57 protein-coding genes and 1 riboswitch (2 of these 58 running past the window's edge) are annotated in these 56145 nt (G+C 64.8%); of the genes, 23 read left to right on the top strand and 34 right to left on the bottom strand.

Annotated features, from left to right (window positions below):
• From hflC to rpiA, 4 genes are all read right to left on the bottom strand, one after another.
• On the bottom strand, positions 1-267 hold the beginning of the coding sequence (gene hflC / locus DFK10_RS07600; RefSeq protein ID WP_109388256.1) for a protease modulator HflC. The gene continues 624 nt to the left of window position 1, outside the view; 267 of the gene's 891 nt are visible here — the first part of the coding sequence; the start codon lies at positions 265-267; the stop codon falls past the left edge of the window.
• Positions 267-1508, bottom strand: coding sequence for an FtsH protease activity modulator HflK (hflK, locus tag DFK10_RS07595; RefSeq protein WP_109388254.1), 1242 nt, complete (start codon positions 1506-1508; stop codon positions 267-269). The genes hflC and hflK overlap by 1 nt, the downstream gene beginning before the upstream one ends.
• Positions 1509-1589: 81 nt before the next feature.
• The gene (gene gor / locus DFK10_RS07590; protein ID WP_109388252.1) at positions 1590-2945 is read right to left on the bottom strand and encodes a glutathione-disulfide reductase; all 1356 of its coding nucleotides are present in this window, start codon (positions 2943-2945) and stop codon (positions 1590-1592) included.
• Between the two features lie 194 nt (positions 2946-3139).
• Complete coding sequence (rpiA, locus tag DFK10_RS07585) at positions 3140-3922, bottom strand: ribose-5-phosphate isomerase RpiA (RefSeq protein WP_109388250.1); 783 nt, start codon at positions 3920-3922, stop codon at positions 3140-3142.
• 166 nt (positions 3923-4088) lie between these two features.
• On the opposite strand from rpiA, the gene DFK10_RS16455 reads away from it, so the two are divergent.
• The 3 genes from DFK10_RS16455 to DFK10_RS07570 all read left to right on the top strand — a co-directional run bounded on the left by DFK10_RS16455 (position 4089) and on the right by DFK10_RS07570 (position 6635).
• Positions 4089-4514, top strand: coding sequence for a hypothetical protein (locus tag DFK10_RS16455; RefSeq protein WP_217810096.1), 426 nt, complete (start codon positions 4089-4091; stop codon positions 4512-4514).
• A 68-nt stretch (positions 4515-4582) separates the two neighbouring features.
• Complete coding sequence (locus tag DFK10_RS07575) at positions 4583-5260, top strand: glutathione S-transferase family protein (RefSeq protein ID WP_109388246.1); 678 nt, start codon at positions 4583-4585, stop codon at positions 5258-5260.
• 1 nt (position 5261) lies between these two features.
• Entirely contained in the window at positions 5262-6635 is a 1374-nt protein-coding gene (locus DFK10_RS07570; RefSeq protein WP_109388244.1) for an L-serine ammonia-lyase, read from the top strand.
• 346 nt (positions 6636-6981) lie between these two features.
• Here the strand turns inward: DFK10_RS07570 and ade are convergent, their stop codons facing one another.
• The 8 genes from ade to thyX all read right to left on the bottom strand — a co-directional run bounded on the left by ade (position 6982) and on the right by thyX (position 14827).
• Positions 6982-8676: an adenine deaminase gene (gene ade / locus DFK10_RS07565; RefSeq protein WP_109388242.1), complete on the bottom strand. Its 1695-nt coding sequence runs from the start codon at positions 8674-8676 to the stop codon at positions 6982-6984.
• Positions 8677-8725: 49 nt separating this feature from the next.
• Positions 8726-9556 (bottom strand): metal ABC transporter permease, encoded by an 831-nt coding sequence (locus tag DFK10_RS07560; protein WP_109388240.1) that lies wholly within the window; start codon positions 9554-9556, stop codon positions 8726-8728.
• Positions 9556-10413, bottom strand: coding sequence for a metal ABC transporter permease (locus tag DFK10_RS07555; RefSeq protein ID WP_109388238.1), 858 nt, complete (start codon positions 10411-10413; stop codon positions 9556-9558). Before DFK10_RS07555 ends, DFK10_RS07560 begins: the two co-directional genes overlap by 1 nt.
• Positions 10410-11285 (bottom strand): manganese/iron ABC transporter ATP-binding protein, encoded by an 876-nt coding sequence (locus DFK10_RS07550; protein ID WP_109388236.1) that lies wholly within the window; start codon positions 11283-11285, stop codon positions 10410-10412. The genes DFK10_RS07555 and DFK10_RS07550 overlap by 4 nt, the downstream gene beginning before the upstream one ends.
• On the bottom strand, positions 11282-12163 hold the full coding sequence (locus tag DFK10_RS07545) for a metal ABC transporter substrate-binding protein (protein ID WP_408005577.1): 882 nt from the start codon (positions 12161-12163) through the stop codon (positions 11282-11284). Before DFK10_RS07545 ends, DFK10_RS07550 begins: the two co-directional genes overlap by 4 nt.
• 136 nt (positions 12164-12299) lie before the next feature.
• A complete protein-coding gene (locus DFK10_RS07540) occupies positions 12300-12797 on the bottom strand; it encodes a hypothetical protein (RefSeq protein ID WP_109388234.1) in 498 nt (165 codons plus the stop codon).
• 252 nt (positions 12798-13049) lie between these two features.
• Entirely contained in the window at positions 13050-13922 is an 873-nt protein-coding gene (locus DFK10_RS16220; RefSeq protein WP_146193243.1) for an AbiJ-NTD4 domain-containing protein, read from the bottom strand.
• Positions 13919-14827: an FAD-dependent thymidylate synthase gene (thyX, locus tag DFK10_RS07530; RefSeq protein WP_109388230.1), complete on the bottom strand. Its 909-nt coding sequence runs from the start codon at positions 14825-14827 to the stop codon at positions 13919-13921. The genes DFK10_RS16220 and thyX overlap by 4 nt, the downstream gene beginning before the upstream one ends.
• Positions 14828-15020: 193 nt before the next feature.
• On the opposite strand from thyX, the gene DFK10_RS07525 reads away from it, so the two are divergent.
• From DFK10_RS07525 to DFK10_RS07500, 6 genes are read left to right on the top strand one after another with little or no spacing between them, the layout of a single operon-like run.
• Positions 15021-15623: a hypothetical protein gene (locus DFK10_RS07525; protein WP_109388228.1), complete on the top strand. Its 603-nt coding sequence runs from the start codon at positions 15021-15023 to the stop codon at positions 15621-15623.
• 39 nt (positions 15624-15662) lie between these two features.
• Positions 15663-16193, top strand: coding sequence for a hypothetical protein (locus DFK10_RS07520; RefSeq protein ID WP_109388226.1), 531 nt, complete (start codon positions 15663-15665; stop codon positions 16191-16193).
• Between the two features lie 48 nt (positions 16194-16241).
• Positions 16242-17588 carry a surface lipoprotein assembly modifier gene (locus DFK10_RS07515; RefSeq protein WP_146193242.1) on the top strand — a complete coding sequence of 449 codons (1347 nt, stop codon included), beginning with the start codon at positions 16242-16244 and terminating at the stop codon, positions 17586-17588.
• 55 nt (positions 17589-17643) lie between these two features.
• Positions 17644-18072, top strand: coding sequence for a VOC family protein (locus DFK10_RS07510; protein ID WP_109388222.1), 429 nt, complete (start codon positions 17644-17646; stop codon positions 18070-18072).
• Positions 18039-18749, top strand: coding sequence for a DUF1194 domain-containing protein (locus DFK10_RS07505; RefSeq protein WP_109388220.1), 711 nt, complete (start codon positions 18039-18041; stop codon positions 18747-18749). Before DFK10_RS07510 ends, DFK10_RS07505 begins: the two co-directional genes overlap by 34 nt.
• Positions 18750-18760: 11 nt before the next feature.
• Positions 18761-19444 carry a DUF1194 domain-containing protein gene (locus DFK10_RS07500; RefSeq protein WP_235866792.1) on the top strand — a complete coding sequence of 228 codons (684 nt, stop codon included), beginning with the start codon at positions 18761-18763 and terminating at the stop codon, positions 19442-19444.
• 12 nt (positions 19445-19456) lie between these two features.
• Here the strand turns inward: DFK10_RS07500 and DFK10_RS07495 are convergent, their stop codons facing one another.
• The 3 genes from DFK10_RS07495 to DFK10_RS07485 all read right to left on the bottom strand — a co-directional run bounded on the left by DFK10_RS07495 (position 19457) and on the right by DFK10_RS07485 (position 20725).
• Entirely contained in the window at positions 19457-19975 is a 519-nt protein-coding gene (locus DFK10_RS07495) for a MarR family winged helix-turn-helix transcriptional regulator (protein ID WP_109388216.1), read from the bottom strand.
• 94 nt (positions 19976-20069) lie between these two features.
• Positions 20070-20330 carry a succinate dehydrogenase assembly factor 2 gene (locus DFK10_RS07490; protein WP_109388214.1) on the bottom strand — a complete coding sequence of 87 codons (261 nt, stop codon included), beginning with the start codon at positions 20328-20330 and terminating at the stop codon, positions 20070-20072.
• Entirely contained in the window at positions 20327-20725 is a 399-nt protein-coding gene (locus DFK10_RS07485; RefSeq protein WP_109388212.1) for a helix-turn-helix domain-containing protein, read from the bottom strand. The genes DFK10_RS07490 and DFK10_RS07485 overlap by 4 nt, the downstream gene beginning before the upstream one ends.
• Before the next feature lie 78 nt (positions 20726-20803).
• On the opposite strand from DFK10_RS07485, the gene DFK10_RS07480 reads away from it, so the two are divergent.
• Together DFK10_RS07480 and DFK10_RS07475 are read left to right on the top strand one after the other, a co-directional pair.
• Complete coding sequence (locus tag DFK10_RS07480; RefSeq protein ID WP_109388210.1) at positions 20804-22006, top strand: pyridoxal phosphate-dependent aminotransferase; 1203 nt, start codon at positions 20804-20806, stop codon at positions 22004-22006.
• A 100-nt stretch (positions 22007-22106) separates the two neighbouring features.
• Positions 22107-22523 carry a hypothetical protein gene (locus DFK10_RS07475; protein WP_109388208.1) on the top strand — a complete coding sequence of 139 codons (417 nt, stop codon included), beginning with the start codon at positions 22107-22109 and terminating at the stop codon, positions 22521-22523.
• Positions 22524-22532: 9 nt separating this feature from the next.
• Here DFK10_RS07475 and DFK10_RS07470 read toward each other — a convergent pair whose 3' ends face one another.
• From DFK10_RS07470 to DFK10_RS07440, 7 genes are all read right to left on the bottom strand, one after another.
• Positions 22533-24104, bottom strand: a complete 1572-nt coding sequence (locus DFK10_RS07470; RefSeq protein WP_109388206.1) for a cation:proton antiporter family protein — start codon at positions 24102-24104, stop codon at positions 22533-22535.
• A gap of 117 nt (positions 24105-24221) precedes the next feature.
• Complete coding sequence (locus DFK10_RS07465; protein WP_109388204.1) at positions 24222-25601, bottom strand: MATE family efflux transporter; 1380 nt, start codon at positions 25599-25601, stop codon at positions 24222-24224.
• A gap of 56 nt (positions 25602-25657) precedes the next feature.
• On the bottom strand, positions 25658-26566 hold the full coding sequence (locus DFK10_RS07460) for a nickel/cobalt transporter (RefSeq protein WP_109388202.1): 909 nt from the start codon (positions 26564-26566) through the stop codon (positions 25658-25660).
• A complete protein-coding gene (locus DFK10_RS07455) occupies positions 26554-27183 on the bottom strand; it encodes a DUF1007 family protein (RefSeq protein WP_109388200.1) in 630 nt (209 codons plus the stop codon). Before DFK10_RS07455 ends, DFK10_RS07460 begins: the two co-directional genes overlap by 13 nt.
• The gene (locus DFK10_RS07450) at positions 27180-27578 is read right to left on the bottom strand and encodes a hypothetical protein (protein ID WP_109388198.1); all 399 of its coding nucleotides are present in this window, start codon (positions 27576-27578) and stop codon (positions 27180-27182) included. Before DFK10_RS07450 ends, DFK10_RS07455 begins: the two co-directional genes overlap by 4 nt.
• Positions 27579-27714: 136 nt before the next feature.
• Complete coding sequence (locus DFK10_RS07445; RefSeq protein ID WP_109388196.1) at positions 27715-28848, bottom strand: aminotransferase class V-fold PLP-dependent enzyme; 1134 nt, start codon at positions 28846-28848, stop codon at positions 27715-27717.
• Between the two features lie 75 nt (positions 28849-28923).
• The gene (locus DFK10_RS07440; protein ID WP_109388194.1) at positions 28924-30690 is read right to left on the bottom strand and encodes a trypsin-like peptidase domain-containing protein; all 1767 of its coding nucleotides are present in this window, start codon (positions 30688-30690) and stop codon (positions 28924-28926) included.
• Between the two features lie 259 nt (positions 30691-30949).
• Between DFK10_RS07440 and DFK10_RS07435 the strand changes: the two genes are divergently transcribed.
• The 8 genes from DFK10_RS07435 (at position 30950) to glmM (ending at position 41473) form a co-directional block, all read left to right on the top strand.
• A complete protein-coding gene (locus DFK10_RS07435) occupies positions 30950-31870 on the top strand; it encodes a glycine--tRNA ligase subunit alpha (protein ID WP_109388192.1) in 921 nt (306 codons plus the stop codon).
• Complete coding sequence (locus tag DFK10_RS07430) at positions 31867-32397, top strand: DUF6446 family protein (RefSeq protein ID WP_109388190.1); 531 nt, start codon at positions 31867-31869, stop codon at positions 32395-32397. The genes DFK10_RS07435 and DFK10_RS07430 overlap by 4 nt, the downstream gene beginning before the upstream one ends.
• A 1-nt stretch (position 32398) precedes the next feature.
• Positions 32399-34627: a glycine--tRNA ligase subunit beta gene (glyS, locus tag DFK10_RS07425; RefSeq protein WP_109388189.1), complete on the top strand. Its 2229-nt coding sequence runs from the start codon at positions 32399-32401 to the stop codon at positions 34625-34627.
• Between the two features lie 85 nt (positions 34628-34712).
• On the top strand, positions 34713-37268 hold the full coding sequence (locus DFK10_RS07420; RefSeq protein ID WP_109388187.1) for a putative PEP-binding protein: 2556 nt from the start codon (positions 34713-34715) through the stop codon (positions 37266-37268).
• 58 nt (positions 37269-37326) lie between these two features.
• A complete protein-coding gene (locus DFK10_RS07415; RefSeq protein WP_328589352.1) occupies positions 37327-38100 on the top strand; it encodes a cell wall hydrolase in 774 nt (257 codons plus the stop codon).
• 96 nt (positions 38101-38196) lie between these two features.
• Positions 38197-39111 (top strand): dihydroneopterin aldolase, encoded by a 915-nt coding sequence (locus DFK10_RS07410; protein WP_109388185.1) that lies wholly within the window; start codon positions 38197-38199, stop codon positions 39109-39111.
• A gap of 11 nt (positions 39112-39122) precedes the next feature.
• Positions 39123-40130 carry a dihydropteroate synthase gene (folP, locus tag DFK10_RS07405; RefSeq protein ID WP_109388182.1) on the top strand — a complete coding sequence of 336 codons (1008 nt, stop codon included), beginning with the start codon at positions 39123-39125 and terminating at the stop codon, positions 40128-40130.
• Entirely contained in the window at positions 40127-41473 is a 1347-nt protein-coding gene (gene glmM / locus DFK10_RS07400; protein ID WP_109388180.1) for a phosphoglucosamine mutase, read from the top strand. Before folP ends, glmM begins: the two co-directional genes overlap by 4 nt.
• Here glmM and DFK10_RS07395 read toward each other — a convergent pair.
• Both DFK10_RS07395 and ilvC read right to left on the bottom strand, forming a co-directional pair.
• Positions 41470-42372 (bottom strand): DMT family transporter, encoded by a 903-nt coding sequence (locus DFK10_RS07395; RefSeq protein WP_109388178.1) that lies wholly within the window; start codon positions 42370-42372, stop codon positions 41470-41472. The genes glmM and DFK10_RS07395 overlap by 4 nt on opposite strands.
• Positions 42373-42483: 111 nt before the next feature.
• Positions 42484-43506, bottom strand: a complete 1023-nt coding sequence (ilvC, locus tag DFK10_RS07390; protein ID WP_109388176.1) for a ketol-acid reductoisomerase — start codon at positions 43504-43506, stop codon at positions 42484-42486.
• Positions 43507-43645: 139 nt separating this feature from the next.
• On the opposite strand from ilvC, the gene DFK10_RS07385 reads away from it, so the two are divergent.
• The 3 genes from DFK10_RS07385 (at position 43646) to DFK10_RS07375 (ending at position 46158) form a co-directional block, all read left to right on the top strand.
• Positions 43646-44101, top strand: coding sequence for an Lrp/AsnC family transcriptional regulator (locus DFK10_RS07385; protein ID WP_109388174.1), 456 nt, complete (start codon positions 43646-43648; stop codon positions 44099-44101).
• Positions 44098-44553: an Lrp/AsnC family transcriptional regulator gene (locus DFK10_RS07380; protein WP_109388172.1), complete on the top strand. Its 456-nt coding sequence runs from the start codon at positions 44098-44100 to the stop codon at positions 44551-44553. Before DFK10_RS07385 ends, DFK10_RS07380 begins: the two co-directional genes overlap by 4 nt.
• Before the next feature lie 117 nt (positions 44554-44670).
• Positions 44671-46158 (top strand): AMP-binding protein, encoded by a 1488-nt coding sequence (locus tag DFK10_RS07375; protein ID WP_109388437.1) that lies wholly within the window; start codon positions 44671-44673, stop codon positions 46156-46158.
• Here the strand turns inward: DFK10_RS07375 and DFK10_RS07370 are convergent.
• The 8 genes from DFK10_RS07370 to DFK10_RS07335 form a co-directional block, all read right to left on the bottom strand.
• A complete protein-coding gene (locus DFK10_RS07370) occupies positions 46155-46832 on the bottom strand; it encodes an SOS response-associated peptidase (protein ID WP_109388170.1) in 678 nt (225 codons plus the stop codon). The two genes, DFK10_RS07375 and DFK10_RS07370, sit on opposite strands and share 4 nt — an antisense overlap.
• Before the next feature lie 5 nt (positions 46833-46837).
• Positions 46838-48031: a class I SAM-dependent methyltransferase gene (locus DFK10_RS07365; protein ID WP_109388168.1), complete on the bottom strand. Its 1194-nt coding sequence runs from the start codon at positions 48029-48031 to the stop codon at positions 46838-46840.
• On the bottom strand, positions 48028-48342 hold the full coding sequence (locus tag DFK10_RS07360) for a DnaJ family domain-containing protein (protein WP_109388166.1): 315 nt from the start codon (positions 48340-48342) through the stop codon (positions 48028-48030). The genes DFK10_RS07365 and DFK10_RS07360 overlap by 4 nt, the downstream gene beginning before the upstream one ends.
• A complete protein-coding gene (locus DFK10_RS07355) occupies positions 48342-49907 on the bottom strand; it encodes a thiamine pyrophosphate-binding protein (protein ID WP_109388164.1) in 1566 nt (521 codons plus the stop codon). The genes DFK10_RS07360 and DFK10_RS07355 overlap by 1 nt, the downstream gene beginning before the upstream one ends.
• The gene (locus tag DFK10_RS07350) at positions 49907-51358 is read right to left on the bottom strand and encodes a TrkH family potassium uptake protein (RefSeq protein ID WP_109388162.1); all 1452 of its coding nucleotides are present in this window, start codon (positions 51356-51358) and stop codon (positions 49907-49909) included. The genes DFK10_RS07355 and DFK10_RS07350 overlap by 1 nt, the downstream gene beginning before the upstream one ends.
• Positions 51359-51419: 61 nt before the next feature.
• On the bottom strand, positions 51420-52586 hold the full coding sequence (gene folE2, locus DFK10_RS07345; RefSeq protein ID WP_408005576.1) for a GTP cyclohydrolase FolE2: 1167 nt from the start codon (positions 52584-52586) through the stop codon (positions 51420-51422).
• 80 nt (positions 52587-52666) lie between these two features.
• On the bottom strand, positions 52667-53125 hold the full coding sequence (locus DFK10_RS07340; protein ID WP_109388160.1) for a GNAT family N-acetyltransferase: 459 nt from the start codon (positions 53123-53125) through the stop codon (positions 52667-52669).
• Positions 53125-54303, bottom strand: coding sequence for an aminotransferase class V-fold PLP-dependent enzyme (locus DFK10_RS07335; RefSeq protein ID WP_109388158.1), 1179 nt, complete (start codon positions 54301-54303; stop codon positions 53125-53127). The genes DFK10_RS07340 and DFK10_RS07335 overlap by 1 nt, the downstream gene beginning before the upstream one ends.
• 51 nt (positions 54304-54354) lie before the next feature.
• Positions 54355-54431: riboswitch (SAM riboswitch) on the bottom strand.
• Between the two features lie 118 nt (positions 54432-54549).
• Between DFK10_RS07335 and DFK10_RS07330 the strand changes: the two genes are divergently transcribed.
• A complete protein-coding gene (locus DFK10_RS07330; protein ID WP_109388156.1) occupies positions 54550-55419 on the top strand; it encodes an alpha/beta fold hydrolase in 870 nt (289 codons plus the stop codon).
• A 4-nt stretch (positions 55420-55423) separates the two neighbouring features.
• Here the strand turns inward: DFK10_RS07330 and DFK10_RS07325 are convergent, their stop codons facing one another.
• Positions 55424-56029: an inner membrane-spanning protein YciB gene (locus DFK10_RS07325; protein WP_109388154.1), complete on the bottom strand. Its 606-nt coding sequence runs from the start codon at positions 56027-56029 to the stop codon at positions 55424-55426.
• Positions 56030-56038: 9 nt separating this feature from the next.
• On the bottom strand, positions 56039-56145 hold the 3' portion of the coding sequence (locus tag DFK10_RS07320) for a DMT family transporter (protein WP_109388152.1). The gene runs 796 nt beyond the window's last position; 107 of the gene's 903 nt are visible here — the last part of the coding sequence; its start codon lies off the right edge, out of view — the gene reads right to left on this strand; the stop codon is at positions 56039-56041.

Raw genomic sequence — 56145 nt, 5'->3', positions numbered from 1 at the left:
CGCGAAGGCGTCCACGATCAGGCGTCGGTCATCCGACGGGATGACTTCCTGCTGTTCCATGTCGATGGAAATGATCCGGTCGTCATAGCTGACCACCTGGTCGAGGAACGGCAGCCGGAAGGACAGACCCGGTTCGGTCTTGACCTGAACCACCCGTCCGAAACGCAGCACCAAAGCCTTTTCGCGCTCGTCGACGATGAAGATCGAGCTGAGAATGCCGATGAAGACAATCAGCAGGATCGGCAGAAGATAAACAAGTTTACGCATCAGTTCGACCCTCCGGTGGTCTGGTCGGTGGACTGTCGACGCAGCTGGTCAAGCGGCAGGTAGGGCACCACGCCGCTGCCGCCCTGGCCGCCCTCGTCCAGCAGAATGATGTCCGAGCGTCCGAAGACCTCTTCGACCATTTCCAGGTAAAGCCGTTCACGGGTCACGTCCGGTGCTTGCTGATATTCTTCCAGAACGCTGACGAAGCGTGCGGCCTCACCCTGGGCCTCGTTGACGACGCGGGCGCGATAGCCTTCGGCGTTTTCGAGGATCTGGGCGGCGTTACCACGGGCCTGCGCGGTCACGCGGTTTGCATAGGCATCTGCCTGGTTCTGCAGCTGGATACGTTCCTGTTCGGCATCCTGCACGTCGCGATAGGCCGCGAGCGGCGAGGTCACCACGGTCTGGCCGTCGACGTTGATCACTTCGACCTGCGTCGCCGGCGGGTCGGCCTGGTCGAGGTTGATACGGATGATGTTCACGCCGCTGTTGTAGCTGTCCAGCGTGGCCTGCACGGATACCTGCAAGCGGTCACGCAGCACGGCCCGTTCGCGGTTGATATTGGCCAGTTCGGATTGCGCAATGATCTCGCGCATCGAGGATTCCGCAACCGCCGCGATGGTTTCGGGCGGATCCTGCAGGTTGAACAGGTAGCGGTCCGGCGACGTGATGTTCCAGACGACCTCGAATCCGATCTCGACGATGTTCTCGTCCCCGGTCAGCATCAGGCCGGTATCGGCATCCAGCACCCGCTGCAGGTTGCTGCCCGCGGTCAGATCGCGCGGCACCTCGTCCTCGCCGATCTCGATGACCTGTTCGCGTGTCACCGGGACGATTTCATAGGTGACCAGCGGCCAGGGCGCAAAATTCAGGCCCGGCTCACCGATACAGGGTTCGATACATTCCCCCAGGAACAGCTCGACCGACTTTTCTTCGGGGCGCACGGTGTAGAAGCTGGACGCAGCCCATGCAGCGATCAGCAGAAGGATACCGATCCCGACCATCCCGCGTGAAATCTGCGGCCCTTCCCCGCCGCCACCGCCACCCTGGCGGTTGCCGCCGTCGCCGCCGCCCATCAGGACGCGCAGCTGGTCGCGGGTCTTGTTCACGATCTCGTCGAATTCGGGGATCTGCGGCTCCTGCCCGGGCCTGCGCCCGCCCCCGCCATTGTTGCGGTCGCGGTCATCGCCGCCGCCGCCGCTACCGCCGCCCCCCCAGGGGCCCTGGTTGTTTCCAGCCATCCGGTTTCTGCTTCCCTTGTTGCATCGCCCCGAAAGGGGCGCGTTTCATTGCGTCATCATGTGGGCCTTGCGCCCGGTTTTTCAAGCGCTTCGCACCGGTGCCCGCATCGTTACCAATTCCTCGGAAATCGTCGGATGCACGGCCACCGTCCGGTCGAAATCCTCTTTCGTGGCACCCATCTTGATCGCGATCCCGGCCATCTGGATCATCTCGCCCGCATTGGGGCTGACGATGTGGCAACCCAGCACCCGGCGGGTGTCGGCACAAACGACCAGTTTCATCAGCACCCGGTCGGGACGATCGGCAAAGGCGGTCTGCATGGGACGGAACGAGGTGCAATAGACCTCGATCGGGCCGGCCTCGCGCGCCGCCTCTTCCGACAGGCCCACAGTGCCCATTTCGGGCTGGGTGAAGATGGCCGATGGGATCAGATCGTGATCCACCGGGGTCGGATTGCCGTTGAACACCGTTTCAACGAAGGCCATGCCCTCGCGGATCGCCACGGGGGTCAGTTGCACCCGGTCGGTCACATCACCGATTGCATAGATCGAAGGCACTTGGGTCTGGGAATACTCGTCCACCACGACCTGGCCGCGCCGGCCCAGTTCAACCCCCGCCTCTTCCAGGCCCAGCCCGTCGGTATTCGGCGTGCGGCCGGTTGCGAAGAGCAGCTTGTCGAAGACCCGCTCGGTGCCGTTGGTCGCCTTGACGCGGACCCTGTCGCCCTCCGGCGTGATCTCGAGGATGTTGGTGCCCAGGTGCAGGTCGATACCGCGCTGCTGCATCTCTTCGGCAACCAGGCCACGGGCCTCGCCGTCGAAGCCACGCAGGATCTGCGCACCGCGATAGAACTGCGTCACCTCAACACCCAGCCCGTGCAGGATGCAGGCGAATTCACAGGCGATATAGCCGCCGCCGACCACGAGGATGCTCTCGGGCAGCTTGTCGAGCTTGAAGATGTCGTTCGACGTGATCCCCAGATCGGCATTGGCCATCTCGGGCAGCGCCGGTCGGCCCCCGGTGGCCACCAGGACATGCTTGGCAGATAACGTCCGGCCGTTCACCTCGACCTCGTGCGGCCCGGTGACGCGGGCGCGGCCGTCGTGGATTTCGACCCCGGAGCCATCCAGCAGCTTGCGATAGACCCCTTCCAGCCGGTCCAGCTCCGCGTCCAGCTTGCCGCGGAACCGGGTCCAGTCGAAAGCTCCCTCCTCAAGGTCCCAGCCATAGGCGCGGGCATCCTCGACCGTCTCGCGGTATTCGCTGGCAAAGACCATCAGCTTCTTGGGCACGCAACCGCGGATCACGCAGGTGCCGCCCATGCGATATGCCTCGGCCAAGCCTACCCTGGCCCCCGTGGCCGCCGCCATGCGCGCGGCCCGCACACCGCCCGATCCGCCGCCGATCACGAAGAGATCATAGTCGAACTCGCTCATCGCATCCTCTCGTCCAGAATTCGCGCCAAGATAGACCACAGCGGCAACCGAATGGCCAGTGCGGCACGCTCCTTCATCTTGGCAATTAAACTCACCTCATCGCGGTCCAACCAAGCGCCTACCGCCTCCGGCAAATCGCGCAACGCCCCCACGGGCACCAAAACCCTGCGCGGGCGCAAGCCCGCTCAATTGGTTCAGTCGCCGATCTCGGTGAACAGGTTGTCCGTCTCGATGAATTCGTGGCGCGCCTCGGTCACCGTCCCTGCGTTGATATCACGCAGCTCGACCCGGCCATCGCCATGGCCGATCACCACGACGTCGCAGATATCGATGAACAGCCCGTTTTCCACCACGCCGGGGATCTGGTTCAGCACAAGGCTCAATTGCCGGGCATTGCCGATCCGGTTCAGGTGCAGGTCGAGGATGTGGTTGCCCTCGTCGGTGTAATAGGGCGCCTCTCCATTCATCCGCAAAGAGGTGCTGCGCCCCAGCACGTCCAGCCCCACCAGGGTTTCTTCCACCAGCGTCTTGGTGGTCTGCCAGCCGAAGGGGATCACCTCGATCGGCAGCGGGAAGGCGCCCAGGGTTTCCACCTGCTTGCTGGCATCGGCGATCACGATCATCTGGTCGCTGGCCGTGGCGACGATCTTTTCCTGCAAGAGCGCCCCGCCGCCGCCCTTGATCAGGTTCAGGTTGCCGTCGAATTCGTCGGCCCCGTCAATGGTGACGTCCAGCCATTTCGCCTCGTCCAGCGAGATCACGTCGATCCCCACCTCGCGGGCCAGTTCGGCGGTGCGGCTCGACGTGGGCACACCGCGGATCTTGAGCCCTTCGGCCACCTTCTCGCCCAGGCACTTGACCAGCCAGGCCGCGGTCGACCCGGTGCCAAGCCCCACGCCCATGCCGTCCTCGACATATTCCGCGGCCTGCTTGGCGGCGACGAACTTGGCCTTGTCGATGGGCGATAGGTCGGACATGGGGCAGCTCCTTTGCATGACTCGCGCCCTTATAGGCCATTGCCGGCCCCGGGGGCGAGAGTGGATCGCCGCGAAAAGCCGCCAGCCCGCCCCGTTATTCCTGTCCTGCCGGAAAAACGCCCGATTTGCGGGGTATCCAGGGCCCGTTAGATACGGAGACAGAATCATGCCGCATCATCCACACGGGGGATACTGGGCCGGGATGCCCCGCCGCGCCAGGCGCCAGCTCTGGCTCGAACTGGTGTTCTGGATCGTGGTCGCCGGGCTTTGGGCGGCGGGGTCGCTGTGGTGGATCGCGCTGGTGGCGCTTCGGGTCGGATGGGCTCTGTTGATGCTGTTCTTGACAGTCGAGGCCAACGCGACGCCCGGCGACCTGCTGGGCCGCGAACCCGGCTTTATCCGGTACAGTTACGACTATGCCCACGACCGCTCGCCGGTCCTGCGCGTCGCCATACAGGTGACGTTCGTGGCCCTGCTCGCCTATGCGGGATACGAGACCTTCGAGGACTACATTCCACCGGGCACCGTTGCCGAGGAGACCGGCGCGCTGGAACGCGCCTGGGACTGGGCCCGCGACAAGACCGGGCTCTGAGCGCCTTCCATCCGCTTTGCGTCGTTTTCGGACCGCCCGCGCGCTGCGGCACGGGTATCTTGCGGGCCATGACGCCTCGCTATCGCCTGCATTATGCCCCCGACAACGCCTCGCTCTGTGTGCGGCTGGCGCTGGAAGAGCTGCACTTGCCTTACGAGACCGCGCTGGTCGACCGCCCCGGCCAAAGCCACAAGTCCACCGCCTATCTGGCATTGAACCCCAACGGGCTGATCCCGGTGCTGGAAACCCCGGACGGCGCCCTTTTCGAGACCGGGGCGATCCTGCTTTTCCTTGCCGATCGGCATGGCGGCGTCTTCCCCGCGGCCGATAGCCCCGAACGGGCGCGCGCGCTGTCATGGTTATTCTGGCTGTCCAACACCCTGCACCCGACACTGCGGATGCTGTTCTATCCGTCCCACTACCTGCCCGGCCAGGACGCCGCTCTGCGGGCCCGCACGCAGGCCCGCATCGCCGGTCTCCTGGATATGCTCGAAGCGGAACAGGCCAACCGCCCCCTGCCCATCCTGTCGGTCTGCTATGCCGCACCCATGCTGCGTTGGCTGGCGCTCTACCCGGTTGGGGAAAGTGACTGGTTCACCCTTGTGAATTGGCCGCGCCTGCACCAGGTCTGCAAGACATGGGATGACCGCGCGTCATCCATAGCCGCCGCGCGTGCCGAAGGGCTGGGTGATACCCCGTTCTCGGCCCCGCGCCCCGCCAACCCGCCCGAAGGGAGTGCCACCTGATATGTTCCTGAGCGTTTTCGACATGTTCAAAGTCGGGGTCGGTCCTTCGTCGTCCCACACGATCGGTCCGATGGTGGCCGCAGCGCGGTTCCTCGACCACCTGCGCGCCCAACCCTTCAGCGTGGCGGGCCTCAAGGCCTCCCTGCACGGTTCGCTGGCCTTCACCGGGGTGGGACACGCCACCGACCGGGCAACGATCCTCGGGCTGGCCGGGTTTCGCGCCGATGATTACGACGCCGACCGCGCCGAGGCGGAACTCGCCCGCATCAAGGCAGAGGGCCATGTCACGCCCGAGGGGCTGGGGCAACTGACCTTCCGTCCGGCCGACGACCTTGAATTCGATTACGGCCCGCCCCTGCCCGGCCATGCCAATGGCATGATCCTGAAGGGCTGCGACGCACAGGGCGACGTGATCACGCAAGTCACCTATTATTCCATCGGCGGCGGTTTCGTGCTGACGCAAGAGGAATTGGCCGAGGGCCGCGACACCGATGATGGCCCGCCGGTGCCCTTCCCGTTCAAATCGGCTGCCGAGATGATGGACATGGCCGCCGAGGCCGGGCTGAGCGTGGCCGAGATGAAGCGCAAGAACGAGTTGAGCCGCATGCCCGGCGCCGATCTCGACCGGGGATTGGCCCGCATCTGGCAAGTGATGAACGACTGCATCGACCGAGGACTGGCCGGCGAGGGCGAGCTGCCCGGTGGCCTGCGTGTCCGCCGCCGCGCCAAGGCGATCCACGAGGCGCTTCAGGCCGAGCATGGCCGCAACCTGACCGCGCCGCATATCATCAATGACTGGATTTCCACCTATGCCATGGCGGTGAACGAGGAGAACGCCGCCGGCGGGCAGGTCGTCACCGCCCCCACCAATGGCGCGGCGGGCGTGGTGCCCGCGACGATCCGCTACTGGCTGGACCATGTGCCGGGGGCCACCAGCGCCCGTGTGCCCGAGTTCCTGCTGACCGCTTCTGCCATCGGCGGGCTGGTCAAGTTCAACGCCTCGATCTCCGGGGCCGAGGCGGGCTGCCAGGCCGAGGTCGGCAGCGCCAGCGCCATGGCCGCGGCCGGGCTATGCGCCGTCATGGGTGGCACGCCCGAGCAGATCGAGAACGCCGCCGAGATTGCGCTGGAGCATCACCTCGGCATGACCTGCGACCCGGTGCGTGGGCTGGTGCAGGTGCCCTGTATCGAACGCAACGGGCTGGGCGCAATCAAGGCCGTCTCCGCCGCATCCCTCGCCCTGCGCGGGGACGGGCAGCATTTCGTGCCGCTGGATGCGGCCATCGAAACCATGCGCCAGACCGGCGCGGATATGAGCGAGAAATACAAGGAAACCGCCCTGGGCGGGCTGGCCGTGAACGTGCCGAATTGCTGAAGTCGCCGGCGCCCGAGTAGTAGCTTGGTGGGACGAAGCGGCCGTTGGACAAGCAGGGAGGATAGCCGCGCATGGCCGACGCGCGCGGTGGTGATCCAACGCCGGGGCCGCACGCTTTATGTCTGCCAGATCCGAATAAGTTCGGAGCTTTACGCTTACGACAACCAGATCGCCGCCGCGTGGGGGCGCGTCGGCGATGCGCGGCGGGCTTCGCCCTTGATCCCGCGCGGGAGCTTCGCTTCGGGATGTCAAATTGGGCGCTCCGCCGCCATCGGGCCCAATTCCGTCCAAGGTGCTGAACAATCCGCACGTATTTCGTGCGCAATTGGCTGCCGCCTCCACCCCCCTACCCGATGATCTCGAACCTCGTCACATCGACCAGCCCACGGTCCGTGATTTTCAACATCGGGATCACCGGCAGGGCCAGGAAGGCCAGTTGCAGGAAGGGTTCCTCCAGGCCCACGCCCAGCGCCTTGGCGGCGTCGCGCAGGTCCTCCAGACGGGCGCGGACCTCTTCGAAGGGCGCAAGGCTCATCAGCCCGGCGACCGGCAGGGCCAGTTCGGCGCGCACTTCGCCGCCCTCGGTGACGACGAAGCCACCTTCGAGGTCCTCCAGCCGGTTCGCCGCCAGCGCCATGTCGTCGTAATCGGCCCCGACCACGGCGATATTGTGGTGATCGTGGCAGACGGTCGAGGCGATGGCCCCGCGCTTTAGCCCGAACCCCTTGACGAAGCCGGTGGCGATATTGCCGTTGACCCCGTGCCGTTCCACCACCGCGATCTTGATCAGGTCGCGGGTCAGGTCGGGGCGTTTGTCGCCGTCTTCGATGGCGATGTCCTCGTGCAGATGTTCGGTGATGATCTTGCCCTCGATCACGCCGATCACATCCGTTTCCGTGCGGTTGCCCGTGGTGCGGAAATCACTGGCCGCCACCCGCCGCGCCTTGACCGAGCCGCGACCGATCGGGTCGGTGATCCGGCGTGCGGCGAAGGCCGCGTCCCCGACCGCGACACCACCGCACCAGACCGCCCGCGCATCGCAGGCTTCCAATGAGCCCAGCGCGACGATGTCCGCCCTCTGCCCCGGCGCGATCAAGCCCCTGCCCTTTAGACCGAACGCCTCGGCCGCCGACAGGGACGCCGCGCGATAGGCGGCCAGAGGCGGCACGCCCCGGGCGATGGCCGTGCGGATCATGTAATCGAGATGGCCATGTTCGCCGATATCCAACGGGTTCCGGTCATCGGTGCACAGGCACATATAGGGCGCGGTGCGTTCACCCAGCAGCGGGATCAGCGCCTCAAGATCCTTGGAGACCGAGCCTTCGCGGATCAGAACGCGCATGCCCTTTTGCAGCTTTTCCCGCGCTTCCTCGACCGTCGTCGCCTCGTGCTCGGTGCGGATACCGGCGGCGATATAGGCGTTCAGGTCGCGCCCCGACAGCATCGGGCAATGCCCGTCCATATGACGGCCCTGGAAGGCCTCCAGCTTGGCCATGATGCCGGGATCGCGATGGATCACGCCGGGGTAGTTCATCACCTCGGCCAACCCGATGACCTTCGGGTGGTCCATGAGCGGGATCAGGTCCGCCGCCTCGATCCGGGCGCCGGCGGTTTCCATATCCGTCGAGGGCACGCAGGAGGACAGGTTGACCCGGATATCCAGCACGGTTTCCTGCGCGGCGTTCAGGAAATATTCCACCCCCGGCACGCCCAGCACATTGGCGATCTCGTGCGGGTCGCAGATGGCGGTGGTGACGCCCAGCGGTGTGACCAGCCGGTCGAATTCAAAGGGCGTAACCAGGCTGCTTTCGATATGCAGGTGAGTGTCGATGAAGCCGGGCACCAGCGTCAGGCCGGACACGTCCACCACCTCGCGCCCCTCGTAGCTGTCGCAGGTGCCGACGATGGTCTCGCCGCAGATGGCGACATCACCCTCCAGCATCTGGCCCGTGACGAGGTCGAAGACCCGCCCCCCGCGCAGAACGATATCGGCGGGCGCATCACCGCGCCCTTGTTGGATACGTCTTTCCAGATCGCTCATGCCGTCCTCCGTCGCTTTGCCCCAGAGGACCGCAAAGCGCGCGGCGCGTCTAGCCCCGTGCGGTTTCCCGCCGCGTCAGGATCAGGCGGCGCGCGAAGGCCAACAGGAAAAAGGCCGTCAGGATCAGGATGATCGTGGGGGCCGGGGCGCTGTCGAGGAAGAAACTGGCATAGGTGCCGCCCAGCATCGAGATCAGGCAGACCAGCACCGCGACCCACAGCATCGTGCGGAACTGCCGCACCAGCAGGAAGGCAATCGCCCCCGGCGCGATCAGAAGCCCGATGGCAAGGATCAGCCCCACCGCCGACAGGGTTGCAACGATGGTCAACGACAGGGCGGCCAACAATCCGTAATGCAGCCATCCCACCGGCAGGCCCGCGGCCCGGGCCTGGGCCGGGTCGAAGGCGTGCAATAGCAGGTCTTTCCAGCGCAGCAGAAGCGCCCCGCCCACCACCAGCGCCACAGCGCCCGCGGTCCAGAGATCCGCCGCGCCTACACCCAGCATGTTGCCGTAAAGGATGTGGTCGAGATGCATGTTGGTATCGATCGCCACATACATGACGATCCCCGCCGCGAACATGCCAGAGAAGACCACGCCCATGACCGTGTCGGGCTTCACCCGGCTGTTCTCGGCCAGATAGCCGGTGGCGACGGCGGTGAACATGCCGGCGGCAAAGGCGCCAAGGATCAGCGGCAGCCCAAGGATGAAGGCCAGCACGATCCCCGGCAAAACCGCGTGGCTGACCGCGTCGCCCATCAACGCCCAGCCCTTCAGCACAAGAAAACAGGACAAGAGCGCCGTGGGCACCGACAGGATCACCGCGATCCAGAATGCATTGACCATGAAGCCGAACTGGAATGGGAAAAGCAGCGTTTCCATCAGGCTCTGTCCTCCAGCGCGGCGCGGGCCTTGCGTTTATGGGCCAGCAGTCCGTGTTTCGGGGCAAGCAGGAAAGCCGCGAGGAAAAGCGCGGTTTGCAGGCAGACGATGACGCCGCCGGTCGCGCCGTTCAGGAAGTAGCTGGCATAGGCTCCAAGGAAGCTCGTCACGGCTCCGATCAAGACCGACACCACCAGCAACCGCTCGAACCTGTCGGTCAGCAGATAGGCCGTGGCCCCCGGCGTCACCACCATGGCGATGACAAGGAATGCGCCAACCGTCTGCAAAGCCGCCACGACCGAGGCCGAAAGCAGCACGAAGAACAGCGCCTTCAAAAGTTGCGGGTTGAGCCCCACCGACCGCGCGTGATTTTCATCGAAAAAGACCACCATCAGGTCTTTCCACTTGGCCAGGAGGATCACCATGGACACGCCGCCGATGATCGCCAGTTGCAGCGTGTCGCCCGGCGTGATGGCCAGGATATTGCCCATGGTGATGGTCTGAATGTCGATCCCCACCGGGTTGATCGAGACCATGAACAGGCCCAACCCGAAAAAGCTCGTGAAGATCAGGCCGATGATCACATCCACTTTCAGGCCCGACCGTTCGGTCAGGAAAAGCATGGCCCCGGCCGCCAGACCGCCCGCAAGAAAGGCACCCAATGCAAAGGGCAGCCCCAGCATATAGGCCCCCGCCACGCCCGGCACGACCGAATGGCTCAGCGCGTCGCCTATCAACGACCAGCCCTTCAGCATCAGGTAGGCCGACAGAAAGGCGCAGACCGCCCCCACCAGCGCCGATACCCACATTGCGTTGGTCATGTAGCCATAGGAAAAGGGCTCCAGCAGAAGGGTCATTCCTGCGGTTCCTCTTCCGGCGTCGTGCGGTGCTGGCGCGCCTTCTGGGTCTGGTCGCCGTATTGCACGAAGGGGCGTTCATCATCGGTCAGGATGGAAATCGCCCGGTCGTCGCCATCGTCATGCAGCGCATCGCCGCCAAGGGTGAAACGGCGCAAGACACCGCCGAACGCCTCTTCGAGGTTCGCTGGCGTGAAGACCTCGTCGGTCGGGCCGTGGGCCAGCACGGTGCCTCTCACAAGGATCGTCCGGTCGCAGAATTCCGGCACCGAGCCCAGGTTGTGGGTAGAGACCAGCATCACCCGGCCCTCGTCGCGCAGCTCTTTCAGCAGGGCCACGATCTGTCCTTCGGTTTTCACATCGACCCCGGTAAAGGGCTCGTCCAGCAGGATCACCTGCCCCTCTTGCGCCAGCGCGCGGGCGAGGAATACGCGTTTGCGCTGGCCGCCGGACAGTTCCCCGATCTGTCGATGCCGATAGGCACTCATGTTGACGCGGTCCAGCGCCGCATCGACCGCCGCGCGATCGGCGGGTCCGGGCCGGCGCATCCAGCCCATATGGCCATAGCGGCCCATCATCACCACGTCCTCGACCAGCACCGGAAAGGCCCAGTCGACCTCTTCGGCCTGGGGCACGTAAGCGACCAGGTTTTCCTTGAGCGCCTGCCGCACGGGCTTGTCCAAAAGCGATATCTCGCCCTTTGCAACCGGGACGAACCCCATGATTGCCTTGAACAAAGTCGACTTGCCCGCCCCGTTCACGCCGACCAGCGCCGTGACCGTGCCGCGTGGCACCTCGAAAGAGGCATCCCAAAGCGCCGTGTGGCCGTTGCGGTAGGTGACCGTGAGGTCGCGGGCGGAAATTCCTGTCACTGGGTCAAACCTTTTGCCACGGTTTCCGAGGTGACGCGCAGCAGGTCGAGGTAGGTCGGCACCGGGCCGTCCGCCTCGGACAGGCTGTCGACATAAAGCACCCCGCCATAGGCCGCGCCGGTTTCACGGGCCACCTGCTCGGCAGGGCGGGTGCTGACGGTGCTTTCACAGAACACGACCGGAATATCGTTCTCGCGCACCCCGTCGATCACTGCGCGGACCTGTTGCGGCGTGCCGACCTGGTCGGCGTTCATCGGCCACAGATAGAGTTCCTTCATCCCGAAATCCCGGGCGAGGTAGCTGAACGCGCCCTCGCAGGTGACCAGCCAGCGCTGGTCCTCGGGCACCTCTGCGATGGCGGCGCGCAGGGGCTCCAACGTGGCGCGCAGCTCGGCCTTGTAGCCTGCGGCATTGGCGGCGTAGGTGGCGGCATTGTCCGGGTCGGCGGCTGACAGCGCGGCCTCTATATTGTCGATGTAGATCAGCGCATTATCCAGCCCCATCCAGGCATGGGGGTTGGGCTTGCCCTCGTATTCGCCCGACCCGATGGCGATGGGGTCGATGCCCTCGGACACGGTGACCGACGGAATCTCGCCCAGATTGTCGACGAATTGCTCGAACCAGAGTTCCAGGTTCAGCCCGTTCCACAGCAGCAGGTCCGCGTCGGAGGCATTCACCAGGTCGCGCGGCGTGGGCTGGTAGCCGTGGATCTCGGCCCCCGGCCTGGTGATCGAGACGACATCCGCCGCCTCGCCGGCCACGTTCCGGGCCATGTCGGCGATGACGGTAAAGGTGGTCACGACTTTCAGGCGCTCGGCCTGGGCGGGCAATGCGAACAGGATCAGAAGGGCGGCAAGGCGCAGCATCGGGGTCTCCATGTCTTGAGGCTCTTGCCTTGTCTATTTGCGAGCGATTCTCAGAAGTCAAGAGAATTGCGAACCATTCGCAACTAGAGGCGGTGCAGTTGAGAACCGCGCGGCACGACAGGCGAAACCGGCCCCGATGCCGTGCATGTTACCTGGGGTTCAAATCCCTCACCTCTCCCGCGCTGAGGCTGCGACGCTGGCTCATGGCCAGTTGGATCGTCTCAACGTTCGCCCCGCGTCCCCAGGCAAAGACCGACTGGTAAGATACCCCGGCGACCTGGCCGGAAATATAATCGGCACCGGACAGGCTGTTGCGGGCATCGCTGCCCCGGTTCAGGTCCAGCGTCACGTCATCGCAAACCATTGTGCCGCGTCCGTTCGCCCCGAAACTGCCCTCGCACATCGTTCCGTCAGAGCCGGTCAGATTGACATCCCCGCGCCCCGTCATGTGACCGACCAGCGTGCCCGTGTAGGTCACCGCGGGTTCGCCCTGCACGTCCAGCAGCATCATCGCCGGCATGGTAAAGCTGGTCAGGCCGATCTCTTCGACATCGTTGTTTTCCGCCGCCGCGATCACCGCGAGTTCGCAGCCCGAAAGACCGGCCACCATCGCTGCGCCGAAGGCGCATTTTTTCAAGAAATTCATTTCCCTATCCCACAAGTTTTTGTCTGCGCAATAAAGTTGCCCGGAAACGGATTCCAGATCAAGCCGCGCGGTCGGCAGGCCGCGGGGTGGCGATCCACCGGGGGGATCAGGGCACTTTATGGCAGCCACTTCCGAAGTGGGTCAGAGCGGGGCGCCACCCCCACCAGATCGCCAGCCCGTCCGGGCGGCCTGGCGACCGCGCGGCGCCTACGGCGCTATTCGCGCGGAAGTGCCTTTACGACATTGGCGGCGCTATCTCGCCGTATTCTGCGACTCAACGATCAAATAGTTCAACAAGGCTGAGCAGAGCACCAGCATCAATCTTGCCTCGGTCTCAGAAACATTCGCCCTCTCGTCGAGTAGTGCATGCCGAATGCCAGCTTCATCGGAACTCCAGCCATAGATATTTAGCAATCCCGACTTAAGCGCAGGGTGCAAAACAAAACCACGTTCTTCTGCCCTCGTAACGGCAATCTTCATTGTGTTGCTCCGTTCTCCATTGATCGCGGAAAATGCGGACTCAATAGCGGAAACAGACTCCTTTACTGAATTTCGATAATCAGGGTTCGTCCGATCCGAGTACCTTTGAAGTGCAACCCGGAGGTGCTCTTTGGCTCCCCGAAATGATCCTGTGAATTCTAGCGCCGTTTCAATGGATTTGATTTCGACTTCATCCGTTATCTCGGACAATTCACCAGACACAAATCGATAGGCCGACTTTTCCTCTTCAAGGACGGCATTACAATGAGTGGTGAATACTTGTCCTAGCATTCTCAAATGCGAGGCTGCTTGCTGCGGACCGGTCTCTCTCGAAAAATCTGCTAGAAATTGCACCAAGTCATAGACCTCATTCCACTGAGCGGAATAATACCAATCTCGGACTTTTTCTACATTTATGCTGGTGATTTCGCTTAGTCTGTCAATTGGGGCACCGAAAAAATCATCTTGAAGGCGGCTAAACAAAAGTCGTGCATCGTCATGATCATCTGTATATTCACCAACATTTCGCCAGAATACTTGCGTGATTACGCTCCAAATCCGGTTAGCGAGGCGCTCATCGATGCTTTCACGCTGAATGGCTTCGCGCGGCTGAGTTAGACCTAGCCGTTCCGAAAAACGTCTCACCCCTCAATCACTCCCATGAACTCCCGCCATTCCCCCTTGGACATGCCGGAGCTTTCCTGCGTGACTTCTTCCCCCTTCAGCATCTTGCGGATGCACTCCAACTGGCGGCCCGACAGGTTCGCCCCCCCCATCCGGTAATCCTCGAAGGCGCCGTAGGCGGCCGGGACCCAGTCCTTGACCATGTCGCAGATCGCCTCGGCATAGACGCGGATTTCGTATTGGGCGTGGGCGTCGGCGCGCAGGCGCAGGAAGTGGAAGAGGTTGTGCAGGTCCACCTTCCAGTACCACTGGGTGTAGATATTGGCGGGCAGGTTCATGCGGGCGAGTTCACGGGCCAGCCCCTGCTGCCCCTCATCCGAGATCATTTCCTCGTAATGGTCATAGCAGCGCGCCGCGTCGCCCTTGAGATACTCCAGCACCCGCGCGGCCTCTTCCCCGGTCAGTGCCTCGCCCCGGCCCTGGTTGTTCACGGTCGATTGCGCGGCCAGGTCCTCGGCCCGAGGGATGTAGAATTCCCGGTCGAGGATCGAGTAACGCGCGGAATATTCGTTCACGTTGGCGGTGCGGTGGCGGATCCACTGGCGGGCCACGAAGACCGGCAGCTTGACGTGGAACTTGACCTCGCACATCTCGAACGGGGTCGAGTGCCAGTGCCGCATCAGGTAGCGGATCAGACCCGCATCGTTGCTGACCGACTTGGTGCCCTTGCCGTAAGAGACCCGCGCCGCCTGGCAGATCGCGGCATCGTCGCCCATGTAGTCGATCACCCGGACAAAGCCGTGATCCAGCACCGGGGCGGCCTTGTAGAGATGCGCCTCCATCCCCTCGGACACCGCGCGCAGGGTCTGTTTGGGCTCGCCGCGCAGGGCGTCGATCTCGGCCTGTTGGTCTGGGGTGACGGGCATGGCGGGGTTCCTTGCTGATTCTCGGGTCGGGTCGTGACCTGCTTACTATATCTACGCCAAAATGCACCGGGAACCCCGATATCCTGTGGAAAAGCCCGTGCATATCGTTGACTCGGCCTTTGGATTTCCTGACTATGAGTGAAAAAGAGCCGTCACCGGCCGCCACACCAGAGACCTGTTGGGACAGATTGCCATGAGATACCCGGTTACGATCGCCATTGTGGGCCTTGCGGCCTTGTCAGGCTGCCTCGACGGCACCAACCCTTTCATGGTGGACTCGCCCGACGGCACCGGCTCCGAGCAGCTGGACGAGAACGACCCCAATACCGACGTCAACAACCAGTTTCTCTATGACCCCGACCGCGGGCTGACGATGAACGCGGTGCAATACGACGCCGCGAATGACGAGCTGGTGATCAACAACTTGCCATTCGACGGCCCCGACGGGCGCTATGACAATATCGCGGGCACCACCTCGACCGACGCCAACGGCATCACCAGCGGCGTCTACGAAAGCCGGCAGACCGCCACCACCGGCCTGGTCAAGCACTACGCCGTTTTCGTCCGCGGTGACTACCTGGAGGCGACGGCGGCCAATTCCCGCGACTGGTTCGGGTTCGGCTATGGCGGGGCCAATATCAACCGCAGTGATTTCGGCCTGCCCAGCGGGATCGGCGAATATGTCTATCGCGGCGTCTATGGCGGCGCGCGAACCTTCGACAATGGCGGCGGGATCGAACTGACGGCGGGGGATGCGACGCTGATCCTCGACGTTCTGGACTTCGACCCGATCTAGGGCATCCAGGGTGCGATCGCAGGCGACATCACCAACCACGTGGCTCTGGCCGAGGACGGGACAACGGTGGTCGACAACCTGCCGGACGTGATCCTCGCCGTTGTCAGTTTCAGCACCGACCAGGGCGTCTTTGAAGGGGGCGAAGCCACAACCGCCCTCCCCGTAAGTGGCGGCGTGGCCGACACCGGCAGCTACGAAGGCATCTTCGGCGGCCCCGACGGCGAGGAAATCGGCGGTTACACCGTTCTTGAAGGGCCCGGAAACGTGCAGGTGACGACGGTCGAGACGATCCAGTGGACCTACACGTTCGAACAGGACATCATCGTGGGGGGCGTCGTGGTCGGAACCCAGACCATTACCCAGACCGGCACGACAAGCGGCTTCGACTCCATCCCGGCCAGCGAGTTGCAGGAGGTGACCAATGCCGGCGGCGATATTCCGGCCTTCATCGGCGCGCCGACCTCGGGCATTCCGGCCGGGGCCGACACGGTCAGTACAACCCAGACTTTCGAATTCCTGAGCGACTACCAGGCGCGTGAAGTCGGCGTCTTCGTCACAACGCAACAATAAGAGGGCGTGATGTGGCGGCTTCTTGCAGCAGTCGCAACTGGCGTCATCATGACACTCGGGCCGGTGGCGGTGCCGCCATCGGCCCGAGCCCAGGAGCGGATCTCGGTCGCTGAAGGCCGAGAGTTGGCCGCCCGCCTTTACAGCCTGCGCCAGTTCCGCGCCCTGCGCGAAGTGACCCGCGCGCTTCTTCAGGCCGACCCGGAAGATATCGGCATTCTGATCCTGCTGGCCCGTGCCGAACAGGGTTTGGGCGACACCGAGGCCGCAGACATGGCCGCCACCCTCGCATGGCAAAACGCACAGACGGAGTCGGAAAAACTGGCCGCGGCATTGACGGTGGCCGAGATCGCGACGAATGCTGATCGCCTGACCAGGGCGCAATTCTGGCTGCGTCGCGCCGCGAACCATACCCGCACCCCGCGCGAAGACGCGTTCGTCGCCCGTGCCTTTTCTCAGGTGCGGCGCGCCAACCCCCTGTCCATCAAGCTGGATTTCGGCATGTCGCCCAGCGACAACGTGAACAACGGCACATCCAACGAATATGTCACCTTCGCTTTCCTGCCGGACGCCTTTTCCGACCTAGAGTGGATCGTGCCGCCGGACGAACGGCCCCTGTCCGGCATCGAGTTGAGCCTGTCCGCCGACCTGCGCTACCGGTTGGCCCAGGGCGCGCGCAGTCGCACCTCGCTGGAGGCCGGGGTTTTCGGCAAAACCTACATCATGAGCGCCGAGGCCCGCGAAGACGCCCCCGAGGTCAGCGGCGCGGCCCTATCCTATGGCCAGGCCTACCTTGGCCTGGGGCGGCAATGGGTGCCGGAAGGCACCCAGACAACCTATTCGGCCAGCCTGCGCTACATCCTCGAAGCCGATGCCGACGGCCTCTCTGCGCATCGGCTGTCTGGCGACATCGGCGCACAGATGCCGCTGTCCGAGACCATGACCCTGTCCTATGGGGCAGGCCTGGAGCGCGCGCGATATACGACCGGCGAAACCGCCGACCGCGCCACCTTGCGCGGGCACTGGGCGCTGGACCTTGCGAACGAGGACGTTTTGTCCTTGTCGGCCCGCCTGGTCCGGTCCCGTTCTGACGCGATGGACCGGGACTATCGCAGCGCAACAGTCAGCCTGGGTTATGATTTCGGACAGGTTACCGACGCGCTTTCGCTTAGTGTCGTGGCCGAACAGCGTTGGCAGATCCATGACGCGGTGTCCCTGGACCCGTCCGGCCGGGAAGACAGCCAGCAGAGCCTGAAACTCTCAGCCGGTTTTCCGAACATGCAGGTCTATGGGTTTGAGCCGGTCGTGACATTGCGCCACCAGAAAACCGAGTCTTCGGTGCCCTCTTATGACAGCGTTACGACGACAATGGGGCTGTTCCTGCGTTCACGTTTCTGACTTTTCACACCGGGCGGGCATGCTACGTTTCCCGAAGACAGTGAAAGGAGACCGCATGCCGCTGAAATATCTGCACACGATGGTCAGAGTGAAAGACCTGGAAAAATCCATGGCTTTCTACGAGTTGCTGGGCCTGAAGGAAACGCGCCGGTTCGAAAACGAAGGAGGCCGTTTCACGTTGGTTTTCATGGCCCCGCCGGGTCAGGAAGACTGCCCGGTCGAGCTGACCTTCAACTGGGACGGCGACGACGGGCTGCCCGATGACAGCCGCCATTTCGGACACCTCGCCTACGAGGTGGACGACATCTATGCCACGTGCCAGCACCTCATGGACAATGGCGTGACGATCAACCGCCCGCCTCGCGACGGACGCATGGCCTTCGTGCGTAGCCCCGACAACATCTCGGTTGAACTGTTGCAGGCCGGTGAGGCTCAGGCCCCTGCCGAGCCATGGGCCAGCATGGACAATTCCGGCCATTGGTAAGGGCGGGGCTCTTCGCGCTGGCCACGTTCGTCGCGGCCCCGGTGGAGGCGTGCCGGCTGGCGCTGGCCCTCGCGCTGGACGTCTCCTCCTCGGTGGATGCGGCGGAAGATGCGTTGCAACGGGGTGGGCTGGCTTCGGCGCTGGTCGCCCCCCAAGTGCAGGCGGCCTTCCTCGCGCCGGGCGATCCGGTGGCGCTGGCCATCTATGAATGGTCGGGACGCTTCAAGCAGGTGCTTGTGCAGGATTGGGTGCTGATCCGCTCGCCGGCGGATTTGCAGGCGGTTTCGGCGCAGGTCGCAAACAGCCGCCGCAGCCATGAAGATTTCCCTACGGCGATGGGCTATGCGCTGGGTTATGGCGCCACACTGCTGCGGCGTGCGCCCAACTGCGCGGCGTCGACGCTGGACGTATCCGGCGACGGGATCAACAACGAAGGCTTCGGCCCCGCAGAGGCTTATGGCGCCTTTCCCTTCGACGGTGTCACGGTCAATGGGCTGGTGATCAATGGCGGTGAATACGAGGCCGAGTTGGACCTGGTGCGCTACTACCTGAACGAGGTGATCCGGGGCCCGGCCTCATTTGTCGAGGTGGCGCAGGGGTTCGACGATTTCGAACGCGCCATGCGCGCCAAGCTGATCCGGGAACTGGGCGTTCTCATGCTGGGCGAGGCACGGTGAGGCGAGGGGTCGTGCTGGCCGGCCTTCTGGCGTTGCTCGCCGGATCGGCTGCGGCGCAGTGCCGGCAAGCCCTCGCGCTGGGGCTGGACGTGTCGGGATCCGTCGATGAACGGGAATACCGGCTGCAACTGGACGGGCTGGCCGGGGCGCTGACGGCACCGGCGGTGCAGGCCCGGCTCTTGGCGCAACCGGAGACCCCGGTGAGGTTGGCCGTCTACGAGTGGAGCGGGCCACGTGATATGCGGCTTCTGGTGCCCTGGACAGCGATCACCGGGCCGGACCGGCTGCGGGACGTAATCGAAACGCTCAGCACGACCCACCGCGTGCGGGCCCACCCTGGAACGGCGCTTGGCACCGCCATGCAGACCGGCATCGCCATGCTGGAGGAGCAGTCCGAGTGCTGGAAACGCACGCTCGACCTGTCCGGCGACGGCAAGGCAAATGCCGGCATCCGCCCGCGCGACGTGCCCCCGGCCCCGCCGGGGATCACCATCAACGGGCTGATCATCGGCGACCCGAACGCCCCGACCAACGAACCCTTCATGGAGTTGGTGGCCTATTACCGGGCCTACGTGCTGCGCGGACCCGGCGCCTTTGTCGAAAGCGCACTCGGCTTCGAGGCCTTCGAGGCGGCGATGCAGCGCAAGCTTCTGCGAGAATTGCAGGCCGTGGCGATCGGCGCGCTGGCAGAATAACGCCCAAACGAACTAGTAGATGTAACGGATCTGGTCGGACCAATAGCGCTCGACCCGGCGCAGAGCCGTGGTGATCTCGTCGATCGCGTCCATGCTCAGAACGTCCCTGTCCTGAAGCCCACTGGCATGGTTACCGAACAGCCCTGCGACGATATCGCGGACGTCGCGGCCCTTCTGTGTCAGCCGCACCCGGACCGAGCGGCGATCGATCTCGCATCGCTGGTGGTGCATGTAACCCATTTCCACCAGTTTCTTGAGGTTGTAGCTGACATTCGAGCCCTGGTAGTATCCCCGCGTCTTGAGCTCACCCGCCGTGACCTCGTTGTCGCCGATGTTGAACATCAACAGGGCCTGGACCGCGTTGACCTCCAGGATGCCGACGCGTTCGAACTCGTCCTTGATGACATCAAGCAGCAGGCGGTGCAGCCGTTCGACCAGCATCAGAACCTCGAGATAAGAGGTCATGAAGCCGGCGTCATAGGCCCGCTTCTGGCCGTTCGTCGCGGTGTCGGGAACCGTATGGAATGACATGCAACACCTCCGTTCTGTGCCGTTGCAGACGAAGGCATGGCATGCAATTGCCGAATAATCGGTTAAGTCGCGGCAAATTCGCGAAATCGGCCCGTCAGGCGCGGCGCATACCCTCGGACATCCCGGCGATCATCCCCGCGTAGACCGCGGGCGGCGCGGCCTGCCCGGAAACCCATTGATACAGGTCGTGATCGTTCTCTGACAGAAGCCGGTCGTAGAGGTCGAGCTCGGTCGCCTCCATCTCCGCCAGGTGGGCATCGGCAAAACGGGTCAGGATCAGGTCCATCTCCTTGATGCCCCGCCGGATCGACCGCATGTAAAGTCGCTTCCGGCGAGTGTCGATATCTTCGCTCATGTGGCGTCGCTCAGCACGGCACGCAGGCGCTTTTCCAGTTGCGCCAGCTTTTCGCCCGATTGCACCATCTGCGCGCGCAGGCTGCGCATCTCGAGCAGGATATCCCGCAGGTCCGAGGCCTCGATGTGGTTTTCCTCGGGCAGGTCGATGCCGTCGCCTTCGCCGGTGAGCAGCCAACGCAGGGACACGCCCAGAAGGCCCGACACCATCTGAAGCTTGTTGGCACGCGGTTCGTTGAGGTCATCCTCCCAGTTGCGCAGCGTGCCCAGCTTGACGCCCAGCTTCTTGGCCAGGTCCTTCTGGGTCATCGACGCGGCCTCGCGCGCCGCGGCAAGGCGATCCCCGAAGGTGGCCGTATCCTCGCTGAACCACTCGGTCTTTTCTTCTTCGGTCATGGTGTCCTCTGAACTTGTCTGTCCGGTTCGCCCCCCCTATGACACGTCGCACAGGGGAATACAAAACCGAGGCCGACCATGTCCTTCCTTTCCGCGACACTCGCGCGGGTAAAACCATCGCCCACCATCGCGGTGACGACCAAGGCGGCCGAGCTGCGCGCGGCAGGCCGCGACATCATCGCTCTGGGCGCGGGCGAGCCGGATTTCGACACGCCCGCCCATATCCGCGCCGCCGGGATCCGTGCGATCGAAGAGGGCAAGACGCGCTACACCGCGGTCGACGGCATCCCCGAACTCAAGGCGGCGATCTGCGCCAAGTTCGCCCGCGACAACGGGCTGGACTATGCGCCGTCGCAGGTCTCGGTGTCGTCTGGTGGCAAGCAGGTGCTGTATAACGCCCTGATGGCCACGCTGAACCCCGAGGACGAGGTCATCATCCCTGCCCCCTACTGGGTCAGCTACCCCGATATGGTGCTGCTGGCGGGCGGCACACCGGTGACCGTCGAGGCGGCACTGGAAACCGGGTTCAAGATCACCGCAGATCAGCTCGAGGCGGCGATCACGCCGAAAACCAAGTGGTTCCTCTTCAACTCGCCCTCCAACCCGACCGGCGCGGGCTATTCCTGGGACGAGTTGAAGGCGCTGACGGATGTGTTGATGCGACACCCGCATGTCTGGGTCATGACCGACGACATGTATGAACACCTGGCCTATGACGACTTTACATTCTGCACGCCCGCGCAGGTCGAACCGGGGCTATATGACCGGACGCTGACGGTGAACGGCGTCAGCAAGGCCTATTGCATGACCGGCTGGCGCATCGGCTACGCGGCAGGGCCCGAGGCGCTGATCGCGGCGATGCGCAAGGTGCAGTCGCAATCCACATCGAACCCCTGCTCGATCAGCCAATGGGCGGCGGTCGAGGCCCTGAACGGCCCGCATGATTTCATCGCAGCCAACAACGAGGCCTTCGTGCGCCGCCGCAACCTGGTGGTCGAAATGCTGAACGAGGCCGAGGGGATCGAATGCCCGATGCCCCAGGGCGCCTTCTACGTCTATCCCTCCATCGCGGGCTGCATCGGCAAGACCAGCGCGAATGGTGCCAGGATCGTGGATGATGAAGCTTTCGCAACGGCCCTGCTGGAGGAAACCGGCGTCGCCGTGGTCTTCGGCGCGGCCTTCGGGCTCAGCCCGAATTTCCGGGTCAGTTATGCGACATCGGATGAGGCGCTGCGCGAGGCGTGCGGCCGGATACAGGCGTTTTGCGCCGGGCTGCGCTGAGCACCGGGCCGCAGGCGACGCAAATTCTGGCGCGCGCGGCCCCGCTCTGCTAGTTTTTCGACAACGCCGGACAGAGGCGGGTGAGTGACAAGGGGCAGAGATGGGCGCAGAGCTTCCTGACTATTATTTCCGGGTCAAGGAAAACGGGGCAGCCGTGTTCAAGGTGGATACCGAGAACCGCCAACGCCGGATCGAGATGGACCAGATCGCGGTCATCAACATCAACAACGGGCAGATCAAGCCGCAAGGGGACCGGACGCTCAGCGACGCGGACCTCGCCGTGATCCAGTCCTGGATGGAAGAGCGGACCGAAACCCTTGCCCGGCGCACGGTGGACGACATTCACCGCGCCATCGACCACCTGAACCTGACGACGCAATGGGCGCAATCCAAGGCCACCGACGAGCAGTTGGAGGCCTTCACGGACGAATTGCTGCTGGCCATGCACGACCTGCGCTCGGTGCTTGTGCGCAAGAAGGCCGACCGCCTGATGAAGGGCAAGGACGCAGCGGAATAATCTGGCCGATCATTCGCCCGGCGCGGTCTTCGGCAAAAGCTCTTCCATCGCGTTCATCGCCAGGCTCCGCCCGGCTTCTCGCATGGTCAGGTAGGTGCAATCGGCGCCAGCCTCTTCGATCAGGTTGAGGTGTTCGTCATGCAGGGCATGGCTGACGATCGGGCCGGTGAACCCCTTGGCCCGCAAGGTGCGGGCGGCGATCACCTTGGCCTCAAGGTCATTCATGGCCAGAACGGCGGCCTTGATCCGGCCCAACTGGACCCCTGCCCAGAAATTGCTGTCCTCTGCATCGGCAAAGACGACATTGCGTCCGGCCTCGGCATGGGCGGCGGCCTTGTAAGTGTCGGCATCCAGCCCGATGGGATTGAGACCGCGTTCGGCCATGACCTCGTAGGCGGCGGACCCGGTCCGCCCCATCCCGAAGATCAGCACATCCGCATCGCCAAGGTCCGTGGGCTGTTCATCAGGGTGGCGCGTGACCCGCTGAAACGGTTTCAGACGGTCGCTGAACCGTTCGAACAGCGGATGCGCCAGGTGATTGATCGGCGCGGCGACCAGGAAGGACACCGAAACCGCGATCGCCAGCGGCACCACGAAGGGTTCCGCTGCGGGGATGCTCGTGGCGACGATCAGGCCGAATTCGCTGTAGACCGTGAGCGACAGCGCTGAAAGGAAGGCCGTTCGGGCGCGCAGCTTGAATGCCAACAGCAGGAAGAAGAACAGGATGCCCTTGAGCGGCAGAAGAACGCCGAGCACCAGCGCGAACAGCACCGCATTCCAATCGGGCAGGCCCGACATGCCGATGGACAGGAAGAACCCGACGAGGAACACCTCCTTGAGGGACCATAGCGAATTCGACAGCTCGCCCGCCCGCGGATGGGTGGACAGCATCAGCCCCATGACCAGCGCGCCGATCTCGCCTTTCAGCCCGATCACCTCGAACCCGTAGCCGCCGATCACCAGCGCCAGCGCCATCCCCGCCAGCACCAGCACCTCGTCATGACCAGCCCAGTCCAGAAGCTTGTGCAGGACCGGGCGCAGCAGCGGCGTGGCAAAGACCAGAAGCGCCCAGGGCCCGGGCATCTTGCCCGCGAAAACCGCGATGACCACCAGCGCGATGATATCCTGAACGATCAGGATGCCGATGGCGGTGCGGCCGTGAAAGCTGCCCATTTCGCGCTTGGCGTCCAGCATCTTGGCGGCCAGCACGGTCGAGGAAAAAGCAAGCGCGATGCCGACCAGCAGCGCGACATTCCAATCGGTCGTGAAGAACAGCCGGACGAGCGGCGTGAACAGCAGGACCGACAGCGCGAAATGCAGCAGGGACACACCGATCACCTGCGGTTCGCCGATCTGCCTAAGCTTGAGCTTGAGCCCCACGGTGAACAGCAACAGCAGAACGCCCAGATTGGCCAGATAGTCGAGGATCGGCCCCGTCTGGGCCGGCATTCCAAATCGTGGTCCGAATGCGTTGATGACGAAGCCAGCGGCAAGGAACCCCACCAACGGCGGCAGCCCCAGCGGCCGCACCGCCAAGCCAAAGATGAAGGCGGCACCGACCGCGAAAACCTCGAATACCATGCTGGAACCGGCCCCCTTCGCATTGTGCAGTGCTGTCTGATGGGTCCAGAATGGCCAAGCGGCTGGCCTCTTGCAAGGCGCAATCCCTGCCAGCCCCGCAACCGTTGCGCCCGAGGGTCAGGCGCCCCCGGTCTGCTGAATGGGGGCCGTGTCATACCGCGCCAGTTGCCGCAGCAGCCGCACGGTCAGCAGGATCGCCGCCGCCGCCAGCCCCAATGTCATGCCGAACCAGATGCCCGGCCCGCCGTACCCCAGCGGAAAACCCAGCACATAGCCGGCCGGCAGACCTAAGACCCAATAGCTGACCGCCGCCAGCCACATCGGGATATTGGTGTCCTGCATGCCGCGCAGGTTCGACAGGGCGATGATCTGGCCCGCATCGACGAACTGGAACAGCGCCGCGATCATCACCAGGCCCGCGCCCAGCGCTATGACCGCGCCGCGCTGCGGCTCGTCCGGGTCCACGAAGAGCGACACGAGCGTTTCCGGGAAAAGCAGGAAAATCGCGATGGCAAAGACGCCGAACGCCATGGAGAGCGCATACGAGGCCTCGGCCGTGCGGCGCATTTCCGGCCCGTCGCGGCGGCCGAAATGGCTGCCGATGCGGATCGTCGCGGCGTTGGACATGCCGACATGGAACATGAACATCACCGCCGTCAGTTGCAGCGCGATGCCGTGGGCGGCCAGCTCCACCTCGCCGATCCAGCCCATCATGATAGACGACCCCGTGAACAACCCGCTTTCCGACAGGGCCGCCCCGCCCACGGGCAGGCCCAGCTTGAACACCCGCGCCATGATCTCGGAATCGGGTTTCCAGATGCGGCTGAACAGCGCCAGGTCCGGCCGTTTCCATTGGGCATAGACCATTAGGGCGACCATTTGCAGCGTGTGCGTCAGGATCGAGGCCAGCGCCGCGCCCTCGATCCCCAGTTCCGGTGCGCCCAAGTTGCCGAAGATCAGCGCGTAATTGAACCCGGCATTCATGATCAGGGCGGCCAGCGTGATCCACAGCTGCACCGCCGTCAGCTGCACCGCCCCCAGAAAGGACCGCATCACGTGCCCCGCCAAGGCCGGGAAAAAGCCAAGTATGGCAATGCGCAGGTATTTTCCGCCTTCGACGGCCACGGCCTCGGGCTGGCCGATCAGGCGCAACAGGTCGGCGCCCCGCCACAACAGGGCGACGGCCACGAAGCAATAGGCGATGGACAGCCACAGCCCCATCCGGGTGATGCGCCGGGCGCTGACATCATCACCCTGCTCCACCGCCTCGGCCACCATCGGCGTCACGGCATGACCGAACCCCGCACCGACGATGAACAGAACGAACCAAAGACCGTTGGCCACGGTCGAGGCGGCCAGCGCGGTCACGTCATACCAGCCCAGCATGACCGTGTCGGTCATGTGGATCAGGAACCCGGCAAGCGTCGCGCCCACCAGCGGCAGACCAAGCCCGAGAAGCCGCTTTGCATGGGTGATATGAGGGGTCGGCTGCGTCATGAAACAGCCTTACGCCCGGTTTTTGGGCAGGTCCAGAACCTCGTTGGCGGCCCCGGCTAGAAAACGCCCTGCCGCATCAGCAATTGCGCCGCCAGAAGCGCCACCGTCAGGCCGGCCAGCACCTCGACCAGAGCCAGCGCACGAGCGGTGCCGCGCCCGGCCGCGGTCTGCATCAACGCGCTTTCGCGGAACAGGACAGACGCGATCGCAACGACGACCGTTACCGTCGCGGTGCCAAGCCCCATGATGAATGCGCCGATGATACCGGCCCAGTCGATCCCCAGACGCCAGGTCAGGATCAGCAGGAACAGCGCGCCCGTGCAGGGCCGGATCGCCACCGCGCCGATCAGGGCCAGCGCCTCGGGCAGTGACCGCACCGCCTCGGCCTCGGCGACGGTCGGGCCATGGACATGGCCGCAGCTGTCGCAAACGCCTTCGCCATCATGCGCGTGATCGTGCGCGTCGGCCGGGGTCGCGCGCAGCAACTTGCGCGCCCCGCGCCACAACAGCCACAGCCCGATCAGCCCCACCGCGCCATAGGACAGCGCCTCGAACAGCCCGTCGGACAGGCTTTGCACCTGCTCACGGCCCCAGCCCAGCAGCAGCACGGCGGAATAGATCAGGATCACGGCCGTCGCGGCCTGCCCCAGCGACGACAGAAGCGCCAGCACCGAGAGGCGCAACACGGGCACCCGGCGCCCCACACCGTAGCCGCCGATCACCAGCTTGCCATGGCCCGGCCCGGCCGCATGGAAGAATCCATAGGCAAAACACAGGCCCCAAAGGGTTGCCAGCGCGCCCGGCTGCCCTTGTCGCAGCGCCCGCAACGCCTGCGCCATGGCGTTCTGAACATCGCGCTGTCCGACCGCGGCCCAGCGCACCACGCTGTCCGCCCCGCCATAGCCCCACAGCCAGACGGCAAGCGCCAAAAGCGCCGCGACAGGGATCAGCATCAGCCGCCGCATGTCACCGTGATCGTGTCGGCAAAGTCCTCACCCACTTCGGGAAAGAACATCTCGGCCTGGTCCTGCGGCATGGCATAGAGCAATTCGTCCACCCGTTCCGTCGCGGCAATGAGGTCGGCGCGGGTCACCTGGGCGGCGCAGGCCTCGCTTCCCGAGACCGTCACGGGCGTGACCACCGTGTAGGCGGTGTAATAGCCGGGATCGTAGACCTTGACCGTCACATCCCCCGGCGCGGCCTCGACCGGTCGGGTATGGCTTTCGACGATCTGGCCATCCTCGAAGGCAACGCTGGCGTCCCGGCGCGCACCCAATTGAAGCTGTTGCCCCGCCTGCGTGACATAGAGATCGCCCACATAGCCCTCGGGCCAGTCAAGCACCGCGTTGCTCAGGGTCGAAAGCTCGCCCCGCGTCAGGGTGCCATCAAGGTCGTCGTCGATCCCCAGATCCTCGGTCAGCAGCAGCGAGAAGAACTCGTCATAGGTCCAGACAAGGCGCACGGCGGTCAGACGATCGTTCTCGAAAACAAGTTCGACCTCTGCATCGACGAAAAGATGCGGATGGGCCGTGGCCAGCCCGGCCCAACTCGCGCAGACAAGGCCCAGAACCCAACGCATCATGCCGACCCCGTCAAAAAGGCCATCGCGCCGACCAGGCAGAGCGCCGCCTGGGCCAGCGTGTAGGCCAGCCCGACCCAGCGCCACGGACCGGCCTGCGGCGTGCGCCGCGCGACGATGAACACCGCCCGGCCGAGACCGACAAAATAGAGACCGACCAAGGCAAGGAACAACCCTTGCAGCGGGAGCAGTAGCACCGGCCCCATGCCGACCCCGCTCAGCAGAACCGGCACCAGCGCGGCCAGCGGCACGATGATCAGCAACATGCCGAAATTGCCGACCCAGAACGTGTCGCCCAGCCCCTCGCGCCCCTGCAGCATGGATCGGATCCAGGCGCGGGTGAAATAGCGGCGACGGTCCTGGCTGGACCGGGTCAGCTCATCGTAGTCGCCGGGCATGTTGTCCCCTCATGGTCACGTGCAGCGTGGTGCAGGGCGAATGTAGGCAAGTCCGGCAGGGGCGGCCAGTGCCGCATCGGCGCGGGGGCGGAAATCAGCCGTCTCCCGTCGACGGCGGCGATGTGACCTGGCCCGGTCAAAGCACCTTGTCTGCCACCGCGCGGAACCGCGCCAGCGTCGCCTTCACATCCGTAAGCTTGTCCAACCCGAACAGGCCGATGCGGAAGGTGCGGAAATCCTCGGGCTCGTCCACGGCAAGCGGCACGCCAGCGGCGATCTGCATGCCTCTTGCTGCAAACTTGGACCCGTTCTGGATATCCGGGTCGTCGGTATAGCAGACCACCACGCCCGGCGCACCGAACCCGTCGGCCGCGACGGAGCGCAGCCCCTTTTCAGCCATAAGCGCCCGCACCCCGTTGCCCAGGTCCCACTGGGCGTCACGCAGGGACTCGAAGCCCAGCTCGCGGGTCTCGGCCATCGTGTCGCGGAAGGCCCGCAGGCTATCCGTGGGCATGGTCGCGTGATAGGCATGGCCGCCGTTCAGATAGGCCTCCATGATCTGGCGCCATTTGCCGAGATCCAGTGCAAAGCTGTCCGATTGCGTATGGTTCAGCCGGTCGAGCGCCGCCTGGCTCAGCATCACCAACCCGGCCGAGGGCGTCGAGGACCAGCCCTTTTGCGGGGCCGAGATAAGAACGTCGACCCCGGTCTTTTCCATGTTTACCCAGACGCAGCCCGAGGCGATGCAATCCAGCACCATCAGGGCGCCGACCTCGTGCGCGGCCTCGGCCAGCGCGGTGATGTAATCGTCCGGCAGGATGATCCCGGCGCTGGTTTCCACATGGGGGGCGAAAACCACGTCCGGGCGCGCCGCGCGGATCGCCTTTGTCACCTCGTCGATGGGCGCGGGCGCAAAGGGGGCGCGGCTGTCATTGCCCGTCTGACGCGCCTTGAACACCGTGGTCTCGGCGGCAAAGCCCCCAGCCTCGAAGATCTGGCTCCAGCGATAGGAAAACCAGCCATTGCGGACGATCATCGCGTGTTTACCTGCGCCGAACTGACGGGCGACGGCTTCCATCCCGTAGGTGCCACCGCCGGGCACGATCGCCGCGCCCGTCGCGTTGTAGACCTCGCACAACATCTCGTGCAGGTCGCGCATGACCTGCTGGAAGGTCTGGCTCATGTGGTTGAGCGACCGGTCGGTGAAGACCACCGAAAATTCCATCAACCCGTCCGGGTCCACCGGGCTGCGAAACTCGTCTGCGGGCATGCGCTGTCCTCCTTGTGTCGGGCCCGTGATAGGGCGCGGCGCGCGGGAAGGCAAAGCCTATGACGGCGCGTCCGGTCAGTCGTCCCAGCAGCTGACCAGCACCGCCACGTCGGCGGCCAGCTGCGTCAGGGCGGCAGGTGTCATGCTTGCGGCCATGTCGGTGGTGCGCACGGAAACGCCCGCCCCGCCCAACGATCCCACGATCTGTTCCGCGTCGACGGAGAAGGACACTTCCGGTGGCAGAACCTGGCCATTGTCCGACCGGCGCGGCAGCAACATGCCCAGCACGGCGCCCCCATCGTCGAAAACCGGCCCGCCGGCATCGCCCTCCTGCGCGGTAATCGAAAGGCGCTTGACCTCCTCCTCGCCGTTCAAGCCACGGATATCGGCCAGGGTCCCGAAGGTCAGTGCGGGTGTCGCCAGCACCCCGCCATAGGGGAAGCCCGCGACGGCCACCTGGGCCTGAATGCGCGGGATGCCCACGTGGAATTCGGCCACAAGCGGCGGGGCCAACTGATCCTGCGGGCGCAGAACCGCCAGGCCCAACGCCTCGTCCCGGTGCACGATCTCGGCCTCGTGGTCCTTGTCCAGCGTGACCGAGCCGCAGCCCTCGACGGCCTCGGTCGTGGTCAGAACGTCGCCCGCCTCGTTGACGTAAAAGCCGCTACGGTCGCGCAGGGGCCGGCGCACTTGCAGCCCTGAGACCAGGTCTATCGCCTGCTCGGCGTCAGGCGGCGCGATGGAAGGATCGAGCACACCATCGAGCCGGGTGAAACTTGGGCGCATCTCGGCCAGGATGCGCGCACGGCGTTCCTCGTCCCCGGCGGGCCAAACGAGGGTGAAGCCCTTGATGGTGCCATTTTCAAGCGACACGCTGGTGAAGGAATGCACCTCGTCGCCGATCCCCTCGATGGTGAAGCCGCGGGAATTGCGTTCGCGCGGGCCATCGGTGGGCACGATCTCCAGCGTCTGCATGATCTCGTAAAGGCCGAACATGCGGGTTTCGTCGCCGGGCTGCGAGATCAGCAAGACCTGTGCATCAAGCTCGCCCGAAGCGGAATAACGCGCGAAAGGCGGATCATAAGCCTCGAAGGCAACCACGCCGGTCGGGATCAGCATCTCGATCCCGGCGGTCTCGTCACGCACCAGCTTCAGGTCCATCCCGTCGAGAATGGCATTGTAAGCTGCCAGCAACTCGGCCCGCTGGCCGGTCGTCATGACGCCCGTCGCCTCGTGATTGTTGGCCTCTTGCCAAGCGGCCATGGAGCCGCGCGTGCCGCGGCCGAACAGCCCGTCGATGGCGCCATTATAGAACCCGGCCCATTGCAACATGCTCTGAAGTTCACGCTTTTCGTCACGGCTCAGCAGCCGTTCGGCGGCACGGGCCTCGGCCACGGTTTGATCGGGGATCTGAACAGGCTCCGGCTCGACCTGGACAATGGCCTCCGGTTCCTCCTCGCCCGCTGGCGCGGTTGCGGCCTCTTGTGTGCCGATCACCCCGGCGGGCCAATAGCGTTGACGGAACTGGCTGCCATCGACCACGTAGCTGTCCGAAGGGATCAGCCCGCGGGCGCGCAGGGTGCGCCGCACCGCCTCGGCCTCGCTGGCAGAATAGGGCCCCAGCGCGATGCCATACCATCCGGACCCAAGGAAAAACCCGTTCACATCGGCCACGCCCGCTGCCGCGTAACCGCGCGCGGCGTCCTGCGCGCCGGTCAAGGTGCGCTGCGCCTCGATCTGGACCCAACTGGACTGTTGCGCCCGGGCCTCGCCCGTGGCCGCAAGGCCGACCGCGAAGGCCAGCACCACACCGAAAAGAAACCCCGTCAGGTTGCGCAGCATACCGTTATCATCCCCGTTTTGATCCGCGTCGTCGTCATGGTCCGTCCGGCGGCGGGTATCGTCCCGCCTGCCGCCCCGCTCGACAACTTACCAAACCGTCGGCACATTGCACCCCGAAAATGCCACAGGCGTGGCGGGCGGGCGCATTGACCCTGCCCGCCGCCGCGCCTATTGAAGCGCCCGTATCGAACCCGCATCGACTTCGCGCATGTCCTGCCCCTGCACGGCCAGCGCGACGGCAAGTGAGAGGCCGCGCCCTATGTCCGACAAGCCCACCAGCTTTCAGGAAATCATCCTGCGACTGCAAACCTACTGGGCGGCGAAGGGATGTGCGGTTCTGCAGCCCTACGACATGGAAGTCGGCGCCGGCACCTTTCACCCGGCCACGACCCTGCGCAGCCTTGGAACGCAGCCCTGGGCGGCAGCCTACGTGCAGCCTTCGCGCCGGCCCACGGACGGGCGCTATGGCGAGAACCCCAACAGGCTGCAGCACTACTACCAGTTCCAGGTGCTGATCAAACCAAGCCCGCCGGACCTGCAGGACCTTTACCTCGGCAGCCTGGAGGCCATCGGCATCGACATGGCCACCCACGATATCCGCTTTGTCGAGGATGACTGGGAATCTCCCACTCTGGGCGCATGGGGCCTTGGCTGGGAGGTCTGGTGCGACGGCATGGAAGTCAGCCAGTTCACCTATTTCCAGCAAGTGGGAGGCCATGATTGCCACCCGGTCTCGGGCGAGTTGACCTACGGGCTGGAACGGCTGGCCATGTACGTGCTGGGCATCGACCACGTGATGGACATGCCCTTCAACGCGCCCGATGCGCCGATTGCGCTGAAATACGGCGACGTGTTCCGCCAAACGGAACAGGAATATTCCCGCTGGAATTTCGACGTGGCCGATACCGAGGTCCTTCTGCGGCATTTCGAAGAGGCCGAGGCGGAATGCCGCGCGATCCTCGACCAGCCGCACGAGGACCCCAAGACCGGCCAGCGCATCATCATGGCCCACCCGGCCTATGACCAGTGCATCAAGGCCAGCCACATCTTCAACCTGCTGGATGCGCGCGGCGTGATCTCCGTCACCGAACGGCAGGCCTATATCGGCCGCGTCCGGGCCCTGGCGAAACTATGCGCCGACGCCTTCGTCCAGACCGAAGCCGGCGGGGCAGCAGCATGAACGCGGCGAGATTTGCAGTTCTGGGGATCGTCCTGACGGCCATCGTGGCGGGCGTGTCGCTCTATTATCTTCAGGTCTATGCCTATTACGACGAGGTCTCGGCCGAGGAAGCGGGCGAGGTTCAATTGACCTCTGTCGTATCCGGCCAGCCCGAGATCATTCCCTACGAGAATTTCGAGGGCATTGATTCCAACAGCAGCCCGATCCGCTTTCGCGCCTGTTTCGAGACGCCGTTGTCGCAGGCGCTGCTGACCGAAACTTATGTGATCAGTGACGATGCCGTGCCGCTGAACGGGCCGGATTGGTTCGCGTGCTATGACGCCCAGGAAATCGGCGCGGCGCTGGAAAGCGGCGAAGCGATCGGTTTTGTCGGCGTCGAAAACATCGAATACGGCATCGACCGCGTGGTCGCCATCATGACAGACGGGCGCGGCTTTGTCTGGCACCAGATCAACCGCTGCGGCGAAGTCGTCTTTGACGGCGAGCCCGTCCCCGATGATTGCCCCGAACCCCCGGAGGCCAACTGACATGCCTGATCTTCTGATCGAACTCTTCTCCGAGGAAATCCCCGCGCGGATGCAGGCCAAGGCCGCCGCCGACCTGCAACGCCTTGTCGCCGACGGGCTGGTCGAAGCCGGGCTGACCTATGCCGGGGCAGGTGCGTTCCATACGCCGCGCCGTCTTGCGCTGTCCGTGGAGGGGCTGTCAGCAGAAAGCCCCGACACCCGCGAGGAACGCAAGGGCCCCAAGGTCGGCGCGCCCGACAAGGCCATCGAGGGCTTCTGCCGAGGGGCGGGCGTGGACAAGGACGCGCTCGAGATCCGCGATACCGGCAAGGGCGAAGTCTATTTCGCCGTGATCGAAAAGAAGGGCCGCAAGGCGCCTGAAATCGTGGCCGAGGTTCTGGAGAACACGATCCGCCATTTCCCCTGGCCCAAGTCGATGCGCTGGGGCGCGGGCGCCTTGCGCTGGGTCCGTCCGCTACATTCCATTCTGTGCATCCTGACCAACGACGAGGGCGCCGAGATCGTCCCGCTGGAAATCGACGGCATCACCGCCGGCAACACCACGCGCGGGCACCGGTTCATGGCGCCCGATGCCTTTGCCGTGACGTCGTTCGACGATTACGAGGCCAAGCTGAAGAAGGCCAAGGTCCTGCTGCGCCCCGAGGAACGGGCCGAGCATATCTGGCAAGACGCCTCCAACCAGGCCTTTGTCGCAGGGCTGGAGCTGGTCGAGGACAAGGGCCTGCTGGCCGAGGTTGCCGGGCTGGTCGAATGGCCCGTCGTCCTGATGGGCGAGATCGACGCCGATTTCCTGCAATTGCCGCCCGAGGTGCTGCAGACCTCGATGAAAGAGCACCAGAAATTCTTCTCGGTGCGCGACAAGACCGGCCAGATCACCCGCTTTGTCACCGTCGCCAATATCGAGGCCCCCGATGGCGGCAAGACCATCCTGGCGGGCAACCAGAAAGTGCTGGCCGCGCGGCTGTCGGACGCGAAATTCTTCTGGGAAAACGACCTGCGCGTCGCCAAGGCGGGCATGGGACCATGGCTGGACAGCCTGGCCAACGTGACCTTCCACGGGAAACTGGGCAGCGAACAGGACCGGATCGACCGGATCGCCGCCCTGGCCCGCAACATCGCCCCTTTCGTGGGCACCAAGCCCGAGATCGCGGAAAAGGCCGCCCGCATCGCCAAGGCCGATCTGGCCAGCGAAATGGTCTATGAATTCCCGGAACTCCAGGGGCTGATGGGCCGGTACTACGCCGAGGAAGCGGGCTTCGACGCCGAGATCGCCGCCGCCTGCGAAGAGCATTACGCGCCCCTTGGCCCCTCCGACGACGTCCCCGCGGCGCCGGTATCGGTCGCGGTCTCATTGGCCGACAAGATCGACAAGCTGGCCGGTTTCTGGGCCATCGACGAGAAACCGACCGGGTCCAAGGACCCCTTTGCCCTGCGCCGTGCGGCGCTGGGGATCATCAGGCTTGTCCTGACGAACGACCTGCACCTGCACCTGGACCGTTTCATCGACGCGCAACTCCTGCGTCACAAGGTCGAACTGAACCGGGACCAGGTCGAAGACGACGAAATCGACACGCTGGAAGAGATCCTCGACGAGATCGCCGATCACGGGGTCTTCGGCGCCGCCTATCGTGCCGTGGTCGAAACCCGCGGCAAGAAGGCCGGGGCGGTGACCAAGCTGGTCCATGAAAAACTGCCCGATGCCAGCGACGACCTGCTGGGGTTCTTCCACGACCGGCTCAAGGTGCATCTGCGCGACGAGGGCATCCCGCACGACGTGATCGACGCCTCGCTCGCCATGGCGGGCAATGACGACCTGACCTTGCTGGTGCGTCGGGCCGAGGCGCTGGCCGATTTCCTCAAGACCGAGGATGGCGAAAACCTGATCCAGGGCTTCCGCCGTGCCAACAACATCCTGACCCAGGCCGAGGAAAAGGACGGGGTCGAATATTCCTTTGGCGCCGATGTGAAATTCGCCGAAACCGACGAGGAAAAGGCCGTGTTCGCCGCCTTGGATGACGCCGATACCCGGATCGGCGCTGCCATGGAGACCGAGGATTTCGTCGCCGCCATGTCCGCCATGGCCGACCTGCGCGCGCCGATCGATGCCTTTTTCGAAACGGTCCAGATCAACGCCGACAGCGAGGTTTTGCGGCGCAACCGTCTGAACCTTCTGTCACGCATCCGGTCGACCTGCCTTGGCGTGGCCGACCTGCGGCGGATCGAAGGGTAGGCCCGCCTGTCGGTCATGAAAGCGTTACGTTAGGCTTGCGCCGAATCGCCCGAGGCCTAATGTGCAGCACAACAGGAGTGCTGCGATGCAGAAAGTCGTGACCTTGAAGGATATGTGCGTCATCACCCGGACCGCGCCCATGGCGGCGGAGGTTCATGGCGGGCGTGCGAAATGCCTGCAACGACTGGTCCGGCTGGATTTCCCGGTGCCCAAGACCGTGGCATTGTCCTTTGACGCGGTTCGCCGCATCGCGGCGGGTGCCCCGCCCGATGCCGCTGCCATCTTGCGTGAATTTCCGACCCTGCCGCTCTTGTCCGTGCGCCCCTCCAGCCTGAACCCCGATTGGGGCGGGCCGGGCGCGATGCTCAATATCGGCATGAACGCGGCCAAGCATGAAGAGCTCTGCGCGACCATCGGCGAGGAGTTGGCGACGCGGCTCTACATGTCCTTCGTACAGTCCTACGCCATTCACGTCGCGCGGCTCGATGCCGATGAATTCGACGCTTCGGCCCATCCAAGCATCGACAATCTAAATGCCATGCTGTCGGTCTACGAAGCCGAGATGGACGCGCCCTTCCCGCAAGAGGCCGAAACCCAGCTTGCCGAGGTTCTGCGGTCGATGGCGCGAGCCTGGGACGGCACCAGCGCGCGCCTGCTCCGCCAGGCCAAGGGCGCCCCAGCCGATGCCGGGCTGGGCTTGGTCGTGCAGGAAATGGCGCTCGGGATCGGACCTGGCGAAAGCGGCTATGGCGTCATCCAGTTCATCGACGCCGGAACCGGGCAACGCCGGGTGACGGGCCGCTACAAGGCCCAGGCCATCAGTGGCGAACACCTGCGCGACCAGGACGGCACGCTTTACCTGACTCGCGATCCGCGCGGCGCCTCTTTGGAGGAACGCTGCCCCGACCTCTTTGCGCAGCTGGTCGCATTCGGCGAAACCTGTCGCCAACGCCTGCGCGAGGAAATGGAAGTCAAGTTCGTCGTCCACGATTGCGAAATCATGGTGCTGGACGCAATCCGGGTGCAGCGGTCAAGCCGCGCGGCCGTGCGTGTCGCTGTGGACCTGGCCGAGGACGGAATCATTCCCCGCGAAGAGGCGATCATGCGGGTGGAACCCGACGCGCTGTCGGAACTGCTCCACCGGCAGGTGGATGCCAGCACCGAACGCGATGTGATCACCAAGGGCATCGCCGCCAGCCCGGGTGCCGCTGCCGGACGGCTGGTCTTCTCTGCCTACGAGGCACAGGCCAGCGCCGCACGCAACGAGCCCTGCGTTCTGGTACGCCGCGAAACAACCCCCGAGGACATCCGCGGCATGCATGCCGCCGAGGCCGTCGTGACGGTGCGCGGCGGCATCACCAGCCACGCGGCGGTGATTGGGCGGGGTCTGGGCCTGCCCTGCGTGGTTGGGGCCGATGATCTGGTGATCGACGAGCGCAAGCGGCAGTTCAAAGGGCCGCGCGGCCGCATCTTTACCGAAGGCGACATCGTGACCGTCGACGGCACCACGGGCCAGATCCTCAACGGCCAGGTCCGCATGGTCGAGGCGGCGCTGGACGAGGCGTTCCAGACGCTGTTGTCCTGGGCCGATGCGCTGCGCGATATCGGCATCCGCGCCAATGCCGACACGCCCGCCGACGCCCAGAGCGCACGGAACTTCATGGCCCAGGGCATCGGGCTGTGCCGGACCGAGCACATGTTCTTCGAGAGCGATCGCGTCAACCTGATGCACGAGATGATCTTCTCGGACACACCCGAGGGTCGCGCCGCCGTTCTGGACCGTCTGCTGCCCCTGCAAAGGGCGGACTTCACCGAGGTCTTCCGCATCATGGAAGGTCTGCCCGTCTGCATTCGCCTGTTCGATCCGCCGCTGCACGAATTCCTGCCGTCTGGAAAACCCGGCATGCGCGATCTGGCCGACGTGCTGGACCTGCCACTCAGCCAGGTGGTCGAGCGCATCGAGCAGCTTGAGGAATACAACCCCATGCTGGGGATGCGCGGCGTGCGGCTGGGCGTGACCGTGCCGGAAATCTACGAGATGCAGGCGCGGGCCATCTTCGAGGCCACCATCGCCGCCAGCCAGACCGGCGCGCCGGTGGTGCCCGAAATCATGATCCCGCTGGTCAGCGCCATGAGAGAGGTCGAGCTGGTGCAAGGTCGGATCGACGCTGTTGCCGCAGCGGTCCGTGCCGAAACCGGGGCCGACTTCGATTACCGCCTGGGCGTGATGGTCGAAACGCCGCGCGCCGCCCTGCGCGCCGCCGATATTGCCCAGCACGCGGCATTTCTGTCCTTCGGCACCAACGACCTCACCCAGATGACCTATGGCCTGTCGCGCGACGATGCCGGGCGCTTCATGTCCGACTATGTGCGGCTTGGCGTTTATGAGGAGGACCCGTTCCACAGGCTCGACCTGGACGGGGTCGGAGAATTGCTGCGGATCGGGGCGGAACGTGGTCGGCAAGGCCGCCCGGATGTGACGCTGGCGATCTGTGGTGAACATGGCGGCGACCGTTCCGCCATCGATTTCTGCCGCACCAACGGCTTCGACTACGTGTCCTGCTCGCCGTTCCGGGTGCCGGTTGCGCGACTTTCCGCCGCTCAGTTGTTTCTGGAAGAGAAACACAGAGGGAAGCTCTAGCGGCGAAATCCCATAGCACCACAAGGGCTTGAGACGTGCGGCAAGAGCTGTGCCTTTCATGCACCACGATCATGGCAGCATTGTGTCCGCCGGACTGGACGGAGCGGGGCGCTTGGCCTATGTCCTGCCGCGCTTGCACGAGGCCAATCCGTGCGACACCTGTGGTGGGAAAATGCTCTATCGGAAGTTCATGCGCGCCGCGTTCGCGGCGGGGATCGCTCTTTTCAGTCTTGGAACCGTCGCGACGGCGAACCAGCTGCTGGAGTCTCGCCTGTCCGATCTGCTCGGACAGGAACGCGACGCGATCCGCATGGTGCCCGATAGCCGCCTGACGGCCCTGACCACGCCGCCCGCGCCTGATGCGCGCAAGGTGCGCACCGCACCGGCCGGCATCGCCTACGACCGCGCGTTCCTGGCCGCTCAGCCCTCCCCCAGCGGTGGGGCCCAGTGGGAATGCCTGACCCAGGCGCTCTATTTCGAGGCCCGCGGTGAAAGCGTCCGCGGCATGTTCGCGGTCGGGGAAGTGATCCTCAACCGCGTTGAAAGCAGCCGCTTTCCCGACAGCATCTGCTCGGTCGTGAACCAGGGCACCGGACGGCGCTATGCCTGCCAGTTCACATTCACCTGCGACGGCCATCCCGAAACCGTCCATGAACCGGCCGCCTGGGCCACCGTGGGCAAGGTCGCCCGCCTGCTGATGGACGGGGCCGCCCCGCGCGACCTGACCGATGGCGCGATGTATTACCATACCCGCGCGGTCAGCCCCCGCTGGGCGCGCGTCTTCCCGCGCACGGCCACCATCGGGTCGCACCACTTCTATCGACAAGGCTAGTCTCGTCGCAGGCGGGGTCTTGCCCGTCGCGCATCGGCGCTTGTCCCGCCTCTCAGGCCCTAGTATCCCCGCGAAACGACAAACCGGGGGTGCCCCATGAGTTCCGATATCCGCCTTGCCTTCGCCCACCCGGCTGAACGAGCCGAAGCAACCGTGCCTGCCGAGGGTGCGCTCAATGATCGCATTTCGCTGCGCGACTACGTAACAGAGGTCGAGATCGGGGCCTTCCAGGCCGAGCGCGGCACGATGCAGCACATCAAGTTCAACGTGGTGGTCGAAGTCGCACCACTGTCTGGGCCGATCGACGACGACGTGGATCGCATCCTTTCCTACGACCGGGTGACCGAGGCCATTCAGTACGAATTGGGCGCGGAACGGCTGAACCTTCTGGAAACCCTGGCCGAACGCGTGGCCGAGCGCATCCTGTTGGAGCCCCAGGCCCAGCGTGTTTTCGTACGGATCGAGAAACTCGATCGGGGCCCCGGCGCGCTGGGGGTCGAGATCGCCCGGGAACGCGGCAAGGAAGCCGCCGCCGCCCAGTCCCACGAAGAGGCCCCGCATCCGCGCATCGTCTACCTGACCAATGCCGCCATTGCCGACGCGGGCCTCTCTGGCTGGATCGACGATTTCGCCGCCCGCGACGCGCCGCTGATCTTCTGCGTTGGCCCCGCCGACACCCCGGCCCCGCAATCTGGCGCGGCGCTTGCGCAACGGCGGATCGACCTGTTGGCCATCGAACAGAATGCCTGGGTTCTTGCGGGTCGCGACCGGCGCTGCGTGGTCACCGGGACCCGGACGGAACTGGACTGGGCCATGAAGAACGGCCAGATCTGCGTCTGGGCGCCGTCCAAGATCGTGTTGGACGCGGTGGAAAGCCCCTCGGCCAGCCCCAGCGACGCCCTCGCGCTTGCCGCGTGGTTCGCGACCGAGATGCAGGCCGAAGAGCTTTGCGTTCTGGGCGGGGACGCGCCAGACTGCGACTTGCCCACCCAAAGCTACGCACTGGCCTGACCCGGACGCCCATGACCTACTATCGCCCGATCCCGCAGACCGATCCACACCGTCCCGAGGGCGCCTTGCCCCTGGCTGGCGGCTGGTGCTGGTTCACGCAGGTCGAGCGGATCGAGCGCGACGGCCCCCGCGCGCTGATCGCGGCCAGGGACGTGCCGGGCGATGTGCTTGAGCGCCTGACCGCCCCGCGCGCACCGCTGGCCGGGCTGGCCATGGACCACCCGCGCCTGATGGGCATCCTCAACGTGACGCCCGACAGTTTTTCCGATGGCGGGCTGTTCATGGACCCCGAGGCGGCCCTGGCCCAGGCCCGCGCCATGCAGGCCGTCGGGGCCGACATCATCGACGTGGGCGGCGAAAGCACCCGCCCCGGTGCCCTCGAGGTGGGTGTCGAGGACGAGATCGGACGCACCGCGCCCGTGATTGCCGCCATCCGTGCGGGCAGCGACGGGGCAATTTCCATCGACACCCGCAAATCCATGGTGGCCCGGTCGGCCATCGGCGCCGGGGCCAGCATGCTCAACGACGTGTCGGCCTTTTCCTATGACGGGCGCATGGCGCAGGTCGCCGCCGACAGTGGGTTGCCGATCTGTCTCATGCATGCGCAGGGCACCCCTCAGGACATGCAGGACGACCCCACCTATGATGATGTGCTGCTGGATATTTACGACTTCCTTGCAGACCGGATCGCCATGGCGGAACGGGCCGGCATTCCCCGCGACCGCATCGTCGTCGATCCTGGCATCGGTTTCGGCAAGACGCTGGATCACAACCTGACGCTTCTGCGCAATCTTTCCCTGTTTCACGGGCTGGGCTGCGCGATATTGCTGGGCGTGTCGCGCAAGCGGTTCATCGGCACCCTCGCCGATGCACCCGAGGCCCGCGACCGCATGCCGGGATCCATCGCCGTGGCGCTGCACGGGCTGGCCCAGGGCATTCAGATCACCCGTGTCCATGACACCGCCGAAACCCGCCAGGCCTTCCAGTTGGCCGCCGCCCTGAGAGGAGAGCAGCCTTGACCCGCAAGCTTTTTGGCACCGACGGCGTGCGTGGCACCGCCAATACACCACCCATGACCGCCGAGATGGCCCTGCGGCTGGGGGCGGCCGTGGGCCGGTATTTCCGAAACGACGGCAGCAATGATCACCGCGTGGTGATCGGCAAGGACACCCGCCTGTCCGGCTACATGTTCGAGAATGCACTCACCGCCGGGCTGACCAGCACCGGGATGAACGTGCTGCTTCTGGGGCCGGTGCCAACCCCCGCGGTCGGGCTTCTGACCACCTCGATGCGGGCCGATCTGGGCATCATGATCTCGGCCAGCCATAACCGCGCCATCGACAACGGCATCAAGTTCTTCGGTCCTGATGGCTTCAAGCTGTCCGATGCGGCCGAAGCGGAGATCGAGCACCTTCTGGAGGCCGGGGTCGAGCCGGTGCAGGCGATCAATATCGGCCGCGCCCGCCGCATCGACGATGGCCGGTTCCGCTATGCCGAGAGGGTGAAGTCGACCTTTCCCCACGGCCATACCCTGGCCGGGCTGAAGGTGGTGGTCGATTGCGCCAATGGCGCGGCCCACCGCGTGGCGCCTGAGGTGCTATGGGAGCTGGGCGCCGACGTCATAACCGTGGGCGTCTCTCCCAACGGCTACAATATCAACGACAATGTCGGGTCGACCGCACCGCGCACCGCCGCCGAAACCATCGTCGCCCATGGCGCGGATATGGGCATCTGCCTGGATGGCGACGCCGACCGGGTGATGATCCTGGACGAAACCGGACAGGTCGCCGACGGGGACCAGGTCATGGGTCTTTTCGCCACCCGCTGGGCCGAGGCCGGGCGATTGGCCGGCAACACGCTGGTGGCGACGGTGATGTCAAACCTCGGGTTGGAACGCCACCTGGGCGGCAAGGGCATCACGCTGGACCGCACCAAGGTCGGAGACCGCTACGTCGTGGAACGAATGCGCGCGGGCGGGTTCAACCTGGGCGGCGAACAATCCGGCCATATCGTGATGACGGATTACGCCACCACGGGCGACGGGCTGCTGGCGGGTCTGCAATTCCTCGCCGCAATGGTCGAGACCGGCCAGCGGGCCTCGGAACTGGCGCGGGTCTTCGAAACCGTCCCGCAGAAGCTGGAGAACGTCCGCTACGCACCGGACAGAGATCCGCTGGCACTTTCTGCGGTGAAAGAGGTCATCGCACAGGCCGAGGCGGACCTGGCCGGCAAGGGCCGGTTGTTGATCCGCAAGTCAGGGACCGAGCCATTGATCCGGGTCATGGCCGAATGCGAGGACGAAGGCCTTCTCGCGCGTGTTGTTGACGGGATCGTCGCGGAAATCGGCCGAAGCGCCGGCTAGGCCCGTGGGGTGAAAAGCCGGATCTGGCTACGCCATTGGCTTATGGCCAGCCCGGTCAGGATCAGCGCCAGCGCGACAAAGAAGCGCCCCGGCAGCGCCTCGTTCAGGACCAGCGCTCCGAAGACCATGGACCAGACCGGCACTTGGTAATTCACCAGCGTCATGAAGACCGCTCCGGCGCTGCGCACCACGGTGACCCGCAACAGCGCGGCAAAAGCCGTGGGCACGAGCCCCAGGAACAGGATCGCCCAGCCCGACAACCCCGGTTGCCAGTGGGGCAGGCCCTCGACCAGCAGCATCGGCGGGATCAGGCAGGCCGCGCCGATGGACAGCGTGATCGCCGCCATGGCGATCGAGTCGACCGGCGGACAGCGTCGGGTCAGCACCGAGGACAGCGCATAGGACAGCGCCGCGCCCAGGCAGGCGATCTGGGCCAGCGGCTCGATCCCCTGCCCAAGTCGCAATGCCCCGGGCCCCAGCAGCACGGCGGCGCCGACGAAACCCAGCAACACGCCCAGCGTCTTGCGCAGGGCCAATTTTTCGTCGCTGAAGAAATGCGCCAAGGGCAGCACGAAAAGCGGCAGCGCCGCCATAGACAGCCCGGCAAAGGCCGAGGGCACGTATTGCTGGCCCCAGCTGAGCAGGAAAAACGGCAAGGCGGTGTTGAGCGGCCCGATCACCGCGAGGTAGGTCCAGACCGTGCGATCCCTTGGCCAGGGGCGCCCCAGAAACCGCATCAGGACCAGCAGCGACACCGCCCCGAGCGTGGTGCGCGCGCAGGCCACGGTCAGCGGGCCGTAGCCCTGCAACGCGATGGACACCACCATGAAGGTGCCGCCCCAGATCAGACCGAGAGCGATGACGGAAAGCCAGTTGGCGGGGGTAGGTTGTGGAGCCATGACCGTCACTTGCCCCGAAACGAAACGGTCCCGCAAGCCTTCGCCTGCGGGACCGGGATCGAATTTTCAGAAATTCGATACGAGGACCGAAATTCCGAAATTTCCGTCCGCTTAGTTCTTGGCCTTGTCGACCAGCTTGCCGGCGGAAATCCACGGCATCATGGCGCGCAGCTTCTCGCCCACCTGTTCGATCTGGTGCTCGTCGTTCAGGCGGCGGGTCGCCTTGAACATGGGCTGGCCAACAGCGTTTTCCTGCATGAAGTCACGCACGAACTTGCCGTTCTGGATGTCGGTCAGAACCTCTTTCATGCGCTTCTTGGTCTCGTCGTAGGGCAGGATGCGCGGGCCCGAGACGTATTCGCCGTATTCGGCCGTGTTGGAGATCGAGTAGTTCATGTTGGCGATGCCGCCTTCGTAGATCAGGTCCACGATAAGCTTCACCTCGTGCAAGCATTCGAAATAGGCCATCTCGGGCTCGTAGCCGGCCTCGACCAGGGTTTCGAAGCCCATGCGGATCAGCTCGACCAGGCCACCGCAGAGCACGGCCTGCTCGCCGAAGAGGTCGGTTTCGCACTCCTGGCGGAAGTTGGTCTCGATGATGCCCGAACGGCCACCGCCGATGGCCGAGCAGTAGCTGAGGCCGATTTCCATGGCCTTGCCGGTGGCGTCCTGTTCCACGGCCACCAGGCAGGGCACGCCGCCGCCCTTGACGTATTCGCCGCGCACGGTGTGGCCGGGGCCCTTGGGCGCCATCATGATCACGTCAACGCCTTCGGGCGCCTCGATCAGGCCGAAATGCACGTTCAGGCCGTGGGCAAAGGCAATGGCCGAGCCGGGCTTGAGGTTGTCGCGGACGTATTTCTTGTAGGTTTCGGCCTGCAATTCGTCGGGCATGGTGAACATCATCACGTCACACCAGGCGGCGGCTTCGGCGATACCCATGACCTGAAGGCCTTCGCCTTCGGCCTTGGCCGCCGAGGGGGAGCCGTCGCGCAGGGCCACGGCCACATTCTTGGCGCCGCTGTCGCGCAGGTTCAGCGCATGGGCATGGCCTTGCGAGCCGTAGCCGAGAATGGCGACTTTCTTGTCCTTGATCAGGTTCACATCGCAATCGCGATCATAATAGACGCGCATGGGGCGGTCCTTTCTGTTGCTGGCTTCTCTCTGGTGGCCCTTATGCAGCCCTGATACCCAGATGGCGAGAGCTGTTTTCATGAGTTTATTTGCCAAGATGAAGTTGTTATTCTCAGATTGAACCATTAGTGATATTTTCATGCTTGATGACCTTGATCGCCGTCTTTTGCGCCAATTGCAGGCCGACCCGACCCTGACCGCCGCCGACCTTGCCGAAAGGTCCGGTGTGTCAGCGCTGCGCGCTACACGGCGGCTGGCACGTCTGGAGGAGCAGGGCATCCTGAAGGGGCGGCGCGCGCGGATCGACTGGACCGCGCTGGGATATGCCGTGGCGGTCAGCCTGCGGTTCACGCTGGAAAAGGCGCAGGCCAATGCCTTTGACGCCTTCATCGCAGCCGCCCGCGAAATTCCCGAAGTGGTCGAGATCCAGACCTTCCTGGGCCGGGTCGATGTGCGACTTTACGTGATTGCCCGCGACATGGCGCATTACCAGCAGCTTTACCGAGACCGCATCCTTGCCCTGCCCCACATCGCTGAGCTGGAGGCGTTGATGACCGTGGCCACGCTCAAGAACGATGAAAGCCTCCCCCTATGATGGACCTGGACACCACCGATCGCGCGCTTCTGCGCGAGATGGCCCGCGATGCCGGGCGCAGCGCGGCGGCCCTGGGCGAGGCCGTGGGTCTGAGCCAGCCCGCCACATGGCGCCGGCTGCGGCGCCTGCGCGAGGCGGGCATCCTGGCCGGGCAACGGGTGGACCTGGATGCGCAGGCGCTGGGGTTCGGCGTCACGGTGTTCCTTGGGGTCAAGCTGGCCACCAAGGGCCGCGTCAGCCTGGAGGATTTCGAACGCGCGGTCACGGCCATCCCCGAGGTGCAACTGGTCGAGCACGTGCTTGGCCTATACGATTACCGGCTGCGGGTCGTGGCCCGCGACCTGGCGGATTTCGAGCGGGTTCTGCGACGCAGGATCATGACCCTGCCCGGCGTCGGCGATGTCGAGGCGAACGTGCTGCTCTCGGATGAACGCCGGCCAGGCCCGATCTAGCCATTGCCCCCGATGGCCAGCCGGGCAAAGATGCGCCCGATGCATGACCATACCGACCACCCGCCCGATTGCGGCTGCCACCTGCATGCCGCACCGCAAGACGACACACCGCCCCAGATGGCGCCGAACACCCTTTATGACGCGCTTTTCGCGCCCCACATGGACAGCGCCGCGCCCTTCCTGGAATGGCAGGGCCGGAAGATTGGCTATGCAAAATTCATGCGACTGGCGGCCCGTGCGGCCAATGCCTATGCCGCCGCCGGGCTCGGCGTCGGTGACAGGGTCGTGGTTCAGGTTGGCAAATCGCCCACCGCGCTGGCGCTTTATGCCGGGGCGGTGCAGGCCGGGGTGGTCTACCTGCCGCTCAACACCGCCTACACACCTGACGAGGTCGCCTATTTCCGGGACGACAGTGGCGCGCGCCTGTTGATCTGCGACCCAGCCTCGAAGCCGACGCTGGAAGGCACTTGCCCTGTCCTGACCCTTGCCGAGGATGGCGACAGCGGCAGCTTCCTGGACCTCATGGCAGGGCAAGAGGATGTGGCCCCGGTCGCCGCGCGCGGGCCCGATGACCTGGCGGCGCTGCTTTATACATCCGGCACCACGGGGCGGTCCAAGGGCGCGATGCTGACCCACCGCAACCTTCTGTCCAATACGCAAACCCTACGCGACCTGTGGCACTTCACCGCCGCCGACAGGCTGATCCACGCCCTGCCGATCTTTCACACGCACGGGCTGTTCGTGGCGACGAACATCACCCTTCTGGCCGGGGGCAGCATGATCCTGCTACCGAAATTCGACACCGACGCCATGATCGCCGCCCTGCCCCATGCCACAGCCATGATGGGCGTGCCGACCTTCTATACCCGCCTGCTGGACGATGACCGGTTGGACCATGACCTGACGGCCGGGATGCGGCTGTTCATTTCCGGCTCCGCCCCGCTGCTGGCAGAGACTCATGACAGGTTCACCGCCCGCACCGGGCACCGCATCCTTGAACGCTACGGGATGACCGAAACCAACATGTCCACCTCCAACCCTTACGACGGCGAGAGGCGCGCCGGCACGGTGGGCCTGCCCCTGCCGGATGTGGACCTGAAAATCCGCCACCCCGAAACCGGCGCCGACCTGCCCCCGGGCGAGATCGGCATCATCGAGGTGCGGGGGCCGAACGTGTTCAAAGGGTATTGGAACATGCCCGAGAAGACGGCGGAAGAGCTGCGGCCCGACGGGTTTTTCATCACCGGCGATCTGGCCGTGCAGGGCGCGGATGGCTATGTCACCATCGTCGGGCGCGCCAAGGACCTGATCATCTCCGGCGGGCTAAACGTCTATCCAAAAGAGGTGGAAGAAGCGATCGACGCCCTTCCCGGCGTGGTGGAAAGCGCGGTGATCGGTGTGCCCCATGCGGATATGGGCGAGACCGTCGTTGCCGTAGTCGTGGGCGATGTGACGCCCAAGGCCGTGCTGTCAGGCCTGACAGAGCTCGCGCGCTTCAAGCACCCGCGTCATGTCGAGATCGTGCCGGAATTGCCGCGCAACACGATGGGCAAGGTGCAAAAAGCGGCCTTGCGTCAGACCTATGCGGGCCTGTTCACCGGCTAATCCTCGTCCTCGGGATCAATCGGTTCGATCAATTCCGGCCCGCTGGCGCGGTTGGAATTCACGGCGCGGCTGACCCGGTGGAACGCCAACACATCCTCTGCCGGGGTCTGCATCAGGGTCGCCGCGCCCTTGCCCGCCTCGCCCAGCCAAAGCGGCCAGTCCTCTTGTTCCAGCACGACCGGGATCCGGTGGTGGATCTCGGACATCGCCTCGTTCGCCCCGGTGGTGACGATGGCACAGGTGGTCAGCGCCTCGCCGTCGCGTTCCCAATCCTGCCAGATGCCGGCAAAGGCCAGCGGCGCGCCGTCTCGGCGGGTGATATACCACGGCAGCTTGGTGCCATCCTCCAGCCGGGTCCATTCGTAGAAGCCACTGGCCGGAACAAGGCAGCGCCGTTCCCGGCAGGCGGTGCGAAAGGCGGGTTTCTCGGCGATGGTTTCGGCGCGGGCATTGATCAGCAGCGGGCCATCGTTCACCGATTTGTACCAATGCGGCACGAAGCCCCAGCGCATGGGCCGCAGGTGGCGGGTGCCCGCATCGCTGGTGACGGTGGCGACCTGCGTGGTCGGGCAGACATTGAAATTCGGCACCTCGGGCAGGTCATTGGCCGGGGCCGCATCGAAAACCTGCGCCATCGCGTCATGCGGCAGGGTCACGGCCATGCGTCCGCACATCGGGCCTACCTCCCGATCCCGGAATAAAGCAGCAGGCCGAAACCGCCCAGTTCCCGGTCGACCTGCGCCCAGAGCGTGCCGAAAGCCAGCGGGTCCAGCCCGGCGCCCCGGGCGATCTCGGCCAGTGTCCGTTTGCCGTTGATCCCGGCGATCAGCCGGGCCGCCCGTTTCGGCAAGCGCACGGTCTCTGTCACCGGGCCGAAGGTCAGCTGAACGGGTTTTCCCGCCCCTACCATCCGCGCCAGCTTGGCCGGATCGCCGCCCTTCAGATGAGGGATCAGCGACAGGTCCGCAGGCCGCGCCCGCGCCGTGTCGCGCCCGGCCTCGACCGCATAGCCCACATGCACCTTGAACGTGCCGCGCAACTGCTCGGCCACGGCCATGCGCGTCGCCGGGTCCAGCCCCTCCGGCACGCCCGCCAGCCGCGAAGGATCATAAAGCGCCGGCTGCACGAAGCCCGACAATTGCCAGCCGGTCTCGGCCATCACCGACAGCAATTCATCGACGGCAAAAGCGCGATCCTGCGAGTGCAGCAACAGGTCGTAGAACCCGGCATCCGATTGCTCGTGATCTCCGACCAGCCGGTTGCGCTTGAACGGGTGATCTTCGGGCAGGCGCGCGTAGATCTCTTTCGCCCGTGCCAACCTGTCCTGCGGCGACAACCCCGCCAGCAACGCACCGAAAGCCGTCTGCAACGGGTAGACACCGCTGCGCCCATAGGGGGCATAGACCATGAAGCCCAGTCCGCCCCCGGGGGCCAGCGCGGCCCGCAGGGCGGCAAAGCCCGCCGCCGGATCCGGCAGGTGATGCAGCACGCCGCAGCAGTCGATATAGTCGAACCGGCCATACTCCGCCGCGTCCAGAAGCGACCCGGTCTCGAAACGGATACCGGTCAGCCCGCGCGCCTTGGCCCGCGCCTCGGCCACGTCGCGAGAGGCGGTCGAGAGGTCAAGATAGGTGATTTCGGCGGGTTTGCCGGCCCACGCCATCATCTGGGCCAACTGGATCAGCCCGTCCCCCGTGCCGCCGCCCGCCACGAGTACCCGCAAGGGCCGCGCCCAGTCCCGCTTGCCGCCAAAGACGAAATGGTCGATCTCGCGCGGATCGGAGGGCGAGCCGGAGATCAGCCTCTTGGACTCGTCCGCGGGGTCACGTTCGGGATAGGGATAGGCCTCATACTGGGCGCGCACCTCGCTCATCGGGACCGTGCCCAGGATTTGCGGGCGATCTCGATCCGGGCCTCCATCATCGACATGTCTTTCAGGATATCCCGGCGCGCGGTGCGGTCCGTGGTTTCGTTCAACTCTTTGCGCAGCTTTTCCAACTCGCGCGAAAGGGACACGAATTCCGGCACACCGCCATTTTCCTTGACCAAGCGGTTGAGCAGCGCGTTTTCGGGGTCGTCACAATCCGGCAAGGGCCGCCCGGCACCGGGGAGATTGTCGAAATCGCCAGCTTCCTCGGCCTCACGGATGCGCTGGTTCACAAGGTCGATCAGCGGATGGTCCATCAGGCCAAACCCGGTGTCATGCGGATCAGGGTCGGGCGATCCGCCTTGAACGCTTCCGTGACGGCCTCTTGCAGGGCCGTCAGGCTGTCCGGTTCTTCCGCCCCTGCCCCATAGGCCCGCGCCAGCGCAAGGAAATCCGGGTTACGCTGGATCACCGCGTTGGGGGCGATCTGGGCGGCGACCATGCTGTCCTCGATCGCGCCCAGCTTGCCGTTGTCCCATAGAAGGATCGGCAGGGGCAGGCCCTGTTCCACCGCAGTGCCCAACTCGGCAATGGTGTATTGAATGCCGTAATCGCCGATGATGCAGAGCGTCGGCAAGCCAGGCCGGGCCATGGCGCCCCCAATGGCGGCCGGCAAGGAAAACCCCAGCGTTCCAAAGCCAGACGGGTGGTGCCAGAAGCCGGGCCGTTCCATCGGCCAGCATTCCAGCGCCACGTAAGCAAACTGGGTCATGTCGGAATAGATCGAGGTCAGATCGGGCAGGCAGGCACGCAGCGCGTCCATCACGGGCAGAACATGCGGCGTTTCCGCATCCACCTGGCCGCGCCAGCGGGCCTTGGCGGATTTGACCTCTGCCGGTGTCCAGTCTGTCGCGGGCTCGTGGCCCTCCAGTGCGGCCAGCAGCACGTCGAAGAAATCCGACGCCCGGGACAGGACCGGCCATTCGCAATCGGGCAGAAACGCGCCGGGGTCGATATCCACCTGGATCAAACGCCCGCGAATACCGGCATCGTCGCGCAACAGATCGGAATGGCTCAGTTCACTGCCCACCAACACCACGACATCGGCCTGTTCGAGGACGCCCTGCGCCTCGGGCCGGGCCATGTTGCTTCGGTAGTTCAGCGCATAGGCACCGACGATTCCGCGCCCGGCATAGGTTTCGAATGAGGCCGCACCCAGCGCCCGCACCGCATCACGCGCCTGATAGCCACATCCCCTTGCGCCGCCGCCGAGAATGAAGAGCGGCCGTTTCGCGCCCAGTATGGCCTCGATCACCGCCGGCATGGGGTCATCCGACCTTTCCGAGGCCACGACGGGGCGCGGGCCGGGCGGCGGCGCCGGGGTTTCCAGCACCGAGATCGGGATCTGGATATGCCGGGGCCGGGGCCGCCCGCTGGCCATCTCGATCAACGCGCGGTCGATCAGGGCATAGGCGGCTTCGGCTGTGCGGGCCTCTTCGGACCATTCGCAAACCGTATCGGCCGCGGCGCGCTGGTCCAGCATCTGGTGCAGTTGCCCGCGCGTGGCGGCTGTCTCATCAAGGCAGGAGGAAATCACCAGCATCGGCACACTGTCCGAATAGGCCTGTCCCATCGGCGTCATGATGTTGCACAGGCCCGGCCCCGTGATGACATAGGCCACTCCGGGTTTGCCCGTGGCCCGCGCATAGCCATCCGCCATGAAGCCCGCCCCCTGTTCGTGGCGGGCCAGCACATGGGTGATCCCGGCCTCCTCGATGCCGCGATAGAGCTCTTGGTTATGGACGCCGGGAATGCCGAAGATCACCTCGACCCCGCGATCCTTCAGCATATGCGATATTTGTGCGCCAAGCGGTCGCTGCATCAGGCCCTCCAGAAATGCCAGGTCAGAATGGTGAAAACGGCCATGATTTCAAGCCGCCCCACCAGCATCGCGATGGACAGGATCCACTTCGCCGTATCGTTCAGCCCGCCGAAATTGCCCGCCGGACCGATTTCGTTGCCAAGGCCGGGGCCCACATTGGCGATGGCCGTGGCCGCGCCGCTGACGCTTGTGATGAAATCGAGCCCGGTCATGCCCAGAAGGACGCCGGTGACGCCAATGGCAACCATGAAGGCCACGAAGAAGGCCATGACCGAACTGAGCACCTCCTCGCCCACGGGCCGGCCCTGGTAGCGGACGGAAAAGACCCCGTGCGGGCTGTGGATACGGCGGATCTGGGCTTTCACGGCAGAGAACAGCAATTGATAGCGGAACACCTTGACCGAACAGGCGGTCGAGCCGGCGCAGCCGCCGATCAGCCCGATGAAGAAGAACAGGGTCACCGCGAACGGCCCCCATTGCATGTAATCGGCGCTGGCATAGCCGGTGCCAGTCAGGATCGAGACCACGTTGAACAGGGACTTGCGAAAGGCGGTCTCTGTCAGTTCTCGGCTCAGCGCCCAGTTCCACATGGCCAACACCAGGACCAACCCGGCGGCGATGGCGAAGAAGGTGCGGATCTGGCTGTCACGGAACAGCGGTTGCGCCCCGCTGCCCGAAATCAGCTGCACGTAGCGCACGAAAGGCAGCGCGGCCAGCATCATGAAGACCACGCTGGTATACTCCACCCCCGGCCCGAACGCCCCGAAGGAACTGTCGTAATTGGCAAAGCCGCCTGTCGCGATGGTGGTCATGGCATGGATGATCGCGTCGAAACTGTTCATGCCCGCCGCGGAGTAGAGCAGCGCGCAGGCGAGGGTCAGCCCCACATAGATCACCGAGATCGAGCTGGAGATCTCGGTCGCACGGGGCAGGATCTTGCCCATCGTGTCGAAGCCTTCCGAGCGGAAGATCTGCATCCCGCCGACCTTGAGCTCAGGCAGGAACACCATGGCCACGACGATGATCCCGATTCCGCCCAGCCATTGCAGGATACCACGCCACAGCTTGATCCCCTCGGGCAGCGCCTCGATCTGGGACAGCACGGTGGACCCGGTTGTGGTCAGACCCGACATGGCCTCGAAGAAGGCATCCGTAAAGGACAGCCCGTCAATGGCCAGCAGGAAGGGAATAGAGCCGAACAGAGGCAGCGTCAGCCAGACGAAGGTGGTCAGAAGGAAGGTCTGGCGGATCGTCAGGCCGGCGGAAACCCCGCTGGAACAGGCCACGGCCACCAAGCCGCCCACCATGACGGTTATCACGCCACTTTCAAGAAAGACCGGCCAATAGCCGTTCCCGGCCACGAGATCGGCCAGCAGCGGCGCGAACATCGTCAGGCCCAGCGCCGCCACGAGGAGGCCGATGACATATCCCACAGGGCGCAGGTCGAACATGGGCCAAAGCGTTGGCCCGACCAGCGCGGATAGTCAAGCGCAAGCGCAAGCGCGCCCGCCGCTAGCCGACGTGAATCAACGTGGAAAACAGTTTCGGATCAAGGCTTTCGGCTTCGAAGGTCGGTCCCTCGGTCAGCACGCTGACGGCGTCGTGGGAATGCAGGCTCTCCTGGTGGCTGGCGATCACGCGGAAATCGCCGATCCGCGGATCGGCCTGCAGCCCTTCGGCAAACAGCCGCGCCGCGTCCTCGACGAAGATCGGGTTGGCTGCGTTCAGCTCGGCAAAGGCCTGTTCATCCTCGCGCTTGACCATCACCTGGGTTTCGGTGGGCACGGCGCTGCGGCAGATGTCGATCAGGTCCTCGAACCACAGGCAGGGCGCGCCGGGGTCCAGCTCGACCGAGATCCGCGCGACCGAGCGTTGCGAATGGGGCGTGGCCAGCTGGCCGCGGAACTGACGGGCATGTTCCGACAATTCCAGCGAACACGGGCAGGTCGACGAATAGACATAGTCGAGATGCAGCATCCGGCGCCGCACACCGTCCGTTTCCACTACTTCCAGCGCGATGTCGTAATATTGGAACCCTTCAAGCCCCGACCGCAAGGATTGCACCTTGGCCGGGAAAGAAAAGCGCATCTCGATCCGGGCATCGAAGCTTTCAAGGTCGGATTTGTAGGCGTCCAGCGCCCGTTCGACCACTTCGAAGGAAAAGGTTTCCTCGGCATGCTTGTAGAAGCTGCGCATGATCCGGGACATGTTGATGCCCTTCTTTTCCGCTTCGAGGCTGACCGTGCCGGTCACGCTGGTTTCCAGCGTCAGATCGCCATTGTCACGGGTATGAAAGCGGATCGGCAGCCGGAAATTCGAGATGCCGACATGCTGGATCGCACGCTTTGCGCCACGGATCAGGCTGGACGGGCCGTTCTGCAAGTCGGGCATCGACGCCTTGTAGGCCTCGTCTACGCGGAAATCCTCCGGATAGGCGCGGGCCAGCGCCGGGTAGTTCGACACCTCGCGCCCCGGAATCAACCGCGACACCAGCGGGTCGAGCTGCGCCACTTCCTCTTCTGAAACACCCTGCGCCCAGCGGCGCAGAAGGCTCAACGCCTCTTCCGCCTCTTCGAGGGTCAGGTCTCGGGTCAGGTCCTTGGAATGCAGGTTCATATCGCCCCCCTTGGTGCGCTCTCGCAGAAGCCTGACATGGGGCAGGTCCGCATACTTGTCCACCTAATGCCCTCTCATTACGGGTTTGCGACATTTTCAGATCACGGAATCCTGCATCTTTCGTCCGAAAAAGTAAAACCGCGTCAGTTCAGACGCTTTTCCATCACCGTTCGGTCCAGAAGGACACCGCGCCGCATGACAGGATCAGGAGCCAAAACCTGCCAGCCATGACGGGTGAAGAACGGCTGCGCCATCAGGCTGGCGTGGGTGGTCAGGCGCGGCTGCCGGCGGGCGCGGGCCCGACCTTCGAGAACGGAATAAAGCCGGTCAGCGACGCCGGTGCCGCGATGGTCGGGCAAGACGAAAGCGAGGTCCAGATATCCGTCCGACCCCAGCGACATGAAGCCGATCAGCCCGTCCTGTTCGGCCACCAGGGTCTCCAACCCGGTCAGCCGCGCGGCGAAATCCTCGGCCGTCGGGCATTCCGGGGCCCAGGCGGCGCGGGCGGCCTCGTCGTAGGGGCTGTGCCCTTCGCGCACGGCGCGCCAGAACAGTTGGGCCAGCGTCCCGGCCTCATGGGCAAGGGCATCGCGGACCCACATCACACCGCCTCCAGCGCCGCCAGCAGGTCGGCAATCAGGTCATCAGGGTCTTCCAGCCCGACCGACAGGCGCACAAGCCCGTCGCTGATGCCCAGCGCATCTTTCTGGTCTTGCGGCAACCGCTGATGGGTCGTGGTCGCAGGATGGGTGGCGATGGACTTGGCATCGGCGAAATTGTTGGAAATCTTTACGATTTCCAGCGCGTTAAGAACGCTGAAACAAGCCGCCTTGCCACCCTTGACCTCGAAGGCGATCACCGTGCCCCCGGCCTCGGACTGGGACCGGGCAAGGTCGCATTGAGGATGCGCCCGATGCGTGGGATAGCGCAAGCGCGACAGGGCCGGATGGCCATCGAGCGCCTCGGCCACACGGGCCGCGCTTTCGGCCTGCGCCCGGACCCGCAGGTCCAGCGTTTCCAGCGCTTTCAGGTGGGTCCAGGCGGTGAACGGGTTCATGGCGCCGCCGGTGTGCTTCATGTAGGCCTCGATCGGGCCCCGGATCAACTCTCGGCTGCCGCAGACGACGCCGCCCAGCATCCGCCCCTGCCCGTCCACATGTTTCGTGGTGGAAACGATGGCGATATCCGCGCCACATTCCCGCGCATAGGAATAAATCGGGGTGGCCATGGCGTCATCGACCAGAACCAGCGCATCATTGGCATGGGCCACCTTGACCACGTGGCGCAGGTCGATCACCTCGAGCGTCGGGTTCGAGATGCTTTCGAGGAAGACCAGCCGCGTATCCGGGCGAATGGCAGCCTCCCAGGCGGCATTGTCCGTGCCATCGACCAGGGTGATTTCAACCCCGAACCTGGCAAGGATATCTTCAAGCACGTAAAGGCAGGAGCCGAAGAGCGCCCGCGACGACACGACATGGTCCCCGGCCTTCAGCAGTGCCGTCAGCGCGCCGCTGACCGCAGCCATGCCGCTGGTGCAGGCAAAGGCATCCTCATAGCCCAGCAAATCGGCAATCCGGTCCTCGAACATCCGCATGGTGGGGTTGCCGTAGCGGGCATAGATGAATTCGTCCTCACCCGCGGCCTCGAACCGGGCTTCGGCCGCCTCGGCGCTGTCATAGACGAAGCCCTGCGTCAGGAAGACCGCCTCGCTGACCTCGCCATACTGGCTGCGCCGCGTGCCCGCATGCACCGCCCGGGTGCGCCGCTTCCACTTGTCCATTCCGCCCTCCTTCAGGCATGAAAAAACCCCGACACCGGACAAGGTATCGGGGCGAACATCCCTTCGACCTTTTAGCGGAATGTTTAGAGTGGCCCGCAATCCGGTAACAAATCGCCACTGGCGTTTGGATAGGCCAAGGGTGGCCCCGCGTCAATCCCACACGGCCTGTCATCAAAACATCATGGGAGCGTCACGCAGGTGTAGCGGTCGGGCCGCATAGCACCCCCAAGATGTTGAGGAAAGGCGATGACACTTCTGCCGATCAACATGGGCGACCACCCCGATGACGCGACCCTGCGCGCGGCGATGGCGGACCTGCCCGCACGGGCCCCGGTGGTGATCATGCTGCACGGCTTCCGGTTCTCGCCCGACTGTCCTGACACCAGTCCCCACCGTCATATCCTAAGCCTTGAGCCGCGCCGCGACTGCTGGAAGGCGGTCAGTTGGCCGCGCCACCTCGGCCTCAGGGGGGATGCGGGGCTGGCCGTCGCATTTGGCTGGCCGGCACGCGGTCACATCTGGGATGCGCTGTCCCATGCCGAACTGGCCGCCGCCGACCTCGCCCAGCTTGTGATGGCGTTTCGGCGGCTGGACCCCGGGCGACGCGTGCACCTGATCGGTCATTCGCTGGGTGCGCGGGTTGCTATGCTGTCGCTGCGCCACCTCGCGGCGGGCAATGTCAGCCGCCTTATCCTGATTTCAGCCGCGCTATTCCGGCGCGAGACCCGCACCCTTCTGGCCCAACCCGCCGGAGCGCAGGCCGAGGTCATCAACATCACCGGGCGCGAGAACCTGCTGTTCGATACGCTTCTGAGGCTGGCCGCACCGCTGGGCGGGCCAACCGTCGCTGGCGGGCTCGACGCGGAAAACTGGCTGGACGTACGTCTGGATCGGGCCGCGGCACTCGATACGCTGGCGCGGCTGGGCCACCGCATCGCGCCACCCAAGGCCCCTGTCTGCCACTGGTCGGGCTACCTGCGCCCCGGCGTTTTCCGCTTCTACCAAGCGCTGCTCTTGCACCCGCATCGCACGCCCCTGCCGCTATTGCGCGCCCAGCTCGCCCCGAAGACGCGTCGGTCGGTCATGATCGAACCAAGGTTGAAGAGCCCCTCCTGAGGGGTCAGCCCTCTTCCTTGTCCTCGATCAGGTAGCGTTGCAGTCCGACGATCTGCATCCACAGGAACAGGAACAGCACGATGGGAAAGCCGAAGGTCTCGATCGTCACCCATGTGGTGTCTGACATGGTGCGCCAGATGATCTCGTTGGCCACGGCAAGCCCGACGAACAGCCCGCAGAGCCGCCGGGTCAGGATCATCCAGCCCTCGTGCTCCATGGGCAGGAATTCCCCCATGACGAATTCCAGGTAGCTGCGCCCGCGCAACAGGCCGATCCCCAAAAGCCCCGCGAAGGTGCCATAGACGATCGAGGTCTTCATCTTGAAGAACCGCTCGTCGTTGAACCAGGCGGTGAGCGCCCCGAAGAAGATCACCATGAAGGCGGTGAAAATCTGCATCCGGCTGAGCTTGCCCGTCAGGTGCCAGAGCACTGCCATGGCCACCAGCAGGATCGGCACGAAGGCCACCGTGGCGACGATGAAGCCGGAATACTCGGTCGCGCCATAGGTAAAGGTGTCGTCCTTGATCCGCAGGTAGAGCAGGAAAAAGGCCAGGGTCGGCCCTAGTTCCAGAAGCTGTTTCACCCAGGGTTTGATCTGTTTCTCTGCCATGAGCCTCTCTTACCCTCCGAATTCCACGATGACAGCCCCCAAAGCGATCATTCCCATCAGGATCAACCGGCGGGGGCCGACGGTTTCGCCCAGGATGAACCAGCCGATCAGCGCGG

Source organism: Salibaculum griseiflavum (assembly GCF_003129565.1).
GTDB classification, from domain to species: Bacteria; Pseudomonadota; Alphaproteobacteria; order Rhodobacterales; family Rhodobacteraceae; genus Salibaculum; species Salibaculum griseiflavum.
This window is presented reverse-complemented; position numbering and strand designations above follow the sequence as displayed.

Coding starts and splice junctions, on each gene's coding strand:
- DFK10_RS07335 (WP_109388158.1), bottom strand. CDS start 54,303: ATGGACAAGTGGAAGCGGCGCACCCGGGCGGTGCATGCGGGCACGCGG.
- DFK10_RS07485 (WP_109388212.1), bottom strand. CDS start 20,725: ATGACCGAAGAAGAAAAGACCGAGTGGTTCAGCGAGGATACGGCCACC.
- DFK10_RS07510 (WP_109388222.1), top strand. CDS start 17,644: ATGCCGCTGAAATATCTGCACACGATGGTCAGAGTGAAAGACCTGGAA.
- DFK10_RS07545 (WP_408005577.1), bottom strand. CDS start 12,163: ATGGAGACCCCGATGCTGCGCCTTGCCGCCCTTCTGATCCTGTTCGCA.
- DFK10_RS07560 (WP_109388240.1), bottom strand. CDS start 9,556: ATGGAAACGCTGCTTTTCCCATTCCAGTTCGGCTTCATGGTCAATGCA.
- DFK10_RS07570 (WP_109388244.1), top strand. CDS start 5,262: ATGTTCCTGAGCGTTTTCGACATGTTCAAAGTCGGGGTCGGTCCTTCG.
- DFK10_RS07330 (WP_109388156.1), top strand. CDS start 54,550: ATGACACTTCTGCCGATCAACATGGGCGACCACCCCGATGACGCGACC.
- DFK10_RS07410 (WP_109388185.1), top strand. CDS start 38,197: ATGAGTTCCGATATCCGCCTTGCCTTCGCCCACCCGGCTGAACGAGCC.
- DFK10_RS07555 (WP_109388238.1), bottom strand. CDS start 10,413: ATGACCCTTCTGCTGGAGCCCTTTTCCTATGGCTACATGACCAACGCA.
- hflK (WP_109388254.1), bottom strand. CDS start 1,508: ATGGCTGGAAACAACCAGGGCCCCTGGGGGGGCGGCGGTAGCGGCGGC.
- DFK10_RS07465 (WP_109388204.1), bottom strand. CDS start 25,601: ATGACGCAGCCGACCCCTCATATCACCCATGCAAAGCGGCTTCTCGGG.
- DFK10_RS07380 (WP_109388172.1), top strand. CDS start 44,098: ATGATGGACCTGGACACCACCGATCGCGCGCTTCTGCGCGAGATGGCC.
- DFK10_RS16455 (WP_217810096.1), top strand. CDS start 4,089: ATGCCGCATCATCCACACGGGGGATACTGGGCCGGGATGCCCCGCCGC.
- gor (WP_109388252.1), bottom strand. CDS start 2,945: ATGAGCGAGTTCGACTATGATCTCTTCGTGATCGGCGGCGGATCGGGC.
- DFK10_RS07450 (WP_109388198.1), bottom strand. CDS start 27,578: ATGCCCGGCGACTACGATGAGCTGACCCGGTCCAGCCAGGACCGTCGC.
- DFK10_RS07420 (WP_109388187.1), top strand. CDS start 34,713: ATGCAGAAAGTCGTGACCTTGAAGGATATGTGCGTCATCACCCGGACC.
- DFK10_RS07575 (WP_109388246.1), top strand. CDS start 4,583: ATGACGCCTCGCTATCGCCTGCATTATGCCCCCGACAACGCCTCGCTC.
- DFK10_RS07430 (WP_109388190.1), top strand. CDS start 31,867: ATGAACGCGGCGAGATTTGCAGTTCTGGGGATCGTCCTGACGGCCATC.
- DFK10_RS07515 (WP_146193242.1), top strand. CDS start 16,242: ATGACACTCGGGCCGGTGGCGGTGCCGCCATCGGCCCGAGCCCAGGAG.
- ade (WP_109388242.1), bottom strand. CDS start 8,676: ATGAGCGATCTGGAAAGACGTATCCAACAAGGGCGCGGTGATGCGCCC.
- DFK10_RS07445 (WP_109388196.1), bottom strand. CDS start 28,848: ATGCCCGCAGACGAGTTTCGCAGCCCGGTGGACCCGGACGGGTTGATG.
- DFK10_RS07350 (WP_109388162.1), bottom strand. CDS start 51,358: ATGTTCGACCTGCGCCCTGTGGGATATGTCATCGGCCTCCTCGTGGCG.
- DFK10_RS07490 (WP_109388214.1), bottom strand. CDS start 20,330: ATGAGCGAAGATATCGACACTCGCCGGAAGCGACTTTACATGCGGTCG.
- DFK10_RS07395 (WP_109388178.1), bottom strand. CDS start 42,372: ATGGCTCCACAACCTACCCCCGCCAACTGGCTTTCCGTCATCGCTCTC.
- DFK10_RS07435 (WP_109388192.1), top strand. CDS start 30,950: ATGTCCGACAAGCCCACCAGCTTTCAGGAAATCATCCTGCGACTGCAA.
- DFK10_RS07360 (WP_109388166.1), bottom strand. CDS start 48,342: ATGGACCATCCGCTGATCGACCTTGTGAACCAGCGCATCCGTGAGGCC.
- DFK10_RS07460 (WP_109388202.1), bottom strand. CDS start 26,566: ATGCGGCGGCTGATGCTGATCCCTGTCGCGGCGCTTTTGGCGCTTGCC.
- glyS (WP_109388189.1), top strand. CDS start 32,399: ATGCCTGATCTTCTGATCGAACTCTTCTCCGAGGAAATCCCCGCGCGG.
- DFK10_RS07525 (WP_109388228.1), top strand. CDS start 15,021: ATGAGATACCCGGTTACGATCGCCATTGTGGGCCTTGCGGCCTTGTCA.
- DFK10_RS07415 (WP_328589352.1), top strand. CDS start 37,327: ATGCACCACGATCATGGCAGCATTGTGTCCGCCGGACTGGACGGAGCG.
- ilvC (WP_109388176.1), bottom strand. CDS start 43,506: ATGCGCGTCTATTATGATCGCGATTGCGATGTGAACCTGATCAAGGAC.
- rpiA (WP_109388250.1), bottom strand. CDS start 3,922: ATGTCCGACCTATCGCCCATCGACAAGGCCAAGTTCGTCGCCGCCAAG.
- DFK10_RS07480 (WP_109388210.1), top strand. CDS start 20,804: ATGTCCTTCCTTTCCGCGACACTCGCGCGGGTAAAACCATCGCCCACC.
- DFK10_RS07505 (WP_109388220.1), top strand. CDS start 18,039: ATGGGCCAGCATGGACAATTCCGGCCATTGGTAAGGGCGGGGCTCTTC.
- thyX (WP_109388230.1), bottom strand. CDS start 14,827: ATGCCCGTCACCCCAGACCAACAGGCCGAGATCGACGCCCTGCGCGGC.
- folP (WP_109388182.1), top strand. CDS start 39,123: ATGACCTACTATCGCCCGATCCCGCAGACCGATCCACACCGTCCCGAG.
- DFK10_RS07370 (WP_109388170.1), bottom strand. CDS start 46,832: ATGTGCGGACGCATGGCCGTGACCCTGCCGCATGACGCGATGGCGCAG.
- DFK10_RS07355 (WP_109388164.1), bottom strand. CDS start 49,907: ATGCAGCGACCGCTTGGCGCACAAATATCGCATATGCTGAAGGATCGC.
- DFK10_RS07440 (WP_109388194.1), bottom strand. CDS start 30,690: ATGCTGCGCAACCTGACGGGGTTTCTTTTCGGTGTGGTGCTGGCCTTC.
- DFK10_RS07325 (WP_109388154.1), bottom strand. CDS start 56,029: ATGGCAGAGAAACAGATCAAACCCTGGGTGAAACAGCTTCTGGAACTA.
- DFK10_RS07365 (WP_109388168.1), bottom strand. CDS start 48,031: ATGAGCGAGGTGCGCGCCCAGTATGAGGCCTATCCCTATCCCGAACGT.
- DFK10_RS07495 (WP_109388216.1), bottom strand. CDS start 19,975: ATGTCATTCCATACGGTTCCCGACACCGCGACGAACGGCCAGAAGCGG.
- DFK10_RS07470 (WP_109388206.1), bottom strand. CDS start 24,104: ATGGTATTCGAGGTTTTCGCGGTCGGTGCCGCCTTCATCTTTGGCTTG.
- DFK10_RS07385 (WP_109388174.1), top strand. CDS start 43,646: ATGCTTGATGACCTTGATCGCCGTCTTTTGCGCCAATTGCAGGCCGAC.
- DFK10_RS07455 (WP_109388200.1), bottom strand. CDS start 27,183: ATGATGCGTTGGGTTCTGGGCCTTGTCTGCGCGAGTTGGGCCGGGCTG.
- DFK10_RS07340 (WP_109388160.1), bottom strand. CDS start 53,125: ATGTGGGTCCGCGATGCCCTTGCCCATGAGGCCGGGACGCTGGCCCAA.
- DFK10_RS07375 (WP_109388437.1), top strand. CDS start 44,671: ATGGCGCCGAACACCCTTTATGACGCGCTTTTCGCGCCCCACATGGAC.
- DFK10_RS07475 (WP_109388208.1), top strand. CDS start 22,107: ATGGGCGCAGAGCTTCCTGACTATTATTTCCGGGTCAAGGAAAACGGG.
- DFK10_RS07540 (WP_109388234.1), bottom strand. CDS start 12,797: ATGAATTTCTTGAAAAAATGCGCCTTCGGCGCAGCGATGGTGGCCGGT.